The following is a 55,311-nucleotide window of genomic DNA, read 5'->3' on the forward strand; positions in this document are numbered from 1 at the left end:
GCCTGCCCGTGTTCGGCACGTGACGTTCGCAAGTCGGGCAAGCCCGACTTGCGTGGGTTGCGGGGCGAACGCCGGCCGCGGCGTCGAAAAGCTCACCGATATCGGCATCGCTTTTCTCCTGGCCTCCGGCAGTTCGCGCCGCAACGCAGCCCGCGTCCGAGTTTCCAAACGGGCTCTAACCACCCGGATCTCCCGACGAGCGGTGCTTTTCTTCTCTTCACCTCGCCCCGCTCGGAGCCTCTTTTCATCTCTCCCCGCTCGCGGGGAGAGGTCGACGCGCGAAGCGCGGCGGGTGACGGGCGGCTTCGAGCCGGGCACCTGCGCCATCGCCCTTCCGAGCGAAAAATCCTCGCGGAGACGCAGACATGACCGCCGACGAGGTGATCGCCCTGCTCGGCCTCGTGCCGCACCCCGAGGGCGGGCATTTCCGGGAAACGTTTCGTGACCCGACCGAGGTGGCGCCGGGCCGCGCCGCCTCGACCGCGATCTATTTTCTGCTGGCGAAGGGCGAGCGCTCGCACTGGCACCGGGTCGATGCCGCGGAGGTGTGGCACTGGCACGGCGGCGCGCCGCTGCGGCTGTCGGTCGCCGCCGACCGCGCGACGCCCGAGACCGTGACGCTCGGCCAGAATCTGGCGGCTGGCGAGCGGCCGCAGGCGGTGGTGCCGGCACATGCCTGGCAGGCGGCGGAATCGCTCGGCGACTGGACGCTCGTCGGCTGCACCGTCGCGCCGGGCTTCTCGTTCGAGACCTTCGAGCTCGCCCCGCCCGATTTTGCGCCGTAGCCGAGCGGCCCCAGAGCGGCCCGGCAGCACTTCTCATCCGTTTTGGGCGGCCCCGACCGCCCCACCCGAGCGCGCTCCCACGAGACGCCACCGCGTGCCGACATCCCCCCCCGAGAGGCGTCCGAACAACCTGGACGTCAGGGCAGTAGCGAGGATCGCCACGGCGATCCCGCCCAGGATATCGACGAGGTAGTGGCTGCCGTGCACGGGCGTCGCTACCAACATCAATCCTTCGACCGCCAAGAACAGCCATCTGAGCCAAGGCACGTGCCAGGCGGCGCGTGCGTACAGGACGGCAGATGCCGCATGATAGGAGGGGAACGAGATCAGGCCGACCATCTCCGGACGTGTTCCGTCCGGGGCTCCGGATCTGAGCCATTCGATCGGTGCGAGCATTTTCCCCCCGGTCATCAGCGACAGATGAGGGTGATCAGCTGCCGAGATGTGAAGATGATCGTAAGTGCCGATCGCCGGCAGGATCAGCGCAACGAGCATCGTCACCAGGAGCGCGAGAGCCATTGCAACGATCAACTCGTATAGAGGCGTCGCCTTCTTGCCGCCGGCCAGCACCACCGCCAGCACAAAAGGCTGAAGGAAGATGGAATTGTAGGCCATACGCGCAATGTGGTCGAAACCGGGGTGGCGGTCGAACCAGGCGAGATAGGCCCGCCAGTCGAATCCCAGCAGCGCATCTGCGGTCGCCAGCCAATCATCGACGAAAGGGAAACCGCGGCCGGTATAAAATACTTGGCACGAAGCAGGAAAGCCGCTCAGCATGCCGAGTATGATCAAAGCAATGGAATTACAGAAAGTAGCAATACGCACGTCGTGTCGAACGAATTGGTAGAACAAGCCCACCGGTGCGAACACCGCCGCCAAGCACAGGATCTGCCATGCCACCGACATCGGCCCGAGGGCGACATAAATGAGGAAAACCGACGCGATCGGAAGCGTGACGGCCGCGGCGACACAAAAGGAGCGCGCGCTTTCGGCTACGCACTTGCGCGGGTCGACAAAAGGCATGATCGAAAACCCAACCAAAATTGGCGGACAATATTTTTGCAATGTTTTTATCCAGAGATCATGGCCGCCAATTGCTCACGATCGGTTAACCGAGGAGGCCCCCAGCACCCGTTTTTACAAACTTATAATAGGTTTTACCACGATGCGAAAATTCGCTTGTCGACCCTCGGTCTCGGAACGCTACACGGGGTCCCACGTCGCCGGCAGGATCACCAACACGGCCGGACGATCGGAAAAACGACAAGATAAAATGCGGACACGGAGCACGGTCGATGCCGATGACGGATCGACGAGAGCGTCCCCACTCGTCGCCACCCAAGCAGGAACCCGGAAGCGCGATGACGTCACCGGCTCGCTTGGTCTCCGCGCGCGCCAGGTGATGAACACGAGAGCCGAATGCCGAGGGTTTCAGCTGGAGCCGGAGGGGCGCCGAGCACACCGATATCATCGCCGGGCCGGCCGCAGGCCCGCCACCCGGTGATCCATCGAATCGAAAAGAAAGACGTTCTTCGATCTCGACGGATGCGCGGGCCGAAGCCCGCGCATCCTCGATTCATGCATCCGACGCGATGTGTGCGATCCATGGTGCACACGGAGCCCGCCGATGCTTGCTCAGTCTACGCTCCCGCCACCTTTCGCGGCCCGGCAGCGCCGGCCCGCCCGCGGGCAGAGCGAAACTCAATCGCCCTCGAACTGCACCAGCGTGCGCACCGGCACGTCGAGCCGGCGCAACTTGTCGGCGCCGCCGAGGTCGGGCAGGTCGATGATAAAGCAGGCGGCCAAGACTTCCGCGCCGAGCTGGCGCAGGAGCTTCACCGCGCCTTCCGCGGTGCCGCCGGTGGCGATCAGATCGTCGACCAGCACCACCCGCTCGTGCGCCTGCACGGCGTCGGCGTGCATCTCCATCTCGTCGAGGCCGTATTCCAGCGAATAGGCGATGCTCACCCGCTTGTGCGGCAGCTTGCCCTTCTTGCGGATCGGCACGAAGCCGGCCGACACCTGATGCGCCACCGCCCCGCCGATGATGAAGCCGCGCGCCTCGATGCCGGCGACCTTGTCGATCTTCATGCCGGCCCAGGGCTGGACCAGCTCGTCGATCGCGCGGCGGAAGGCCCGCGGGTCGCCGAGCAGGGTGGTGATGTCGTGAAACAGGATGCCGGGCTTCGGATAATCCGGAATCGAGCGGATCGACGCCTTGAGGTCGTTCTCGAGAGCGGGACTGATCATCGTCTTGCAATCTGAAGGGGGTGGGACTCGGGGACCGGTGGAGACACGGGACCTATCGGACACGGGACTTGTCGGGACACGGGACTTGCAGGGCGGCTCACTGTGGCGAACCATGGCGCGGAGCACAACCGGAGAGCCGCCATGGACGAAACCTCGCAAAAGATCGTCGTCGTCGATCTTCGCATCCCCTTTTTTCGACTGGTGCTGTTCCTCGTCAAGCTCAGCCTGGCGGCGATTCCGGCCGCGATCATTCTGGGGCTGATCGGCTTCGCGGTGTCGGCGATCCTCGCCACTCTGTTCGGCGGGCACATGGACGTCATGATGCGGCGCTGGAACATGTGAGCGGATGCGCCGGCCGCCCGTGCGGCCGGTCCCTTGCGGCCTCACCAATACGCCCGCATCAGCTCGCGTGCAAAGGTCGGCTCGCGGATCGTGCCGCGCGGGGCGAAGCCGGTGATGTGAGGCTTGATGTCGAGCACCGGCGTGCCGGCGACCGCGTCGAGCCCGCGCACCCGCAGCCGCAGACCGTCGACCGCGACCAGCGCGCAGGTGGTGACGCCGATCCGGTTCGGCCGCGAGCGGGCCGGCTGGGCGAGGATGCCGACCCGCGGCCAGTCGGTGCGCTCGCGCGGGTGGCGGGCGCCGCGCTCCACCGCCTCCTCGGACACGAGGTGCATGTGGAACACCACCGTGACGTGGCTGAAGGAGGAGAGGCCGAGCGTCGCCTCCGGGCTCAGCTGCGCCGGATCGAGCACAATCTCCGCCTCGACGGCATCCCAGCCGTCGTCGGTCGGCTCGGCGCGCCCGCCCAAAACTTCGCCGATCGGCTCGAGAACGATCGCCATGCTTCCCCTACCCTCTTCATGCGCGTTCCTGCACCTCTCCCCGCAGTGCGGGGAGCGGGAGAACCGGCCCGATCCGCCTCACGCCCCGTTTCGCGGGGGCGAGGGAGAGCGGGCTCACCCGTTCAAGACCCGTCCGGCGACCGCATCGAGCTTCTTCAGCAGCGCCGGGTCGCGCGCCTCGGGGGCGGTGATCAGGGCATTGTCGAGCGCGCGGTCGGAGCCGTTCGGGCACGCCTCGTGCTCGCGGGGGAAATCGCGCGCCAGCCTCGCGACCAGCCGCTTCGCCTTCTCGGCGTTGCCGGTGAGGACCGTGACGATGTCCTGCACGGTGACGGCATCGTGGTCGGGGTGCCAGCAGTCGAAGTCGGTCACCATCGCCACCGTCGCGTAGCAAATCTCCGCCTCGCGGGCGAGCTTGGCCTCCGGCAGGTTGGTCATGCCGATCACCGAATAGCCCGCCTGCTTGTAGGTGATGCTCTCGGCGTAGCTCGAGAATTGAGGGCCCTCAATGCACACGTAGGTGCCGTCGCGCACCACCGTGATGTCTTCCGCCATCGCCGCCTCGGCGAGATGGATGCGCAGCCGCGGCGAGACGGGGTGCGCCATCGACACGTGCGCCACGCACCCGGTGCCGAAGAACGAGGTGGCGCGGGCAAAAGTGCGGTCGACGAACTGGTCGACCAGCACGAAGGTGCCGGGCGGCAGCTCCTCCTTGAACGAGCCGCAGGCCGACAGCGACACCAGGTCGGTGACGCCGACGCGCTTCATCGCGTCGATGTTCGCGCGATAATTGATGTCGGTCGGCGACAGGCGGTGGCCCTTGTCGTGGCGCGACAGGAAGACGATCGGCAGCCCGGCGATCTCGCCCATCAGGAGCGGCCCGGAGGTCTCGCCCCACGGGCTCTCGACCCGCTTCTCGACCACCTTCTCCAATCCCGGCAGATCGTAAATGCCCGACCCGCCGATGATGCCCAGAACCGATTTGGCCATAATCGCCTCGATGTCTCGCGTCAGTGAACCCGGAACAGTGAACCGATCGGAACAGTAACTTGCATCGCTGTGCGCAATCGCTCATCCCCTCGGCGAGCGTCGCCCCTCGGGCGCCGTCCGGCCGGCGGGAATGCGCCCGCGGTTTTGGACGATGGCGCGGCGGCGGGTCAACGTGATTCGGCGGCCGGGCAGCGCCGCGCGAGAAAAGGACGAAGGCGGATGGCCACGACGGACAAGAGCGGCAAGGACGCGAGCACGGCGGCGGCCGCAGCGGCAGCGAGCACGGCGGCGACGGCCGCGGCGAAGCGGACGCTGGCGGAGATTTCGGGCGACGTCGTGCTGGTGGGCGCGGGCAAGATGGGCGGCGCGCTGCTCGACGGCTGGCTGGCGCTCGGGGTCGATCCGGGGCGGATCGCGGTGATCGAGCCCAAACCCTCGCCCGAGATGGCGGCGCAGGCGATCTCCGGGCTCCGCCTCAACCCCGATCCGGCGCGGCTGAAGCCCGCCGCGGTGGTCTTGGCGGTGAAGCCGCAGGTGGCGCCCGACGCGCTGCCGCCGCTCGCCGGCCTCGCCCGCGAGGGGACGGTGGTGATCTCGATCATGGCCGGCCGCCCGCTCGCCTATCTCGCGAGCGTGTTCGGCGAAAAATCCTCCGCCGTGCGGGCGATGCCCAACACGCCGGCGGCGATCGGCCGCGGCATGATCGTGGCGGTGCCGAACCCGCACGTCTCGGCCGGCCAGCACGCGCTCGCCAACGCGCTCCTGTCGGCGACCGGCAAGGTCGAGTGGGTCGAGGACGAGGGCTTGATCGACGCGGTGACCGCCGTGTCGGGCTCGGGCCCGGCCTATGTCTTCCTGCTGGTGGAGAGCCTCGCGCGCGCCGGCATCGCCGCCGGCCTGCCGCCCGCCCTGTCGCAGAAGATCGCGCGCGAGACGGTCGCGGGCTCGGGCGCGCTCCTCGCGCAGTCGCCGCTCGACGCCGCGACCTTGCGCAAGAACGTCACCTCGCCCGGCGGCACCACCGCCGCGGCGCTCGACGTCTTGATGGCGCCGGACGCGCTCGACCCCTTGATGGAGAAGGCGATCGCCGCCGCCACGAAACGCTCGCGCGAGCTCGCCGGCTGACCGCCGGCTGCGCTTCGTATTCCCTCGGCGCCGCCCGGCAGTCCGCGAAAGAAGGCCGGGCGTGCGGACCTCCCCCGAACCGCAACCGAGGACGACCATGCGTCTTCTCTCGACGACCCTCGTCGCGCTGGTGATCGCCACCGGCACCGCCTTCGCGCAGATGCCGGCCCATGCGCCGGCGACCGATCCGAGCACCGGTCCGATCAGGGCCGAGGCGGTGACCGCCCGCCACGGCATGGTGGTGAGCCAGGAGGCGCAGGCGAGCAAAATCGGCGCCGACGTGCTCGCCCGTGGCGGCAATGCGGTCGATGCGGCGGTCGCCACCGCCTTCGCGCTCGCCGTGACGCTGCCGCGGGCCGGCAATCTCGGCGGCGGCGGTTTTTTGGTGCTGCACCGGGCGGACGGCAAGAACACCACCATCGATTTCCGCGAGAGCGCGCCGGCGGCGGCGACCGCCGACATGTTTCTCGATGCCGCCGGCAATGCCGATCCGGAAAAATCGCGGTCGGGCGCGCTCGGCATCGGCGTGCCGGGCAGCGTCGCCGGGCTCGCGCTCGCGCACGAGCGCTACGGCTCGGGGCGCTTCTCGCTCGCGGAGCTCATCGCGCCGGCGGAAAAGCTCGCCCGCGAAGGCGTGAGGGTCGAAGGCGATCTGCTCGATTCGCTGCTCCTGCTGGCGCCGCGCCTCGCCCGCTTTCCGGCGTCGAGAAGGATTTTTCTGAAGGCGGACGGCAGCGCGCCGGCCGAGGGCGAAAAGCTGGTGCAGACCGACCTCGCCGACACGCTGGCGGCGATCGCCAAGAACGGACCAACCGCCTTTTACGAGGGGCCGATCGCGGACAAGATCGCGAATGCCGTACAGGCGGCGGGCGGCCGCATCACCACCGCCGACCTGGAAGCGTATCGCGCGGTCGAGCGTGAACCGGTCGTCGGCACGTATCGCGGGCACGAGGTGATCTCGATGGCGCCGCCCTCCTCCGGCGGCGTCCATCTGATCGAGATGCTGAACATTTTGGAGGGCTTCGACCTCGCCGCGCTGGGCGCCGGGTCGCCGAAGGCGCTGCATCTCGAGATCGAGGCGATGAAGCGCGCTTATGCCGACCGCGCCGCCTTTCTCGGCGATCCCGCCCGCACCGACCTGCCGCTCGAAAAGCTGATCTCGAAGAGCTACGCCGCCTCCCTCCGCAAGGACATCGACCCGGACCACGCGACGCCGGCGGAAAAAATCAGGCCGGACAGCCCGGCGCTCGGCGGCGCCGCGCACGACACGACGCATCTCTCGGTGGTCGATCGCGGCGGCAACGCGGTGGCGCTGACGACCTCGCTCAACTTCAATTACGGGGTCGGGATGGTGGCGGAAGGCACCGGCGTGCTGCTCAACAACACGCTCGACGATTTCTCCGCAAAGCCCGGCGCGCCGAACGCATTCGGGCTGATCGGTGGCCCGGCCAACGCGCCGGGGCCGGACAAGCGGCCGCTCTCCTCGATGACGCCGGCCGTGGTGCTCGACGCCGGCAAGCCCGTGCTGGTGACCGGCGCGCCGGGCGGCAGCCGAATCATCTCCACCGTCCTGCAGGTGATCGTGAACCGGCTCGCCTTCGGCCTTTCACCGGCCGAGGCGGTCGCAGAACCGCGGGTGCATCACCAGTGGCGGCCGGACGTGGTGCTGGCCGAGCGCACGCTGCCGGCGGCGACCGTCGAGGCGCTGCGGGCGATGGGCCACCCGGTGCGGATGGCCTCGACCTTCGGTGCGGCCCACACGATCGCGGTCGGCCCGGACGGCAGCCTGGTCGGGGTCGCCGACCAGCGCTCGCGCGGCGCGTTCGCGGCGGGATTTTAGAACGATCCGAGAGCAGGACGCGGTGGGGCGGGTCGGGCGACCGAGCCGTCGCCACCGACGTCATCGCCCCGCGCCGATCGGCACCGGATGTAATTCGAACGGCGGTGCGCCGTCTCGGCGCATCCCGTCACGTCGCGAATCGAACAGTGCGGACGAATCGGGTCAGGAGACCTTGCGGCGGGCCTCGATCAGGCGACCGAGCTCGCGCCGGGCGCGGCCATGGCCGGGCGGGCGGGCGTTGACGCGGATCGACGAGGCGCTGCGATAGTCGGGAACGAACAGAGGTGCGGTCTTGGATCGGCCGGCAGGCGGCGTCTGCGGCGAGCTGAAAACAGGAAGGGAGCGCGATAAAAGCGGCAACATCACCTTCACCCGAAAATACGCCGGCCAGCCGTGATGACGACGTGCCGAAAAAAAAACTGGAGCGGGCGAAGGGATTCGAACCCTCGACCCCAACCTTGGCAAGGTTGTGCTCTACCCCTGAGCTACACCCGCATCCCGTGGCGGCACGTCCGCCGCGGCCGCATTCCTACTCAAAGCCGGGGCGATTGGCAACCTCCGTCCGACACCGAAAATCAACAAACCTGATGTGCGCACCGACACTGCCGGAAATGCTTGCTTTTCGGGCCTTGACGAGGGCAGGCGAGCCGGTTGCACTGCCTCGTGGCGGCCCCGAAAGCCGCCGCATCAGACTTTTTTCCAATGCCGTGATCAGCATGCCCGCCACGCCCGACGATCTGTTCGCCTTTCTCGACCGCCTCTCCGTCGTCCACCAGACAGTGCGGCATCCGCCGCTGTTCACGGTGGAGGACTCACGCGCGCTTCGAGGCGAGATTCCAGGCGGGCACACGAAAAACTTGTTTCTGAAGGACAAACGCGGCACCCTCTTCCTGGTGACGGCGCCGGAGGACGCGGCGATCGATCTGAAAGGGTTGCACCGTCTGCTCGACGCCGGGCGCTTCTCGTTCGGCTCGGCCGAGCTGATGCAGGAGGTGCTGGGCATCACGCCCGGCGCGGTGACGCCGTTCGCCGCCATCAACGACACCGCCGGACGCGTGACGGTGGTGATCGACGAGGCGTTGCTCGTGCACGAGACGATCAACTGCCATCCGCTGGTCAACACCATGACCACCTCGATCGGCCGCGACGATCTGCTGCGGTTCCTGCGCGCCACCGGCCACGAGCCGCGCATCGCCGCGGTCTCCGAACCGGCCGCCGACGCATCCTCCGATCCGCCCACGGATGCGCCCACCGGCCCGGCTGCCGGCGCGCCGGCATGACGCGGCGCACGACGACGCGATTGCATTGAGTTCCGCGCTCCCCCATGTAACGCACCAGGAAACGGGCCAGGAGGGGCGCTGCGGTGCCCCGGTGAAGGGATTTCCCATGCTACAGGACGGCGGAGCGGCGGTGGCCGCGGACGGGCTCATCAAGGACACCACCACGCAAACCTTCGTGCGCGACGTGATCGACGAATCGCGCCGCCAGCCGGTGCTGGTCGATTTCTGGGCGCCGTGGTGCCAGCCCTGCAAGCAGCTCGGCCCCATCCTCGAGAAGGCGGTCAGGGCGGCCAAGGGCAAGGTGAAGCTCGTCAAGATGAACATCGACGATCACCCCACCATCCCGACCCAGATGGGCATCCAGTCGATTCCGGCGGTGATCGCCTTCGCCGACGGCCAGCCGGCCGACGGCTTCATGGGCGCGCTGCCGGAGAGCCAGGTGAACGCCTTCCTCGAGCGGCTGACCAAGGGCAAGGTCGGCGGCGAGGAGCAGGACGCGCTGGAGGCGGCCGACGCCGCGCTGGTCGACGGCGACCCGGCGAGCGCCGCCCAGATCTATGCCGAGGTTCTGGCGCAGAACCCGGAGAGCGTCCACGCGCTCGCCGGCCTCGCCCGCTGCTATGTCGAGACCGGCGCGCTCGACCGGGCCAAGCAGACGCTGGCGATGGTGCCGGCCTCCAAGAGCAACGAGGCGCCGGTCGCCGCCGCCCGCGCCGCCCTCGAGGTCGCCGAGCAGGCCGCCTCGCTCGGGCCGATCGCCGAGCTCGAGGCCAAGGTCGCTGCCGACCCGCTCGACTTCCAGGCGCGCTACGACCTCGCCCTCGCGCTCGCCGCCAAGGACCGCAAAATCGAAGCGGTCGAGCACCTGCTCGAGATCGTCCGGCGCGACCGCGCCTGGAACGAGGACGGCGCCCGCAAGCAGCTCGTGCTGTTCTTCGAGGCGTGGGGGGCGACCGACGAGGCGACCATTCTCGGCCGCCGCCGGCTGTCCTCGATCCTGTTCGCCTGAGCGCTCCGTGGCGTGGCGTCGGGGAGGCATCGCATGCCGATGAACGTGACGTATCGGGGTCCTTCGGAGCTGCCCGCGACGGTACCGGTGTTTCCGCTGCCGGGGGCGCTGCTCCTGCCGCGCGGGCAGATGCCGCTCAACATCTTCGAGCCGCGCTACCTCGCGATGGTCGACGACGCGCTGCGCGGCAACCGGCTGATCGGCATGATCCAGCCCGACACCGCGCATCCCGGCCCGGAGGACAAGCCGAATCTCTACCGGGTCGGCTGCGTCGGCCGCATCACCCAGTTCGCCGAGACCGGCGACGGGCGCTATCTCCTGCAGCTCACCGGCGTCGCCCGCTTCCGCATCGAGCAGGAGCTCGCGGTCGACACCGCCTACCGCCAGTGCCTGGTCGACTACACGCCGTTCTCCGACGACTTCGTCGCCCGCAAGGGCGAGAAGGAGGTCGACCGCGACGAGCTTCTGTCGGCGCTGCGCGACTTTCTCCGTGCCAACGATTTGAAGGCCGACTGGGACGGCATCGAGGCGGCGCCCAACGAGGCGCTGGTCAATGCACTGGCGATGATGTCGCCCTACGGCCCGGCGGAGAAGCAGGCGCTGCTGGAAGCCCCGGACCTGAAAACCCGGGCGGAAATCCTGATCGCCGTCACCAAGATCGAGCTCGCCAAGAGCCGCACCCCCGGCGACCCGCCGCTGCAGTGACGGCACGGCCGGACGGCCGCCCGCGAAAGGCCCGGCAAAAGCCCGGCATTGCCGCGGCCGGCCCCCCCGGCTATGGTCGCCGCCGGCCGCGCCGCGGCCGATCCCGTCAACCGGACATGATTGTCGATGACCTCGCCCACCACCCGTGCGGCCGGACCGGTCGATCCGAAGCTCCTCGAGATTCTGGTCTGCCCGCTCACCAAGGGTCCGCTCGAATACGACGCCGAGCGCCAGGAGCTGATCTCGCGCGGCGCCAAGCTCGCCTACCCGATCCGCGACGGCATCCCGATCATGCTGGTCGACGAGGCGCGCCGGCTCGGCTGATCCGGCCGCCCGCGGCCCTGCCGCCACGATGCGCCTCGCCACGATGCGCCTCGCCACGATGCGCCTCGCCACGATACGCCTCGCCACGCCGTCGAGCCGAAAGCACGAAAAGAAACGGAGAGCCGCGATGAAGATCTGGGGCCGCAACACCTCGTCCAACGTCCAGAAGGTGATGTGGGCGGTCGGTGAGCTCGGGCTCGCGCACGAGCGGATCGATCTCGCCGGCCGGTTCGGCGGCAACCGCGAGCCGGCCTATCTGGCGAAGAACCCCAACGGGCTGGTGCCGACCATCGAGACCGACGACGGCTTCGTGATGTGGGAATCGAACGCGATCGTGCGGTTCCTCGCCGCCGCCCACGGCGAAGGCTCGATCCTGCCGGCCGACCTCCACGCCCGCGCCCGCGCCGACCAGTGGATGGACTGGCAGGTCACGAAGTTCGCGCCGGCGATCACCCCGGTCTTCTTCGGGCTGGTGCGCACGCCGCCGGAGAAGCGCGACGAGGCGGTGATCGCCGAGGGCAAGGCGAAGTGCATCGAGGCGATGACCATCCTCGACGCCGCCTTGTGCAACAGCACCTATGTCGCCGGCAGCGCCTTCTCGTTCGGCGACATCCCGCTCGGCGTCAATGTCCGCCGCTTCCTCGAGCTGGTGACCGACCGGCCGCCGCTGCCGAACCTCGAGCGGTGGTTCTCGGCGATCTCGGCCCGGCCGGCGTTCCGCGAGCACGTCGCGTCGATCCCGCTGTCGTGACGGCGGGCCGGCCTGCCGGGAGGGCCACGTGCAGCGCATCACCATCACGATCGACGACGACCTCCTGACCGCGCTCGACGACCTGTGCGCCCGGCGTGGCTATCAGACCCGTTCGGAGGCGATCCGCGACATCGTGCGCGACGCGCAGGCGAGCGAGCGCACCGAGAACGCCCCCGACGCGCCGTGCTGCGCGGCGCTCACTTACGTCTACGAGCACGAGACCCGCGACCTCGCGCGCCGGCTCACCACCAGCCAGCACGACCATCACGACCTGTCGATCGCGACGCTGCACGTGCATCTGACGCACGACGACTGCCTGGAGATCGCGGTGCTGCGCGGCACCGTGCGCTCGGTGCGCGATTTCGCCGACAGCGTGACGACCCAGCGCGGCGTCAAGCACGGCAATCTGTACATCGTGCCGGCGAGCGAGTCCGGCGAGGCCCATTCCCACGCACCGGGACATGCGCACGCGCACGGCCACTCGCACGCGCCGCACGCAGACGACCATCACGACGTCTCGGAGGGGCCGCAGCACGAGACGTCCGACGAGATCACGCCCCACGACGACGAGCACTGACGCGTCGCCGGCGCTCCGGGAAGACCAGCGCGCGGCGAGTGCATCAAATTCGCCCCTCGTGCCGAAGAGCGGCCGCAGGTGCCGCTCGCGCGCCTCTGCCCACCCGACCGGCCACGGCTCGCGTCCCTCACCGGCTGGCGCGCTCGAACTGCCGCAAAAACTCGTTGCCGCGGGCGACCGCGGCGTCGAGCGCGGCCTTGGCCGTCTTGCCGCCGGCGAGCGCGGCCTCCATCTCCTCCTCGATCACGTCGCGCACCAGGATGAACGAGCCGAGCCGCAGCGCGCGTGAATTGTCGGTCGGCGGATTGAGCGTCACCTCGCGGATGGCGAGCTCGGCGTCCGGATGCTCCTCGTAAAATCCTTGCGCGCGGCTCGCCTCGTAGGCGGCGCGGGTGATCGGCAGATAGCCCGTCTCGCGGTGCCAGGCCGACTGGATGTCCGGCCGGCCGAGCCAGGCGAAGAAGCGGGCGACGCCGCGATACTCCTCGTCCGGCCGGCCGCGCAGCACCCACAGGCTGGCGCCGCCGATCATGGTGTTCCGGGGCGCCGCCGGCACGTCCGGCCAGTAGGGCAGCATGCCGTAGCCGATCTCGAAGCGGGCATTGGCGCGGACGTCGGCGGCGAGCGCCGAGGAGCCGATGAAGATGCCGCACACGCCGTTCGGAAACATCGGCTCGGCCGTGGTGCCGCGTCCGCCATAGCGAAAAATGCCGCGCTGCTGCCAGCTCGCCAGCGCCGTAAGGTGGCGCTCGAGCAGCGGATTGCTCAGCGTCAGCTCGGCGTCGAGGCCGCGCAGCCCGTTGGCGCGGGTGGCGATCGGCAGGTCGTGATAGGCGGAGAAATTCTCCACGTTCACCCAGGACGGCCAGTGGGTGGAAAAGCCCGCCTGCATGCCGGACACCTGCAGCCGCGCCGCGGCTTTTTCCAGCTCCGGCCACGTTTTCGGCGGCGCCTTGGGGTCGAGCCCGGCGGCACGGAAGCGGGTCTTGTTGTAGTAGAGGATCGGCGTCGAGGCGTTGAACGGATAGGACAGGAGCTTGCCGTCCATGTCCGAGTAGAAGCCGGCCACCGCCGGCACGATCGCCGAGGCGTCGAACGGCTCGCCGGCGTCGTGCATCAGCTCGTCGACCGGGCAGATCGCCCCCTTGGCCGCCATCATGGTGGCGGTGCCGATCTCGTTGACCTGGACGATCGCCGGATGGGCGCCGCTGCGCACCGCAAAAATCGCCGCGGTGACGGTCTCGGTGTAGCTGCCCTTGTAGACCGGCACCACGCGGTACTCGCCCTGAGCGGCGTTGAAGCCGGCGACCACCCGCTCGAGCGCGCGGCCGAGCTCGCCCGACATTGCGTGCCAGAACCGGATCTCTCGCAGGGTTCCCGGCGATCCGCTCCCCTTGCCCCCCGCCGGCCCGACCATCGCCGGATGGGCCGGCCCCGGCGCCGGGCCGTCGGCCGCGACCGAGAGACCGGCAGCACCGAGCCCCCCCGCCCCCACCGCGGTGGCGGCGAGCCCCGCCAGCACCGCCCGCCGGCCGATCTTTCCCGCCTCGTCCGGCAGGGCGACGGACGCGGCGGAGGCGGCGGTGGGATCATCGGGACCGGTCGGCACGCTCATGCGCTGCTCCATCCACGGATTCAGGTACCTTGCTACCGATTCCGGCGTGCCGGATGGTAGCGCGACCATCCTTTCGCTAAATTCGCGGGATCACCTCGGCTTTCCCTCGTGCCTACAAGGCGGTGCAATTTTGTCGCCAGCATGGATCGCCCGCGCGCTCGTCCGGTCTCGCCGGCGGCCGGCCACCCCGACCTCCGTCCCGACGGCGGGCCGGCCCGGCGGGCGCGTGGCCGGTCGGGCGGTGCCGTGACGCCGGCCGACTCCGCCATGCTCGAGCCATCCGGGCGGCCGACGCCCGCGGCCGCCGCGACCGCGCCCCGAAAACCGCGCCGGCTCGACCCCGAGCGGCTGGTGCGGGTGCTGCCGATTCGCTGGCGCATCCTGTCGATCGCGGTGCTCAACACCGCCGTGGTGGTGATCCTCGCCGGGCTGATCTGGAACGGCGCCAACGCCCTCTCGCGCGCCTGGGACGAGGTGCGGCAGGTGCGCGAATCGGATGCCCTGCTGGTGCTGCTCGAGGGCGAGTCCGGGCGGCTGCAAAATCTCATTCATCGCTACATCAACGAGCCGAGCCCGCAAATCCTCGCGGAAATCCTTCTGGTGCGCGAGGCGGTGCTCGGCACGCTGCGCACCCGAAAGCCGGCCGACCCGATGTTCGCCGGCGCGATGGACGGGCTCGCCGGGGTGACCGAGCGCTTCATCGCCGGGTTCGGCGACCTGCGCACGGTGCAGGCCTCGATCAACCGCACCTACGAGGAGGAGGTGCTGCACCCGGCCAAGCAGATGGCGACGCTCTATGCGACGATGGAGGCGATCGCCGGGCCGCACGACGCGCCGATCTGGGCCCCGCTCGCCCGCTCGCGCGAAGCCTTCACCGCGAGCGTGGTGGCCGCCAACGCCTATTATCTCTCGCTCGCCACCGCCGCCGCCGCCGAGGCGAGCCGCGGCCTGGAGACGGTGGAGAACACCATCCCGCTGATGGCGGCGATCGCCGACACCGACCGCGAGCGCGAAACCCTGGACGCGCTCGGCCGGCGCGCCGCCGCGCTGCGCAAGGGGCTCGCGACGCTGTCCGAGCAGTTCTCCGCCCGCACCCAGCTGCTGCGCACCGCGATCGACGGCAACCAGGCCGAGATGATCTCCACCATCGACGGGCTGCAGAAGGAGATGCGCCGCCGCGAGAACCGCGCCCAGGCGAGCCTCGAGCGCACGCTCGCCGCCACCTACCGCACCGTCGCGCTGGTGGCGACCAGCTTCCTGTTCGCCATCCTGATCGGCGCCTGGGTGGTGACCCGCTCGATCCGCAATCCGCTGCGCGAGCTGATGGCGGCGATGCACGCGATCGTCGCCGGGCAGTACGGCCGGGTGATCCGCTCCACCGAGGAGCGCGACGAGATCGGCGAGATGGCGCGCGCGGTCGAGGTGTTTCGCGAGAACGCGATCGCCAAGCGGCAGGCCGAGAACGACCTCCGCGCCGCCAAGGACAACGCCGAGACCGCGCTCGCCGAGCTGCGCGAGGCGCAGGAGAGCCTGGTCGACGCCGAGAAGCTCGCCGCGCTCGGCAGCCTGGTCGCCGGCGTCGCGCACGAGGTCAACAATCCGGTCGGCATATCGCTCACCGTCGCCTCCAGCCTCGAGCGGCGCTGCGAGACGTTTTCCCAGGAGATCGGCGCCGGGCCGCTCAAGCGCTCGAAGCTCGACGAGTTCGTCGCCGCCACCCGCGACGCCGCCCGCCAGCTGGTCGGCAACCTGCACCGCGCCGGCGAGCTCATTCAGTCGTTCAAGCAGGTCGCGGTCGACCGCAGCCATGCCGAGCCGCGGGAGTTCGACCTCGCCGAGGCGACCGAGCAGATCGCCGCGAGCGTCCGCCCGGTGCTGCGCAAGGCGCAGGTCGTGCTGCATCTCGAGGTGCCGCCGGGCATCGTGATGGAGAGCGATCCGGGCTCCTACGGCCAGGTGCTGACGAATCTCTTCCTCAACGCGATGTCGCACGCCTTTCCGGACGGCCGCCCCGGCACCATCGACGTGATGGCGCGCCCGCTCGGCGCCGGCAACGTGGAGATCACCGTCGAGGACGACGGCGTCGGCATGGCCGAGGAGGTGCGCCGCCGCGCCTTCGAGCCGTTCTTCACCACCCGCCGCGGCCAGGGCGGCACCGGGCTCGGCCTGCACATCATCCACGGCCTGGTGACCCGCAGCCTCGGCGGCCGGCTGTCGCTCGAATCGGCGCCGTCGCACGGCACCGTCTTCCGCATGGTTCTCCCCCGCAAGCTGCCGCGCACGGCCGACGCCACCGTCGCGGAGAAAGCCACGGACGCCTCCTATGGTTGAGCTCGACGACATCGTCGACCTGATCGACGACACCGCCGATCCGGTCGCAGCCGACCTCGCGCCGCGCTGGACCATCCTGGTGGTCGACGACGATCCCGCCGTCCACGAGGGCACCCGCTTCGCGCTCGCCGACTACGAGCTGAACGGCCGCGGGCTCGACATCCTCTCGGCCTATTCGGCAGTCGAAGGACGCGCGGCGCTGATCGCGCATCCGGAGATCGCGGTGGTGCTGCTCGACGTGATCATGGAGACCGAGACCGCCGGTCTCGATCTGGTCGACGTGATCCGCACCGAGCTGAAGAACGAGACGGTGCGCATCGTGCTGCGCACCGGCCAGCCCGGCCAGGCGCCGGAGCGGCGCATCATCGTCGATTACGACATCAACGACTACAAGGCGAAGACCGAGCTGACGGCCGACAAGCTGTTCACCTCGCTCACCGCGGCGCTGCGCGCTCATCAGCAATTGCAACGCATGAACGAGACGCGGCGCGGCCTCGAGATCATCGTCGACGCGGCCTCCACGCTGTACGACTTCAAGTCGATCCAGAGGCTCGCGGAAGGCGTGCTGGTGCAGCTCGCCTCGCTGCTCGCGGTCGAGTGCGACGGCATCCTGTTCGCCCACGACGGTGGCGACGAGCGGCTGGTGTCGGTGGTGGCGGCGGCCGGCTGCTATCGCCACCATCTCGGCGCGACCGGCACCGACGGGCTCGATCCCGATCTCGCCCGGCTGATCGACCAGACGTTCGAGGAGCGGCACCACTGCTTCGGCCCGCGCTGGTCGGTGCTGTACGTTCGCACCGGCAGCGACCGCGAGATCGCCGTGGTCTTGCAGGTGACACGCCCGCTGTCCGACACCGACCGCACGTTGGTGGAGATCTTCACCGGAAAACTGTCGATCGCCTTCGACAACGTGATCCTCTACGAGAAGCTGCAGGAGGCGAACAGCCGGCTCGAGCAGCGCGTCGAGCAGCGCACCCGCGAGCTGACCTCGGCCAACCGCCGCCTCGCCGCGCAGTGGTCCAGGCTGCAACGGGCCAATTCCTTCAAGACGGAGGTTCTCTCCACCGTCGCGCACGACCTGAGAAACCCGCTGTCGGTGATCACCGGGCGCGCCGAAATCCTCGAGCGCATGCTCGCCGATCCCGCCATGAAGACCGACGCGGCGACCACCCAGATCGGCCACATCCACGCCGCGGTCGACCGCCTCTCGGAGATGGTGGAAAGCCTGATCGCCGACGCCATGGCCGACGCGCTCGACATCACCATCCGCCGCGAGCCGGCCGACCTCGCCGCCGTCGTGCGCGAGGTGGTGGAGGCGAACCAGCCGCTCGCCGCCAAGAAGCAGCAGGAGATCGTCGTCGACGCACCGAAGTCGCTGGCGATCGCCTGCGACCACGACCGCATCCGCGAGGCGATCGACAACCTTCTCAGCAACGCCATCAAGTACAGCGCGATCGGCGGCGAGGTGACGGTGACGCTGGCGGCGACGGCGGAGGGCGCGCGGATCGCCGTCACCGACGCCGGCCCCGGCATGTCGGAGCAGGATCTCTCACGCCTGTTCGGCCGCTTCCAGCGGCTGTCGGCGCGACCGACCGGCGGCGAGAGCTCGACCGGGCTCGGCCTGTCGATCGTCAAGCGGATCGTCGATCTGCACGGCGGCACCGTCTCTGCCGAAAGCCCCGGCCTCGGTCACGGCTCGACCTTCGTGCTGACGCTGCCGGCCCGCACCGCCGAGCCCGCCGCGACGGGCTGACGGCGCCATCGGCGACGACCGGCCGCAACGACCTGCCGGCCGCCGGACGAAGCCGCCGGTCACCCGGCGTTCTGCTCGAGATGCTGGCGGAGATCGTCGATCGAGGCGAAGCGCAGCACGCCCTGCTCGAACTCGGCGTCGATCGAGCCGTCGGTGTAGAGCGTGTAGCGCATCCCGTCGATCTCGCCGGACTTGAGCACCTGCACGGTCTCCTCGGCCGCCGGCGTCTCGCGCGACGGTTCTTGGCGCGACGACTCGCTGCGAGGCGGCTCGAACCGAGACGGCTCGCTGCGGGAAAACTCGTTGCGGGAATACTCGTTGCGGGGAAACCGCGGCGGCGGCGCAAAGCCGCGCTCGGGCGGCGGCGGCTCGTCGTCACGCGGCGCCTCGGCGTCCGGGCTCACCGTCTGGCGGCGCCGGGTCCAGGCGAAGAAGCGCTTGCGCTCGCTGCCGGACAAAGGCTCGCCGAGCGGGTCGCGCTCCCACGCGGCCGGCCCCCCGCCCGTGTCGCGGCCCTCGTCGCGTGCCCGCTCGTCGCGATCGCCGGCGTACGGGCGGCGCGTCTCCTCGGCGCCCGCCGGCGCCCCGAATGTCGGCGGCTCGACTCGCGGCGGGGACATCGACGGGGCAGGCATCGACGGAGCGGACATCGACGGAGCGGGCGACGACGGTGGTGGCGCCACCACCGGCGGACGATAGCCGGCCGGCGACTCGGAGGCGGCGGGATCGAAGCCCGGTGTGCGGCGCAGCGGCGGCGGGGTCGGTGGCGCCTTGAGCGGCGGCTGCGGCGGCAGCGGCGCCGAAGCCGACGCGGGCGAGGCGGAGTCCGGGCGGTCGAACATGCCGACCCGCGGCAGCGACGGCGACGCCCGCAGCCGCTCGGCGGCGACCGCGGCCGACGGCGGCTCCGGCTCGGCCGGCGGCAGCGACGGCTCGCGCACGCGGCTGCGCAGCGGCGGCGCCTCGTCCTCCTCGAAGTCCTCGGCGGTCACCGCGACCGCCGCCTCGAGCGCGTTGCGCAGCGAGCGCAGCTCGCGCAGCACGGCGGCGAGCCCGATCAGCAGAATGCCCGCCGAGGCCGCCGTGGTGCCGGCGGTGATCAGCAGGTTGCCGACGTCGAACTCCTTGTTCGGAATGCCGGACAGCACGGCGAGAAGACCGAGCACCGTCACCAGTGCGCCGACCGACATCAAACCCAGAACCATCGCTACGCCCTCTGCGCGACCTCGTTCGGGCGAGCGCGGCGTGCGGTCGCGTCGCCGGCGCCCTTGCCGCCGGGGCGCCCCCGCGACGTCTTCGAGGCAAGGAGCGACATCAATGGTCGCGTCCCGACATTGGCACGCATCTACTCGTCTCGTCCGGCCGGAAGATTATCCAGGCCTTTGGCATTCAACAACCATTTTCGCCCCGCCCACCATTCGTGGCAACCGCGGGATGCACGCCGGCGGGGTTTCGGACCGCCGTGCCGAAAAGGGACGCCGGCGGCCGGGCGATCGATCGTCGCGCCCGAGGTTGCGAATGACCGGACCGATCTCTACCTGAGAGGCGTCGATTACCATCCCCCGTCCCGGACGGCCACGGCGGCCGCTGCCGGGCTCTCAGAACCAGGAGCACCGTGATGTCCTTTACGCTGCCGGACCTGCCGTATGCCTACGACGCGCTCGCCCCCTACATGTCGCGCGAGACGCTCGAATATCATCACGACAAGCATCACAATGCGTACGTGACCACCGGCAACAATCTGCTCAAGGGCAGCGAGTGGGAAGGCAAGTCGATCGAGGAGGTGGTGAAAGGCGCCTACGGCAAGAACCAGGGCCTGTTCAACAATGCCGGCCAGCACTTCAACCACACCCACTTCTGGAAATGGATGAAGCCGAACGGCGGCGGCGACAAGCTGCCGGGCGAGCTGGAGAAGGCGATCGTCGCCGATCTCGGCTCGCTCGCCAAGGCGAAGGAGGACTTCGTGCAGGCCGGCACCACGCAATTCGGCTCCGGCTGGGCGTGGCTCGCGGTGAAGGACGGAAAGATCACCGTGATGAAGACGCCGAACGGCGAGAACCCGCTGGTGCACGGCGCCACCCCGATCCTCGGCGTCGACGTGTGGGAGCACTCCTACTACATCGACTACCGCAACCGCCGCCCCGACTACCTCAAGGCGTTCGTCGACCATCTGGTGAACTGGGAGTACGTGGCGGAGCTTTACGCGGCTGCCTCGAAGTGATCCGCGTGGTGTGATATGCGATCCGGCGCCGGCCTCGCCATCCGCGAGCGCCGGCGCCGTCGCATGTCGTCCAGCACCAACGGATACCATCGGGGCCCTCGATGTCCCACACCGGCCTGACGCTGCCTCGCTCCGATCCGGCCCCGCGGCCGGACCTCGCCACCGCTCCCGCCCGCACCGCGCTCGCCCGCGGCCTGCGCATCGCCGATCTGCTCGCCGTCATGGTGCTGATCGCGGTGGCGGTGGTGGTCGTCACAACGTTTCGTGATTTCGGCCTCGGCTGGGACGACTACACGCACGCCGAGTACGGCGGGCTCTTGATGCGGCTGTACGGCTCGGGCTTCACCGACCGCCGCGCGCTCTCCTTCGTCAATCTGTACGCCTATGGCGGCGGCTTCGACATGTTCGCAGCCCTGGTCGCCAAGGTGACGGCGCTGCCGATCTTCGAGGCGCGCCGGCTCGCCGGCGGCTTGGTCGGGCTCGCCGGGCTCGGCATCACCTGGCGGCTCGCCCGCGGGCTCGGCGGCCCACTCGCCGGCTTCATCGCGGTGACGCTGCTCGCCGCCTGCCCGCTCTATCTCGGGCACATGTTCATGAACCCGAAGGACGTGCCGTTCGCGGTGGCGATGCTCGCCGCGACGCTCGGCTTCGTGCACGCCTTCTCCGAATACCCCAAGCCCTCGGTGCCGACCATCGCGCTGCTCGGGCTCGGGCTCGGCCTCTCGTTCGGCACGCGGGTGATGGGCGCGCTCGCGGCGATGCCGGCGATCGCCGCCTTCGGGCTGATCGTCGTCGTCGAGGCCCGCCGCACGGAATTTCGCGCAGCGCTGCGGCGAGCGGGCGTGTTCGTGCTGCGGCTCCTTCCCGCGCTGGTGATCGGCTACGCGCTGATGGCGCTGATCTGGCCGTGGTCGGTGGTGTCGCCGCTCAATCCGCTGCGGGCGCTCGTCTACTTCTCGCACTTCTTCGAAAAGCCGTGGGACGAGCTGTTCGACGGCACCGCGCGCCTCGTGATCGACATGCCGCGCACTTACGTGCCGATGCTGCTCGGCCTGAAGCTGCCGGAGATTTTGTGGGTGCTCGGGGTCGCCGGGGTGGTCGCCGCGCTGGTCGTCGCGATGCGCCGCGACGGCCCGCTGAACCGCCGCGCGAGCTTGGTGTTTCTCGCCGTGTCGGTGCTGTTCCCGGTGCTGTTCACGGTGGTGACCCGGCCGGCGATGTACAACGGCGTGCGCCACATGCTGTTCGTGATCCCGCCGCTGGCGATCCTCGCAGGCCTGGTCGGCGCGCTCCTGATCGACCGGCTCGGCGGCGGCCCGGCGCGCCGCGCGCTCACCGCCGCGGTGCTGCTCGCGCTCGGGCTCGCCCACCCGGTCGCCGCGATGGTGCGGCTGCACCCCTACGAGTACACCTACTTCAATCCGATCGCCGGTGGCGTGCGCGGCGCCGACGGCCGCTTCATGCTGGATTATTGGGGCCTGTCGATGAAGCAGGCTTCGGAGCTCCTGCTCGACCGGGTGGCGAAGGAGCGCATCCAGCCGCCGCCGAAGCACAAATGGAAGGTCGCGGTGTGCGGGCCGGAGCGCACCGTGCAGGTCTCGCTCGGGCCGGGCTACAAGCTCGACTGGAAGCCGGCCGGCGCCGACTTCGCGATCTCGCTCGCCGAGTTCTATTGCGCGAAGCTCGATGCCCCGGTGATCGCCGAGGTGACCCGCGACGACGTGGTCTATGCCCGCGTCTACGACCTGCGCAGCCACCCGGTGGCGGACCTCTTGACCCGCCCGCCGCCGTGAGCGGCGGGAGATGGCGGCGAGGCGACGGACTCGGCCCATGGCATTCGTCGAAGCGCCGGTTTGCCGGCGTCGATCGTGAACGATACAGTTCGTGAACGGCTCTCTTTTCGATGTCGTTCAGGATGCGAAAATGTTCGTGTTCGACGCCTATGGCACGCTGTTCGACGTCGGTGCGGCGATCGCCCGGCATCGTGAAAAAGTCGGGCCGGAGGCCGACCGGCTGTCCGACATCTGGCGGACCAAGCAGCTCGAATATTCCTGGACGCTGACGCTCGCCGGCCGGTTCGTCGATTTCTGGACGCTGACCGAGCAGGCGCTCGACGTCGCGCTCGGGTCGTGCCCCTCGGTCGACCGCGGACTGCGCGGCGATCTCCTCGATGCCTACCGCACGCTGGACGCCTATCCGGACGCGCGTGTGGCACTACGCGCCCTGAAGGCGAAGGGTGCGCGCACCGCGATCCTGTCGAACGGCTCGGAAAAGATGCTGGCGGACGCGGTGGCGGCGGCCGGGATCGGCGGCGATCTCGACGCGGTTCTGTCGGTCGATCCGATAAAACTCTTCAAGCCGCGGCCGGAGGTCTATCGGCTGGTGCTGGAAAAATTTTCGGTGGCGCCCGGCGAGGTGATCTTCGTCTCGTCGAACGGCTGGGACGTGATGGGCGCGCGCGCGTTCGGTTTTCGCCCGGTGTGGGTGAACCGTGCCAAAAAGCCGGCGGAGTATCCCGACGTCACACCGATCCGCGTGATCGACGATCTTTCGGGCCTGCTCGACCTCGCGCCGTCTTGATCGGGTCGACGTGAGACCAACGGTGACGGAGTTCGACCTCGTCCAGAGGAGCACTCCGCAGGAGTGCGCCTCGAAGGGCGAGGGCAAGGTCGAAGGCAGGACCCGGGCCTCATCCTTCGAGACGGCCGCTTCGCGGCCCCTCAGGATGAGGTCGAGGTCTCCTGCGTGGGTATGATCGAGCCGTCGTGATCAGGTCGGCAGCCAGGGCAGCACCAGCGGCACCAGCACCGCGGTGAGCAAGCCGTTGAGGCCGAGCGCGATGCCGGCAAAAGTGCCGGCGAGCTGATCGACCTGAAACGCCCGCGCGGTGCCGATACCGTGCGAGGCGAGGCCCGCCGCAAAGCCGCGAGCGGCATAGTTCTTCACGCGGAGCAGGTTCATCAGCGGGGTGACGACCATCGCGCCGACGATGCCGGTGAGGATCACCAGCACGGCGGCGAGCGCCGGATCGGCGCCGATCACCTCGGCGACGCCCATCGCGATCGGCGTGGTGGCGCTCTTCGGCGCGAGCGCGAGCGTGGTTCCGGCATCGAGCCCGAACAGCCGCGCGAGCAGCACCGCCGAGACGATCGCGGTGAGCGAGCCGACCACCAGTGCCACCACCATCGGCACCACCAGCCGGCGGACATGGGCGAGGTGCTGCACCAGCGGCACCGCGAGCGCCACCGTCGCCGGGCCGAGCAGGAAATGGACGAACTGCGCACCCGCGAAATAGGCCGGAAACGGCGTGCCGCTGCCGAGCAGCACCAAGGAGACCAGCACCACCGCGATCAGCACCGGGTTCGCCAACGGATGCCGGCGCGCGCGGATGAACACGGCCTCTGCGAGCGCATAGGCGATCAGCGTGGTGGTGAGCCACAGCAGCGGCCCGCTGGAGAGATAGACCCACAGATCGACCAGGCTCACGGCGCGCCCTCCCCCGGCTTGCCGTGCTCGACGCCGATCCCCATCAGCCGGGCGACGCCGGCAAAGACCAGCGCCGTCACCGCCAGCGCGATCACGGTGGAGAGCACCAGCACCGCCAGCACCCGAAGCCCCTCGGAGCCGACCTTGTCGAGATGCTGCACCACCCCGACGCCGGCCGGCACGAACAGCAGCGACAGGTGCTTCAGAAGCGAGCCGCCGACCTCGCCGACGCCGCCCGGCAGCGGCACCCGCGCCGCCATCAGGAGGGTGAGCAGCACCATGCCCACCACCGGCCCGGGAATCGGCAGCGCCAGCGCGCGCACGAACGCCTCGCCCAGAAGCTGGCAGCCGAGCAGAATTGCGAACCCGTGAAGCATGGCACCTCGCCGTCCGGACACCGTGATGAAGCGCCGCACCTAAACCGCTGCGCGGCCCGAAACAAGCGTGTTCGCGGAAGGAGTGCCCTGCCGCCGACGCTTGTAACGCATAACGTTCTGCGTTATACCGGGACCATGATCGTGAGCTTTCGCGATCCGGAAACCGAGCGGATCTGGAGCGGCGTGCGCAGCCGAAAGCTGCCGGCCGACATCCAGGCGACGGCGCTACGCAAGCTGCGTCTGCTCGCCAATGCCCGCCGTCTCGACGACCTTCGGGTGCCGCCCGGCAACCGGCTGGAAGCGCTCGGCCACGACCGGCTCGGCCAATACTCGATCCGGATCAACGATCAGTGGCGGATCTGCTTCGTCTGGAGAGACGGCAATGCCCACGACGTCGAGATCGTCGACTACCACTGAGCTGCTGCCCAACCCGCACCCCGGCGAAATCCTCCTGAAGGAGTTCCTCGAGCCGATGGGGCTGTCGCAGACCGCGCTCGCCCGGGCGATCGGCGTGCCGCCGCGGCGGATCAACGAGATCGTGCTCGGCCGGCGCGCCGTCACCGCCGACACCGACTTGCGGCTCGCCCGCTATTTCGGCCTGTCGGACGGCGTGTTTCTCGGCATGCAGACGGATTACGAACTGATGCAGCGGCGGCGCGAGATCGGGCCCGCCCTGAAGGCGATCCGTCCCCGCGCCGCCTGAGCGAAAACCTCAACCCGCGAGTGCCGCGAGAATCCGCGCCCACGAGCGGATGCCCTTGTGGAACGAGAGGAGATCGTACTTCTCGTTCGGCGAGTGGATCCTGTCGTCGGCGAGCGCGAAGCCGATCAGGAGCGAGTCGAGGCCGAGCGTCTGCTTGAAGTCGGCGACGATCGGGATCGAGGCGCCGGAGCCGATCAGCAAGGCCTCGCGGCCCCACTCCGCGGTCAGCGCCTTCTGCGCCGCCGAAAGCTGCGGCAGGTCCCAGGCGAGCCCGACCGCCGGCGCGCCGGTGTGGTCGGTGAACAGCGCACGGCAGTCGGCCGGCAACAGCTCCCGCACGCGCGCCCGGAAGGCATCCCGCACCTTGTCGGGGTCTTGCCCCTTCACCAGCCGGAACGAGATCTTGGCCGACGCCTCCGCCGGGATCACCGTCTTCGAGCCGGCCCCGGTATAGCCGCCAAAAATGCCGTTGATGTCGCACGCCGGGCGGGAAAAAAGCTGCTCGACGATCGAGCGGCCGCGCTCGCCGGCCGGCTCGCCGAGCCCGACCGGCCCGAGATAGTTTTCCGCCGTCACGTCGAGCTTTCTCCACGCGGCGAGCACGTCGGCCGGCGGGTCCTCGATGCCGTCGTAAAAGCCCGGCAGGGTGATGCGGCCGTCGTCGTCCCACAGGCTGCCGAGAATTTTCGTCAGCACGCGGATCGGGTTGCGCGCCGGCCCGCCGAACAGGCCGGAATGGAGGTCGCGGCTCGGCCCCTGGATCGTCACCTCGTCGTAGACGAGGCCGCGCAGCGCGGTGGTGACGGCGGGCGTCGCCGCGTCCCACATGCTGGTGTCGCACACCAGCGCGACGTCGGCGGCGAGCGACGCCTTGTTGGCGGCGAGCCACTTCGGCAGGCTCTTGGAGCCGCACTCCTCCTCGCCCTCGATCATCAGCGTGACCGGAACCGGCAGCGAGCCGGTGACGGCGATCCAGGCGCGGCACGCCTCGACGAAGGTCATCACCTGGCCCTTGTCGTCGGAGGAGCCGCGGCCGAGGATCGCCTTGCGGCCGTCGGGGAGCGTGGCGATGCGCGGCTCGAACGGCGGCGCGTCCCACTGGGCGACCGGATCGACCGGCTGCACGTCGTAATGGCCGTAGAACAGCACGCGCTTGGCGCCCGCCTCCTCGGCGCTGCGGGCGAGCACCACCGGGTGGCCGCCGGTCTCCTGCAGCGACGCCGACAGGCCGAGCGAGGCGAGATCGGCGGAGAGATGCGCGGCGGCCGTGCGGCAGTCGCCGGCATGCGCGGGGTCGGTCGAGATCGACGGGATGCGCAGGAACGCAAAGAGCCGTTCGAGGCTCGCGTCGAGATCGGCGTCGATGCGGTCCAAGACCTTGTCGAGGGTCATCGAAAAAATCCTTTTCGGAGGTCAGCGTCGGCGGGGACGCTTGGCAGTGTCGAACAGGCCGCGTCCGCCGGCCGCCCCGGACAGATCGGCGAGCCCGGCGAGATCGGCGAGGCTGTCGCCGGCGGAGCGGCGGCGCGATGCATAACGCGCGGGGGCCCGCCGTGTCGTCCTCGACAAGCCCATGCCGCGCATCGCCTCGCGGGTCGCGGTGCGGGCGACCTGGGTCGCGACCCGCCCGACCAGGGGACTCGCCAGCACGGCGCCGACCCAGCCGAGAAGACGCGATCCGAGCCCCGGCCGCTCGGCCGGCGGCTCCTCGTCTCGCGGGACGCGGTCGCGGCGCGCGGTCGCCGTGCCGCTCTCGTCCCCCGTCTCGTCCTCCGCCTCGCCTTGCTCCATGGCGCCGGAGAGGATCGTGTCGAGCGGGCGGTGCGGGCGCGGCGTCTCGTATTTCCCGGCGAGCGGGCTCGCGGCGACGATCGCGCGGCGCTCGTTCTCCGTCAGCGGGCCGACGCGGGCGTGCGGCGGCGCGATCAGCGCGCGCTCGACCATCGAGGGCGTGCCGTTGCCTTCCAGGAACGACACCAGCGCCTCGCCCTTGCCGAGCGCGGTGATCACCTGCGCGGTGTCGAGCTTGGGGTTCGGCCGAAACGTCTCGGCCGCCGCCTTCACCGCCTTCTGGTCGCGCGGGGTGAAGGCGCGCAGCGCGTGCTGCACGCGGTTTCCGAGCTGCGCCAGCACGCCGTCAGGCACGTCGAGCGGGCTCTGTGTGACGAAATAGATGCCGACGCCCTTCGAGCGGATCAACCGCACCACCTGCTCGATGCGGTCGACGAGTGCCTTGGGCGCCTCGTCGAACAGGAGGTGCGCCTCGTCGAAGAAGAACACGAGCTTCGGCTTGTCGAGATCGCCGACCTCCGGCAGCCGCTCGAACAGCTCGGCGACCAGCCACAACAGGAAGGTCGCGTAGAGCCGCGGGCTCTGCATGAGGCGATCGGCGGCGAGAATGTTGATGCGGCCCTTTCCCTCGGCATCGATCGCCATGAAGTCGTCGAGGTCGAGATCGGGCGCGCCGAAGAATTTCGCTCCGCCCTGGTTCTCCAGCACGAGGAGCTGGCGCTGCACCGCACCGATGCTGGCGGCCGACACGTTGCCGTAGCGCGCGCCGATCGCCTTGGCGTTCTGCCCGACATGGGCGAGCAGCTCACGCAAGTTCTCGAGGTCGACCAGATCGGCGGCGGTGCCGTCGGAGACGCCGTCCGCCTCGTCCATCACCTTGAAGGCGATCTCCAGCACGCCCGCCTGCACGTCGTTGAGATCGAGCATGCGCGACAGGAGCAGCGGCCCGAGCTCGTGCACGCTGGCGCGGATCGGATGGCCCTGGGCGCCGAACAGATCCCAGAACACCACGGGAAATTTTTCCGGCACGTAGTCGAGCCCGATCTCACGGGCGCGGGCGACGAAGGCGGGCTTACTCTCGCCCATCGCGGCTATGCCGGAGAGATCGCCCTTCACGTCGGCCGCGAACACCGGCACGCCGGCGCGCGAAAACCCTTCGGCGAGCGTTTGCAGCGTGACGGTCTTGCCGGTGCCGGTCGCTCCGGTGATCAGGCCGTGGCGATTGGCGAGCGCGAGCGACAGCGCCTCCGGCTTCTCGCTGGCGCCGACCAGAATCGCCCCGCCGTCCGTCCGCTCGCTCATGGTGCCTCCGTTCGCCGCCGTGGGCCGTGCGCGGTCGTCGTTCCCGTGTCCGCGTCGCCCGCTTATAGTGGGGGTGCCGATGGCTCGCGAGCGGACGTTTCGCCGCCGTGGCGGCGGAGCACGCGCATTCGCCGCGCCACCGCGAACCAGCGTTGCGAGAGGGCAACATCGGGCGGCAACATCTCGACCCGCAATCGTGGCTCGATTGTGTTTCGTGATCGCGATGTCAGAATGATGACCGCTCTACACACGGCGAGGGGGGACCATGGATCGGATCGAGCGCTCGATCGATCGCGATTCCGGTTCGGCACGAGGCGATTCGGCCCGTGCACCGGTGGATCCCGCAGCCCTCTCGCCGATCTCGCACGCCTCGCCGCCGGCCGTCCGGCCCGACGATCGCGCTTGGGTTCGCCTCGCGCCGGGCGGTCGCGCGCCCGGTCCGCGCCGCTGAAAGACATCACGATGAGGTATTCGATCGCCGAGCTCGACGGCATCTCTCCGGGACTGGCACGAACCCTGAAATCGCACGGAATCCACACCACCGGCCGGCTGCTCGAGGCGGCCAAGGATCCCAAGGGACGCAAGCTGCTCGCCGAGCGCACCGGCCTGACGCCGCAATGCCTGCTGCGGATCGCCAATTTCGCCGACAAGATGCGCATCAAGGGGGTCGGCGAGGACTATGCCGAGCTTTTGGAGGCGGCCGGCGTCGACACCGTGCGCGAGCTGAAGTACCGCAACCCCGGCAACCTCGCCAAGCGGATGGCCGAGGTGAACCAGAACCGCAAGCTGGTGCGCAACCTGCCGTCGGAAAAGGTGGTCGAGCGCTGGATCGAGACCGCCAAGGCGCTGCCGATCAAGATCAGGTATTGAGCACCGGTCCTCGCGGGCGCGTCGGGCGCGTCGGTGCCCCGCCTTGCCCGCCCCCCCGACACGGCGCTTGACAGTTTTTTGCGGGCGCGCAAAGCGAACCGCATGCTCGACCAGGCCACTCGACCGACCGACGACGACAAGAGCCCGCCCCGACCGCTCGCCGCGCTGCTGCGCGAAGGGCGGCCGCTGGTGATGGGCGTCCTCAACGTCACCCCCGACTCGTTCTCCGACGGCGGACGATATCTCGACCCCGACCATGCGATCGCCCAGGCGAAGCGGCTGGTGGCGGAGGGCGCCGACATCATCGATGTGGGTGCGGAATCGACCCGGCCCTATGGCGGCGCGGCGCCGGTGTCGGCCGAGGAGGAGATCGCGCGGCTGACCCCGGTGCTGCCGGCGGTCGCGGCGCTCGGCGTGCCGGTGTCGATCGACACCATGAAGGCGGAGGTCGCAGGCGTCGCGCTCGACATGGGCGCCACCATCCTCAACGACGTGTGGGGCCTGCAGCGCGATCCGGCGATGGCGAAGCTCGCCGCTCTGCGCCGGGTGCCGATCGTCGTCATGCACAATCGTGATGGCGCCGACCCGGCGATCGACATTTTGGCCGACATCGACGCCTTCTTCGCCCGCACGCTGGAGATCGCCGCGCAGGCCGGCATCTCGCGCGAGAACATCGTGCTCGATCCCGGCATCGGCTTCGGCAAGACGCCCGAGCAGAGCATCGCGACGCTCGCCGCCCTGCCCCGCTTTTCGCGGTTCGGCCTGCCGCTGCTGGTCGGCGCCTCGCGCAAGCGCTTCATCGCCTCGGTCTCGCCCGCCCCGCCCGACAAACGGCTCGGCGGCTCGCTCGCCGCGCATCTCCTCGCCACGCTCGACGGCGCGGCGATCGTCCGGGTGCACGACGTCGCCGAGACGGTGCAGGCACTGAAGATCGCCCAGGCGATCCGGAACAAAGCGATCCGGAACCCGTCGATCCGGAGTTTTCGATGAGCCCGACCGACACGGTGTTCGTCACCGGCCTCGCCGTCCATGCCTATCACGGCGTGATGGAGCACGAGCAGGCGGTCGGCCAGACCTTTCAGCTCGACATCTCGCTGGAGATCGATCTGCACGAGGCCTCGGTGTCGGACCGCATCACCAGCACGGTGCCGTACGACGAGGTGGTGGCGCTCGCCGAGAAGGCGTTTGCCGCAAAGCGCCACCGGCTGATCGAGACGGCGGCGGGAACCGTCGCCGACGCGCTGCTGAGCAAGTTTCCGAAAGTGACCGCGGTGCGCATCACGGTGCACAAGCCGCATGCGCCGATCGCCGCCACCTTCGTCGATGTCGGCGTCTCGATCCTGCGCACACGGCATGGCTGAGACGCCCCCGGACCGGGCGGCGACGCCGGCCGAGGCGGAGGCCGAGGCGGTGATCTCGCTCGGCGGCAATGTCGGAGACGTGCGGAAAACGCTGGCGCGGGCGATCGCGCTCCTGTGCGAGGACGGCACGGTGCGGCTGCTCGCCCGCTCGTCCGACTACCGCACGCCGCCCTGGGGCGACGAGAACCAGCCGGACTTCGTCAACGCCTGCATCCTGGTGGCGACCACGCTGGCGCCGCGCGCCCTGCTCGCCCGCATGCAGGCGGTGGAGCGCACGCTCGGCCGCGACCGCACCCGCGAACGGCGCTGGGGGCCGCGCACCGCCGACCTCGACCTGATCGACTACGACGGCCGCACGATCGCCGAGCCCGACCTCGTGCTGCCGCACCTGGCGGCGCTCGCTCGCGCGTTCGTGATCGTGCCGCTCGGCGAGATCGCGCCCGACCGCATCCTTGCCGGAGTACCGCTTCGCGAGGCGCTGGGCCGGCTCGACGTCCGCGGAATTTTACGCCTGGAGGATGCCGTCCGATAGGGTTTCGGAACATGGCTCGCGGCCGCGCCGGCGCATGGCTCGGGCGGGCGAAACAGCCCGTGGCGCTTGTTCTTTATTCCATGGTCGAGGTTCCGGGTTCCACAAACGTTCCTTGGCGAAATGCCCGTCTCGTGGCATGTTCGGGCGCCATGACCGACACAGACACTCTTTCCCTTGCGGCCGCGTTTCCGCCGGCCACCCGTGAGCAATGGCTCGCGCTCGTCGATGGTGCGCTGAAGGGCGCACCGTTCGAGAAGAAGCTCGTCTCCAAGACCTATGACGGGCTGCGCATCGAGCCGCTCTATCCCGCCGACCGCGCCGCCGTGCCGGTGGCCGCCCGCGCCAGCGGTGCGCCCTGGCAGGTGATGCAGCGGGTCGACCATCCCGACCCGGCCGCCGCCAATGCCGAGATCCTGAGCGATCTCGCGAACGGCGCGACCGGCCTCTCGCTGGTGTTCGCCGGCAGCCTGGGCGCCCGCGGCTGGGGCATCGGCGCCGACGCCGACACGCTGGCAAAAGTGCTGAAGGACGTCCGGCTCGACGCGATCGCACTCGAGCTGCAGCTTTCGCCGCAGGCCAAGGACGCGCCGCGGGCGCTCGCCGAGCTGATCGCCGCGCAGAAGCTGACGCCGTCGGCGCTCGACATCCGCTGGGCGATCGATCCGCTCGGCGCGATGGCCGCCTTCGGCACTGCGCGGATCGCCTGGCCGGACATGGCGAAGGAGTTTTCCATCCGCGTGCGCGACCTCGCCGCGCGCGGCTTCAAGGGACCGTTCGCGGTCGCCGACGGGCGGGTGGTGCACGATGCCGGCGGCTCGGAGGCGCAGGAGCTCGCCTGGCTGGTCTCGGTCGCGCTCGCTTATGTCCGCGCGCTGGAAGCCGACGGCGTTCCGCTCGACGCCGCGCGAAAAACGATCTTCTTCCGGGTCGCGGCGGACGCCGACCAGTTCCTGACGATCGCGAAGATCCGGGCGCTGCGGAAGCTGTGGGCGAGCGTCGAGGCGGCCTGCGGGCTCGCCCCCGAGCACGTGTTCGTCTCGGCCGAGACGGCGTGGCGGATGATGACCCGGCGCGACCCGGCGGTGAACATGCTGCGTGGCACCGTCGCGGTCTTTGCGGCCGGCGTCGGCGGGGCCGACGCGATCACCGTGCTGCCGTGGACGGCGGCGCTCGGCCTGCCGGAAGGCGGCGCGCGGCGCACCGCCCGCAACACCCAGCTGATCCTGCTGGAGGAGTCCTACCTCTCCAAGGTCGCCGATCCGGCGGCCGGCGCCGGCGGCCCGGAGGATCTGACGAAAAAGCTCGGCACCGCCGCCTGGGAGCTGTTCCAGGAAATCGAGGCGGCCGGCGGCATCTGGCCGGCGCTGACGCAGGGCCTGTTGCAGAAGAAGGTCGCGGCCGTCCGTGCGTCGCGCGAAAAGGCGGTGGCGAACCGGCGTGATCCGCTGACCGGCACCAGCGAGTTCCCGAACATCGCCGAAGGGCCGGCCGAGGTGTTGGACGTCGCGCAGCCGGCGGTGGCGCCGCTGCCGTCCGGCGTGGCGCTCGAGCCGATGCCGGCGATGCGGCTCTCCGCACCGTTCGAGGCGCTGCGCGACGCCTCCGACGCGGTGAAGGAGAAGACCGGCGCACGGCCGAAGATCTTCCTCGCCAATCTGGGAAAGCTCGCCGCCTTCACCGCGCGCGCGACCTTCACGAAGAACTTCTTCGAGGCCGGCGGCATCCAGGCGGTCGGCAACGACGGTTTTCCGGCCAATGGCGGCACCGATCTCACCGCGCTGGTGGAAGCCTACAAGGCGTCGGGCGCGACGCTCGCCTGCCTGTGCTCCTCCGACGACGGCTATGCCGCCGAGGCGGTCGCGGCCGCCAAGGCGCTGACCGATGCGGGCTGTGCCCACATCTATCTCGCCGGGCGGCCGGGCGAGCAGGAGGCGGCCTTCAAGGCGGCCGGCGTCACCCGCTTCGTCTTCATGGGCGGCGACGTGCTCGGCATGCTGCAGGAAGCGCAAAAGCTCGCCGGGCAGGGTGCACGGCCGTGAGCATCGTGCAAGCCACCGGCACGGAGGAGACCGGCCCGGCCTCCCCCGGCACGGTCGCCATGGCGGCGGCCCGGGCCGCGACGGCCCTCATCGACACGGCGACCGGCGGGTCGCATCTGGTTCACGAGGCACGCAGATGACCAAGATCCCTGATTTCTCGAAGGTCGCGTTCGCCGACACCGCACCGCCGGCCCCCACCGGAGCCGACGCCGCCCCCTGGGTGACGCCCGAAGGCATCGCGGTGAAGCCGGCCTACACGGCGCCCGACCTCGACGGCCTCGACTTCCTCGATACCTATCCCGGCATTCCGCCCTATCTGCGCGGCCCGTACCCGACGATGTACGTGACGCAGCCGTGGACGGTGCGCCAATATGCGGGCTTCTCGACCGCCGAGGACTCCAACGCCTTCTATCGCCGCAATCTCGCGGCCGGCCAGAAGGGCCTGTCGGTCGCCTTCGACCTCGCGACCCACCGCGGCTACGACTCGGATCATCCACGGGTCGGCGGCGACGTCGGCATGGCGGGCGTCGCGATCGACTCGATCTACGACATGCGCACGCTGTTCTCCGGCATCCCGCTCGACAAGATGAGCGTGTCGATGACCATGAACGGCGCGGTGCTGCCGGTGATGGCGCTCTATATCGTCGCCGCCGAAGAGCAGGGCGTGCCGCCGGAAAAGCTCGCCGGCACCATCCAGAACGACATCCTCAAAGAGTTCATGGTGCGGAACACCTACATCTATCCGCCCCTGCCCTCGATGCGGATCATCTCCGACATCTTCTCCTACACGTCGGCCAACATGCCGAAGTTCAACTCGATCTCGATCTCCGGCTATCACATGCAGGAGGCGGGGGCGACGCAGGACCTCGAGCTCGCCTACACGCTGGCCGACGGCGTGGAATATGTGCGGGCCGGCCTCGCCGCCCAGCTCGGCATCGACAAGTTCGCGCCGCGCCTGTCGTTCTTCTGGGCGATCGGCATGAACTTCTTCATGGAGGTCGCAAAACTCCGTGCCGCGCGGCTGCTGTGGGCCAAGCTGATCGAGCCGTTCCACCCGGAGAACACCCGCTCGTTGTCGCTGCGCACCCACTCGCAGACGTCCGGCTGGTCGCTCACCGCGCAGGACGTCTACAACAACGTCGTGCGCACCGCGATCGAGGCGATGGCGGCGACGCAAGGCCACACCCAGTCGCTGCACACCAACGCGCTCGACGAAGCGCTCGCCCTACCGACCGATTTTTCCGCGCGGATCGCCCGCAACACGCAGCTCTTCCTCCAGCAGGAGAGCGGCACCACCCGGATCGCCGATCCGTGGGGCGGCTCGTTCTATGTCGAGCGCCTCACCTACGAGCTCGCAAAAACCGCCTGGGGCCACATCCAGGAGATCGAGGAGCTCGGCGGCATGGCCAAGGCCATCGAGGCGGGCATCCCGAAGCTGCGCATCGAGGAGGCCGCGGCAAAAACGCAGGCGCGCATCGATTCCGGCGTGCAGTCGGTGATCGGCGTCAACAAGTACAAGCCGGATCACGAGGCGACCCTCGACGTTCGCAAGGTCGACAACTCGGCGGTCCGCCAGATGCAGATCGAGAAGCTCGAGCGGCTGCGGGCCGAGCGTGACCCGAAGGCGGTGGAGGCCGCACTCGACGCGCTCACCCACGCGGCGGCCGAGCCCGGCAAGGGCAACCTGCTCGCCCTCGCCGTCGATGCCGCGCGGGCAAAGGCGACCGTCGGCGAGATCTCGATGGCGTTGGAGAAGGTGTTCGGGCGCCACCGCGCAGAGATCCGGGCGATCTCGGGCGTCTACAAGCGGGAGGCCGGCACGATGAGCGTGGAGCGGGTGCAGAAGCTGGTCGCGCAGTTTGAGCGCGACGAGGGCCGCCGGCCGCGCATCCTGGTCGCCAAGGTGGGCCAGGACGGCCACGACCGCGGGCAGAAGGTGATCGCCTCGGCGTTTGCCGATCTCGGCTTCGACGTCGATATCGGCCCCCTGTTCGCGACGCCCGGCGAGGCCGCGCGCCAGGCGGTGGAGAACGACGTGCACATCGTCGGCGTCTCCTCGCTGGCCGCCGGCCATCTCACGCTGGTGCCGGAGCTGAAGGCGGCGCTCGCCGCCGAGGGCCGGCCGGACATCATGATCGTGGTCGGCGGCGTGATCCCGCCGCAGGACTGGGACGCGCTGAAGACCTCCGGCGCCGAGGCGATCTTCCCGCCCGGCACGGTGATCTCCGACGCCGCCGAGGAGCTGGTGAAGAAGCTGAACCGCCGCCTCGGCCACGAACGCGCCGCGGCGGAGTGAGGCGGGTCGTGCGCCTCGCCGGCCTTCTCCTCGGCACCGCGCTGGCGGTGCTTGCCGGGTCGCTCTGCGGCCCGGCCCCCGCCGTCGCCGAGACGGTGGTGTCGTCCACCTCCCGCGCGGTCGAGCTGAAGCTTTCGATCGACGACGCCGTCAAGACCATGCCGGCGTTGTTCGAGAGTTTGGCGAGCGAGGGCGAGCGCTGGCTCGACAAGAACCGGCGCGACGCCGACAAGGCGTTCCACGACAATCGCGAGGATTTTTCCGACGGCCGGCAGTGGTCTTTCGACCGCGATTACGCGCTGCTGTCGACCGTCGGGCCTTACATCAGCATTCTGCGACGTGATTATTTCTACACCGGCGGCGCCCACCCCAACACGGTGGTCGACACCATCCTGTGGGACACGACCGCGGGCAAGCCGATCAGCGTACGGCCGTTCTTCCAGGAGACCGCCGACGGCGGACAGACCATGCGCCTGCTCGCCAAGGCGATCCGCAGGGCGGTCGCCGTCGAGAAGAAGAAGCGTGGCGCCGAGGTCGGCAATCCCGACACCGACGACTGGCTGAAGGGGATCGAGCCGTCGCTCCTGAAGCTCGGGCCGCTGGCGCTCGCCCGCTCGACCGAGCCCGGCAAGAGCGGTGGCTTCACGGTGCATTTTTCGCCCTATGCCGTCGGGTCCTATGCCGAGGGCATTTACACCGTGGTGATTCCCTGGCGGGTCTTTGCCGACCGCCTGTCGCCGACCGGCCGCGCCGTGTTCGGTGGCGATCCGATCGCCCCGAAGGCGGACGACTGAGCCTGTTTCCGAAAGATCGGTTCGGGGTTTTACCCTCTCCCGTGGGTAGCTCGGGGTTTTGGCCTCTCCCGTGGGGAGATGGTCGGCGAGCGGGCGTCTGCACCGACGATCTGCTCGAGTTCGCCTTTTCCCGGAGCCCCCGCTTTCGCTCGGACTCCGACCTCTCCGCGCGAGCGCGCTCGAGCATGCACACATCGCCTCGAGCGCATACTTTCGTCATACGCGGACTCCGACCCGCGCATCCGTCGAAATCAAAGAACGTTTTTGTTTTCGGTTCGAGGGATCGCCGGGTCGCGGCCTAGGCCGGCCCGGCGATGACGGCGGAGCACTCGGCGACCCCACGGCTCCAACTCGGGTCATTGGTTCTCGGTCGTTCCGGGGCGCCGCGCAGCGGCGAGCCCGGCAATGACGGGGTGACAACGGGGTGACGCCGGACGGCGATGAAGGCGGGCCGGTCCTCCTCACCCGCCGCGGCGGGCGACCAGCGCGATGAACCACGGCTCGCCGCGCACCGCGGCGAGGTCGTCGTCGGCGACGAGATGCGCCGCCGGCGGCAGCGCGCCGCCCTCCTCGGCGAGCGCCAGCGCGTCGCGGCAGGCGTCGAGCCGGCCGCGCAGGGCCTCGATGCAGGCGAGATTGTAGGCCGGCTGCGCGCCGGAGCGCAGCGCCGCCCGGCATTTCTGCTCGGCGTGCGCGAGCAGCATGGCGCGACGCTCGGGGTCGCGCTCGCGGCGCGCCCGCTGCATCAGCGTGGTCGCCCAGTCGTAGAGCGCGGCGTCGAGATCGGGGTCGGTGCAGACCGCTTCCGCGTACTTGTCCTCGGCCTCCTTGAACAGCCGCTCGGCTTCCGCCGCGGTGCCGGCGCGGGCGGCGCGCTCGGCGAGCGCGGTGCCCCAATTGACCAGCGCCTCCGGCCGGTCGGGACGCAGCGCCTGCGCCTGCGAGAATTTCTCCTCCGCCGCCATCAGCAAGCGCTCGGCCGCCACCGGATCGCCGACCCGGCGGGCCCGCGCCATCAGCGCCGCGCCCCAGGAAAACAGCGCCTGGTGCTGGTCCGGCCGCAGCCGCAAGGCCTCGGCATAGGCCCGCTCGGCGGCGGCGAGCAGCGCCTCGCCGTCGTCGCCCGCGGTGCGGCGGGCGCGCTCGATCAGCGCAGCGCCGAGATTGACGAAAATCTCCGGCCGGTCGGGGGCGAGCGCCAGCGCCGCCTGGTACTTCTCGGTCGCGGCCATGAGCAGTGCCAGCGCCGCCGCCGCGTCCGCCGCGCGACTCGCCCGCTCGGCCAGCGCATTGCCCCAGTCGTAGAGGATTTCCGGCCGGCCGGGCGCGAGCTCCAGCGCCTGCGAGAACTTCTGGTCGGCCGCGGAGAACAGCCGCTCGGCCGCCGCCGGATCGTCGCAGCGGTCGGCCTGCTGGGCGAGCGCATTGCCCCAATTGACCAAGGCCTCGAATTTCTGCGGCGCGACCCGCAGCGCCGCCACGTACTTGTCGGCCGCCGCCCGCCACAGCCGGTCGGCCTCGGCCGGCTCGGCCGCGTGGCGCGCGCGCGCGGCGAGCGCGTTGCCCCAATTGTTGAGCGCCTCGTGCTCGTCCGGCCGCAGCTTCAGCGCCCGCTCGAACCTCTCCTCCGCCTCGGCGAGCAGCCGCGTCGTCTCGGCCGGATCGTCGGCGAGCGCCGCCCGCTCGGCGAGCGCGGTGCCGAGATTGTTGAGCGCCTCGTGCAGATCGGGCTTTGCCCGCAACGCAGCCGAAAACTGCTCCGCCGCCAGCCGCCACAGCCGGTCGGCGCTCGCTGCGTCGCGCGCCCGCTCGGCCTCGCCCGACAGCGCGATGCCGGCGGCGTTGAACGCCGCGGGATCGTCGGGCTCGGGCCGACGCGCCGCGTCGTGATGCACCTGCGCATGACCGTCGTCGCCGACGGCACGGACGCCGTCCTCGCTCATGGCCGTCTCCCCTGACGTTTTTACGGTCGTTTCTTTTCACGGTTCCCGGCGCACGAGCCCGGCGCGCCGGCAGTCCGGATCTCGTCTCCACCCCGGCCACCGCCGGCGCCGGGTCTCAGCCGATCGCGTCGAGCCGAACCGCAAAGCCCGGCAGCGCGTCGCAGGTCAGCGTCTCGTCGGGCCCGCGCGCGACGATCGAGCCGAAACCGTCGCCGGCCGGGCCGGTGTGCACGAAGGTGGTCAGCGTCTCGCCGTCGATCACCCAGAATTCGCGGATGCCGTGCCGGGCATAGAGGCGCGCCTTGACCTTGCGGTCGTAGGCGAGGCGCGAGACGGCGACCTCGATCAGCAGCACCACGTCGTCGGCGCCGGGGCGGGCAAAGCTCTGCGGGTCGGCGTCGTAGACCGTGCGGGCGAGGACCGCGAGATCGGGCTCGACCAGCGTCGTCTCGCCGAGCTGGACGGTGGTCGCGCCCGCCACCCAGAGCTCCGGCCCGGCCGCCCGGGCGAGCGCCATCACCAAAGCGTGCTTGATCCGCTCGTGGGCGATGCTCTTCGCCTGCATCGGGACGATCTCCCCCTCGACCAGCTCGAACTTTTCGTCCTCGCCGATCAGGCCGACCTCGATCATCCGGCGCACCTCGTCGACCGTGAACGCCCGGCGGGGGAAACCTTCGGCACCACGGGTGACGGCGACGGTCATGGGGCGATCTCTCCTTTTTCGAGTATACGCGCCCGACGCGACCCTGGCGAGCCGAAGCGACCGGTGCCACCGCGGGAACCCCGACGAAAACGCCCCTCCCCGGACCCGTTCCCCTGCGCGCCGTCCTGCTCTACACAAGGGGCATGAATCCGCGCCCTGCCCCGGCCGTTTCGGCCCCACCCGCCATCGATCTCGACCGCCTCGTCAAGGGCGTGCGCGCCGGCGAGCGCGCCCATATCGCCCGCGCCATCACGCTCGCCGAATCGAAGCGCGCCGACCACCAGCTGGCCGCCCGCCGGCTGGTGCAGGAGCTGCTGCCGGCGACCGGCAAGGCCGTGCGGGTCGGCATCACCGGCGCGCCGGGGGTGGGAAAATCGACCTCGATCGACACGCTCGGCGCGTGGCTCACCGAACGCGGCCACAAGGTGGCGGTGCTGGCGGTCGATCCCTCCTCGGCCCGCACCGGCGGCTCGATCCTCGGCGACAAGACGCGGATGGCGCGGCTCTCGGCCGACGAGAACGCGTTCATCCGCCCCTCGCCGTCGGCCGGCACGCTCGGCGGCGTCGCGGCAAAGACCCGCGAGACGATGCTCATTTGCGAGGCGGCAGGCTACGACGTGATCCTGGTCGAGACGGTCGGCATCGGCCAGTCGGAGACCGCGGTCGCCGACATGACCGACTTCTTCCTCGCGCTGATGCTGCCGGGTGCCGGCGACGAGCTGCAGGGCATCAAGAAGGGCCTCGTCGAGCTCGCCGACATGATCGCGGTCAACAAGGCGGACGGCGACAACGTGACGCGTGCGCGTGCGGCGGCGGCGGAATACCGCGCGGCGCTGCACATCCTCACCCCGCGCTCACCGAGCTGGCAGGTGCCGGTGATCACGTATTCGGGCTACACCGGCGACGGCATCGCCGCCCTGTGGAACCACGTGATGGAGCACCGCAAGACGCTGGAGCAGACCGGCGAGCTCGCCGAGCGGCGGCGCGACCAGCAGGTGAAATGGATGTGGTCGATGGTCGAGGACCGGGTGCACGGCCGCATCGCCTCCGATCCGGCGCTGCGCGCAAAACTGCCGCAGATCGAGGCGGGCGTCGCCGATGGCCGCCTGTCGCCGGCGATCGCGGTCGACCAGATCTTCTCCGCGCTCGGATGGTGACGAAGACGATCCTGGTCACCGGGTTCGGTGCGTTTCCCGGCGCGCCGAGGAATCCGACGACGAGGATGGTCGCCACCCTCTTGCACGGGCGCCACGCCAGGCGTTCGGATCTCCGTCTGGTCGGCCACGTGTTTCCTACCTGCTGGGAGGCGGTCGACCGCGAGCTTCCGGCGCTCCTGAAGCGTGAACAGCCGGACGCCGTGCTGCTGCTCGGCGTGGCGACGCGAGCGAACACCGTGCGGATCGAGCGGGTGGCGCGCAACCGCGCCTCGGTGCTTCGCCCGGACGCAGCCAAACGCTCGCCGAGCAAACGTTCGATCGCGCCGGGCGCGCCGTTGTTCCGGCCCGGCCGGTTTCCCGCAGCCTCGCTGTGCGCGGCGCTGCGAGCGGCCGGCGCACGGCCGGTCTTCTCGCGCGATGCCGGCGGCTATCTGTGCAACTACGCCTATTGGCGCGCGCTCGAGGCGGCGGAACAGCCCGACGGACCGCGGCTGGTGGTGTTCGTCCACGTGCCGCCGTTGCCGCTCGCGCCGAGGCCCGAGCGACATCCCGTGCGACACCAGGTGCGACGGCCCGTGCCCATGCGGAAGCGGCACACGCTCGCCGGTCACGTCGCCGCGGCGAACGCCGCCGTCGCCGCGCTGGCGAGCGCGCTGCGGCAGCGGCGCGTGTCGCAACGCACCGACGTCACGCCACGCTGACACGTCACCGTTTCGCCTCCTGTCGTCGCGTCGAAGCGAGCGCCGCGCCGCCTTCCGCGTCCGCCGGCGATGGAACTCGGTCCAGCGCCAGACGTTGTTCGGGCACAGGTGAAACGACAACGACAGCGGAGGTCATTCATGAATTGGGATCGTGTCGAAGGCGGTTGGAAGCAGGTCAAGGGCTCGGTGAAGGAGCAATGGGGCAAGCTCACCGACGACGACCTGTCGGAGATCGACGGCCGTCGTGATCAGCTCGAAGGCAAGCTCCAGGAGCGCTACGGCTACACCAAGGACCAGGTGAGCAAGGACATCGACGAGTGGCTCGCTCGCCACTAGCGGCTCCACACGTGGCGCCACGCGTCCCGGCGCCACCGACGACGAGCAGTGCTCGCCGCTCGTGAGGACGCCATCAGATCACGAACGGCCGAAACTCGCGCCCGAGATCGTCTCGGGCGCCTTTTTGTTTCTCGGCTTTGCTTCTCGGCTTCGTGTCTCGCTGCGCCGCCTCGTTTCTCGACGCGTCGCGGACGGCCGCGCTGGACAATCGCCCGCCGCTCACCATCTCCGACGGCATCATGCCGTCATCCCCCTCGCCCACGCCGAAGAAGAAGCGCCGCCTCACCGTGACCGTGCTCGCCGTGCTCGCGCTGTTTCTGTTGCCGATCGCGGTGCGCGCAGCGCTGTTCGCCGCCGGCGATGGGCCGCGCTCCTGGCGCGACGCCGACTGGTCGAGCATCGGTAGCCTGCCGGCGGCGAGCGCTCATCCGCCGGCGCGGCTCCTGGTGCTGTCCGGCCGCACCGGCGGCTGGAAGGGCGTCGTCGCGGTGCATTCCTGGATCGTGCTGAAGACGGACGGCGCGCCGAGCTGGACGCGCTACGACGTGGTCGGCTGGGGCCGCCCGGTGCGCATCAACGGCTGGGCGCCGGACGGGCGCTGGTTCGGCCATCCGCCGATGGTGGTGGCCGACCTGTCGGGCGAGGCGGCGGCCCGGCTGATCCCGCGCGTCGAGGCGGCGGTGAAGCGCTACACCTGGGCCAATGCCGGAGATTACCGCGCATGGCCCGGCCCCAACAGCAACACCTTCGTCGCCCACGTGCTGCGCGCGGTGCCGGAGCTTGCGACGACGCTGCCGGCGAACGCGGTCGGCCGCGATTTTCGGCCCGGCGCCTATGTCGGCGCGAGCGACAGCGGCACCGGCGTCGAGGCCAGCGTTTATGGCGTGCTCGGCGTCAAGGCCGGCTGGGTGGAAGGCGTCGAGGTCAATCTGCTCGGCCTGGTGGTCGGGCTCGATCTGCGCCGCCCGGCGCTGAAGCTGCCCGGCATCGGCCGCGTCGGGCTGCCGCCGGTGCCTCCCGCGTCTCCCGCGTCTCCCGCGTCTCCTGCCGATCCGTGAGATGCGTGAAATCGCATGTCCGGCGGGGTCGACCACGATCGCGGTGAGACAATCGCGGTGAGACGATCGCGGTGAGACGATCGCGCGCGACCGCCGGCGTCGGCACATTTGCCGAACGGACTAAGTAAACATCCAGAAGACGGGCCGCCGCGTTCTCCTACCATGGCCCGCGCACGCTCAACCGCCGAGCCGACCAGTCGCAGACCCCCGGATCCGTTGCCGAACGATTGCCAGCAAGACGATACGACGCCGCGAGGGTTCAGGTGAAGGTCGTCATGATCCGGTGCCCCTATCGGGGGCGATCCGTGTCCACCGGGATCGAGATCGACGAGGCGACATTCGCCGCGCTTCCCGACACGCTGATCCTGTCGCGCTGCCCGCTGTGCGGGCTCGAGCACGTGTGGTGGAAGAACGAGGCGTGGCTGGAGCCGACCCGCTACGACCGGGCGCCGCCGCGCGAGGGATCACACGACGAGCCGGAGTGACGCGCGCGAGCGACGCACCGAAAGACGCGGAAGCGACGGACTCACGCCCGGCCGCCCGCCGCGGCGAGCTCCATCAGGCGCGAAGCGATCGCCTCGAACGCCGCGGCGTCCGGATCGGGCGCGTCCGCCTCGCCGTCCGGCGCGGAAGGATCCGCGGCGGGATCGGTCGACGTCACGATCGTGATCGGTGCGCCGGCGGGGTGCGCCGTGCGGTCCGCGTCCGGTCGCACCGGCCTCCGTGCGGCGGAGGCGCGCTCGTCGGGCTTCCACACCGCGACCGCCTTGGTCCAGGCCTCGACCTCGTGCATCGCGCGGCGCATGCGGTCGAGAAAATCCCGCTCCGGAAAATAGCGCTGCCAGCGGCCGCTCTTGTAGAGCTCGACCAGATGGGCCAGCCGGCGTTGCGCCAGCGCGAGCCCCTTGGCGGCGGTCTCGGCCGGAACCCCACGCGGAATCGTGTCGATCATGGACACGCTCTCTCGTTTCGAATCGTCGGAAAATACGCGGGGACAGACCCGCACCGAATCGATGCGGGCTTTCGCATGTTACGAATCGCAATGGAACCGGTAGACCGTAATTCGACGTAGCGACCGAAGCGGAGCTGATCCGCGCGCGCAGTGTGGCTCGCCGATCACGGATTGCACGCGGCGACGGCACCGCGCATCGCGCGGGGCGGATCCGCGAGCGGCGGCTAATCGGCGCGGGCGGCGAAGCCGATCACGTCGCGCTCGGCCTGCAACGCGTCGAGCAGCCGTGCGGTCTCCTCGCCGGGACGCGATCCGCCGGCGAGGCGCAGCCGATAGAGGCCGCCGGCCTTCGGGCCTTCGACGATCGCCGCGCGGTGGCCACGCAGCACGCGGGCGATGTCGGTGGCCCGCGCCTCCGGCGCGAAGCGCACCAGCACGAACACGGTGGCGTCCTCGCGCGCCGCCGACAAACTCCGGGTCGGCACCGAGGACAGCGCGAGCGACCCCGGCCGGCCCGCCGTCGCGCCATCGCCGTCGAGCCCACCCTCGCCGCCGAGCAGAAGCGCGGTGATCACTCCCGCCTGCGCGACGATCACCACCGCGGCCGCGGCTCCCGCCCAGGCGGTCGCGCGGGGCGAGAGACGTCCGAGAAGGCCGAGCATGCGGGCGCCGAGCGAGCGGAAACCGAGCGAGCGAGAATCGAGCGAGCGTCCCGGCGGACCGCGCGCCCCCGCCTCCTCGGCGGCGATCGCGGCGATCAGCGTGTTCATCGCCCGCGACGACGGCGCGCCGAGGCTCTCGTTGACGCGGATCGTCTCGGCCAACTCCTCGCGCACCAGCGCGAAGCGGCGGGCGAGCTCGGGGTTTTCGGCGAGCGCACGCTCCACCGCCTCCGCCTCCCCGCGGTCGAGCGTGCCGGCGGCGTGCCACGGCAGCAGGGCCTCGATGTCGGCGGCCCCGAGATTGCGCGCGTCGGTCGTCGTCATGGCCAGCCTCGCTCGACCCCGGCGGCCTTCAACAGCTCGCCCAGCTTCTTTCGCGCGTAGAACATGCGCGTCTTCACGGTGTTCTCCGGGATGCCGACGATCGCCGCCGCATCCTCCACCGACCGCTCGTGATAGTAAACGAGATCGATGATCTCTCGGTGCTCCGGGGAGAGGGATTGCAGGCACATGCGCAAGACGTCGCCCTTGTCCTTCTTCTGCACCGCGATCTCGGGATCGTCGGCGGGATCCTCGAGCGCGGCGGCGGCGTGGTCGTCGAGCGCCTCCTCGGAGCGCCGGCGCATCGCCGACAGCGCCTTGAAGCGGGCGATCGCCAGGATCCAGGTGGACACCGCGCTGCGCCCCTCGAAGCGGTCCGCCTGCCGCCACACGTCGAGAAATACCTCGCTGATCAAATCCTCGGCGACCGTTTCGTTGCCGATCAGCCGCACCACGAAGCGGTAGACCCGCACGTGATGCCGCGAGAACAGCACCTGCATCGCGAGCCGGTCGCCCGACGCGATCCGGCCGATCAGGTCGGCATCCGAGGTCACGGAGTTCGCGTTCAACGGTCGGCTCGTCGGGTAGTCGCAGCGGTCGCGGCTCGGGTTCAACGGAAGGCGGCGGTCGCCGGGCGGCCGCGCCTCGCGCCGCCCGGGTGCGTTTTTCTTGCAACACGCGCGGAACCGACGCCAGCCGAAAGAATCACCGCCGCCGGGTGCCTGCCATGCGGCGCGGCGGCGTGCCGGTGTCGCGCGAGGCGCCGGCCGCGGGGGCGGCGTCGGTCGCGGGCCGCGGCCGCGGCCGCCGCAATCCCGGGAACGATCCCGCGATCGCTTCCGCCCCCCGCGGCGATGCCCGTTGGTGCGCCGCACCCACCGTCCGGCTCGCGCCGCCGACGCCCGCCGGACGGCGCGTCGATTCGGCGGCGATCTCCGGTTCGTTTGCATAACTGGCGCGATTATAAGACGATTCGACGGGCGACCCCGCTTGTGGTGTATTCGCGTCGCCGCGGTCGGACGAATGCGGGGCGGATCTCGCATCCGCCGCATCGGCTCGGAACGACGCGCACGGCGTCGCCGCACGGCACGTGGACACCGGCTCGGGACCGGGCATCGTCTCACGGACGTCGGTTGAAGGAGGGGGCGAGCATGCCGCTCGATGAAGAACTTCGGTCGAATCTCTCGGCCCGCCGCGACAAGATCGTGGCCGCGGGCGGGCCACGCAAGACCAAGGAGCGGCACGACAAGGGCCTGATGACCGCCCGCGAGCGGATCGAGGGGCTCTGCCAGGAGGGCACCTTCCAGGAATACGGCGCCCATGTGCGCCACGGCTGCACCTCGTTCGGGATGTCGGAGGTCGAGATCCCGGCGGACGGCGTGGTGGTCGGCACCGGCTTCGTCGAGAACCGGCAGATCGCCGTGTTCAGCCAGGACTTCACGGTGGTCGGCGGCACGCTCGGCAAGATGCACGGCCGCAAGATCGTGTGGGCGCAGGACTACGCCACCAAGAACGGCTGCCCGCTGGTCGGCTTCAAGGATTCCGGCGGCGCCCGTATCCAGGAGGGCATCGACGCCCTGTCCGGCTACGGCGAGGTGTTCTACCGCAACGTCAACCTGTCCGGCGTGGTGCCGCAGATCGCCATCATCGCCGGCCCGTGCGCCGGCGGCGCCTCCTACTCTCCCGCGCTGATGGACTTCATCATCATGACGCGGACCAACGCCCAGATGTTCATCACCGGGCCGCAGGTCATCAAGACCGTGTCGGGCCGCGACGTCAGCATGGACGAGGTCGGCGGCGCCGAGATGCACGCCGCGGTGAGCGGCAACGTCCACCTGCTCGCCGACGACGACGCGCACGCCATCGCGCTGACCCGCAAGCTGCTCTCCTACCTGCCGAGCAACAACACCGAGGACCCGCCGCACGCGCCCTATCCGGACCTCGACCTGAGCCCCGATCCGGAGATCGACCGGCTGGTCCGCTCGGACGCCTCCGACCCGATGGACATGCACGGCATCGTCAAGCGCGTGCTGGACGACGGCGAGCTGTTCGAGATCCACACCAACTTCGCCAAGAACTTGATCGTCGGCTTCGGCCGCCTGCAGGGTCTGGTGGTCGGCGTGCTCGCCAACAACTCGATGGAGAAGGCCGGCTGCCTCGACATCGACTCCTCCGACAAGGGCGCGCGCTTCATCCGCTTCTGCAACGCCTTCAACATCCCGATCGTCACCTTCGTCGACGTCCCGGGCTTCCTGCCGGGGGTCGACCAGGAGCGCGGCGGCATCATCCGGCACGGCGCGAAGATGCTGTTCGCCTATTCCTCCGCGACGGTGCCGAAGCTGACGGTGGTGACCCGCAAGGCCTATGGCGGCTCCTATCTGGCGATGTGCAGCCAGGAGATGGGCGCCGACGTGGTGTTCGCCTGGCCGACCGCGCAGATCGCCGTGATGGGCGCCGAGGGCGCCGTCAACATCCTCTACAACAAGGAGCTGAAGGCGATCGACGACGGCGCCGCCAAGCAGGCCAAGCGCAAGGAGTTCGTCGAGCACTACAAGGCCGAGTTCGCCTCGCCCTATCTCGCCGCCGCCCGCGGCTACATCACCGACGTGATCGAGCCGGAGACCACCCGCGCGGTGCTCTCGCTCGCGCTGCGCAAGCTGCTCGGCAAGCGCGAGCTGCGTCCCGCCAAGAAGCACGGGCTGATCCCGCTCTGAGCGGGCGAGCGCGGCGCACGGAGGCCCGTCCCGATGTCCCACCACCCCTTCCCCGGCCTGCCGCCGTGGTCGGGGGTGGTGCGTCGGCACGCCGGTGCGGCCCGCCTCGAGCCGTGCGACATGCGCGGTCGCGACGCCGGGCCTGGTCCGGCGTCCGGGCCGTCCGGTCGTGACGGACCCTGCAAGACCCAGTTTCACTCCGTCGCCACGGGGACGACACCACCATGATGAGACATCTGCGGATCACCATCGACGGGCGGCCTTACGACGTCGTCGTCGAGGACGTCACCGACGCCGCCGGCGGCAGCTCCACCGTGCCGGTGCAGACGCCGAACGCCCCGGCGCCGGTCGGCCGGCCGCCGGCCTCCACGCCGATCGCCGGCACCGGCGCGGCGGGCGCCGTCTCCCATCCGACGCCGGCCGCCGGCGGACCGGACGACCGCACCGCGCCGCTCGCCGGCGTCGTGCTGGAGATCAACGTCGCGATCGGCGACGAGGTGGCGATCGACGATCCGCTGGTGATCCTCGAGGCGATGAAGATGAAGACCGTGATCGGCGCCCACAAGGCGGGCACCGTCTCGGCCATCCACGTCAAGGCGGGCGACTCGGTCGATTCCGAGCAGCCGCTGGTGACGATCTCTTGAGGCGGAGCACGCGCGTGACCGGCGCAGACGACGCACGCCGGCCGGGCGGCCGGCGGAAACGGATCTCGCTTCCGTCCGGCCCGGCACGGACGACGCGGAGATCGGGAGCAGATCGATGAACGAGACCTTGAGCTACGGCCTGTCCGTCGGCTTTTTCGCTTACGGCATGATGATCGTGATCGCCGGCCTGTGCGCCGTGCTGATCAGAGTGATCGTGACGGTGCTGGCCAAGACTTCCAAGGCCCCCGCCAAGGCTTCCTCCAAGGCGCCCGCTCCGGCGGCACCGAAGCCCGCCGCGGCCGCTCGTGCCGCACCGGCGGTACCGGTGCCGGGCTCCGCGGTCGACGACGGCGTGATCGTCGCGGTGATCACCGCCGCGGTGCATGCCGCCCTCGGCGCCGGGCACCGCATCGTCCATCTCGAGGAGGCCTCGCACTCCGCCTGGACGCGCGACATCCGCGCGCGCCACCACACCTCGCACTCCCCCCATCGTTGAGCCCGTCGCGACCGACCAGCCCATCCAGAAAGAAGCTTTCGCCATGAGCGAATTCCACATTCTCGACCTCTTCCAGGGCCTGGCGACGCTCGCGGCCGCCGAGCCGCACATCATCATCGGTCGCATCTTCCTGATGGGGCTCGGGCTGCTGCTGATCTATCTCGGCCACAAGGGCGTGCTCGAAGCGCTCCTGATGGTGCCGATGGGTCTCGGCATGGCGACCGTGAATGCCGGCGTGCTGTTCTTCCCCGGCGGCAAGACCGGCACCCTGTTCCTCGATCCGCTCGCGAGCGGCACCGACCAGGTGATGACGCAGCTCCAGATCAACTGGCTGCAACCGATCTACACCTTCGCCTTCTCGAACGGCCTGATCGCCTGCCTGGTGTTTCTCGGCATCGGCACGCTGCTCGACGTCGGCTACGTGATGCAGCGGCCGTTCCGCTCGATGTTCCTGGCGATCTGCGGCGAGCTCGGCACGCTGGTGGCGTTCCCGATCGGCATGCTGATGGGCCTGCCGGCGCACGAGGCGGCGGCGACCGCGACGATCGGCGGCGCCGACGGCCCGATGGTGCTGTTCGCCTCGCTGATCCTGGCGCCGGAGATCTTCGTCCCGATCACCGTGGTCGGTTATCTCTATCTCGGCCTCACCTATGGCGGGTATCCGTACCTCATCAAGGCGGTGGTGCCGAAGAAGATGCGCGCGGTGCAGATGCCGAACGAGCCCACCCGGCCGATCTCGGCCGGCGAGAAGATGGTGTTCGCGGTGGTGGCGTGCCTGCTGCTCTCGCTGCTCTTTCCGGTCGCGGCGCCGCTGTTCCTGGCGCTGTTCCTCGGCGTGATCGTGCGCGAGAGCGGGCTCAACTACTTCTACGACCTGTTCTCCAACCAGATCCTGTACGGCGCGACCTTCTTCCTCGGGCTGGTGCTCGGCGTCTTGTGCGAGGCGAGCACCATTCTCGACCCGAAGGTGCTGATCCTGCTGGTGCTCGGCATCCTGGCGCTGACCATCTCGGCGCTCGGCGGCCTGTTCGGCGGCATGGTGCTGTACTGGCTGTCGGGCGGAAAATACAACCCGGTGATCGGCATCGCCGCCGTGTCGTGCGTCCCGACCACCGCCAAGGTGGCGCAGAAGGTGGTCACCGCGGCGAACAAGAACGCGATCATCCTGCCGCACGCGCTCGGCGCGAACGTGAGCGGCGTCATCACCTCCGCGATCTTCGCGGCGGTGCTCATCACGCTGCTGCGGCAAGGCTGAGCGTCGCCCGGAAAAGCAACAAACGACGTTCGGGAAAAGAACCATGATGAAACACCTGCGGATCACGGTCGAAGGGCGCGTCTACGACGTCGTCGTCGAGGACGTCGGCGAGAGCGGCAGCCCCGCCGTCGGCCACTCTCCTGCACCTGCCCCGGTGGCAGCCCCCGCCCCGGTCGCGGCGCGGCCCGCCGCTCCGGCTCCGGCCGCCCCTGCGGCGTCGGCTCCCGCCGCCAGCGGCAACGGCCCGAGCGGCGGCCCGGGCGACCGCGGCGCGCCGCTCGCCGGCGTGGTGCTCGAGGTGAGCGTGAAGGTCGGCGACACCGTCGCGGTCGACGATCCGGTGGTCGTGCTCGAGGCAATGAAGATGAAGACGGTGATCGGCGCCCACATGGCCGGCACCGTGACCGGCGTGCACGTCAAGGCGGGCGACGCGGTCGACGCCGAGCAGCCGCTGATCACCATCGGATGACGCACGCCGAGCCTTTGGACGAACCGACGCCCCGGCCGCACGGCCGGGGCGTTTTTTCTTCGGTTTCGATGCCTCGCCGGCTTCGACGCCTCGTCGGGCGTCAGCGCGTCGCGCTCGCGCGCTCGACCAGCGCGATCAGGCCGGACAGGAGGTCGAGCGGCCGCGGCGGGCAGCCTTTTATGCAAAGGTCGACCGGCAGCACCGCCGAGACCGCGCCGACCACCGCATCGCTCTCGCGAAACACGCCGCAGCCGCAGCCGCAATCGCCGACCGCCACCACGAATTTCGGATCCGGCATCGCCGCAAAGGTGCGCTCGAGCGCGACCTTCATGTTGTGCGTCACCGGACCGGTGACCATCAGCACGTCGGCGTGGCGCGGCGAGGCGACGAATTTGAGGCCGAACCGCTCGCAGTCGTAGACCGCGTTGTTCAGCGCATGGATCTCGAGCTCGCAGCCGTTGCACGAGCCGGCATCGACCTCGCGGATCGTCAGCGAGCGCCCGTAGATCTTCCGCACCCGCGCCTCGAGCGCGAGCCCGACCTCGGCGAGCGCCGCTTCGCCCGGCGCCGGCGCCTGCGTGGTGACGGGTTTTGCGAACAGCGATTTCAGCAGAAGCGTGCGCATGGCGGCCTCGATGCGGCACCGTTCACAGATCCGCTCCGGCGTACGAGCAATTGAACGACTTGTTGCACAGTGGGAAGTCGGCGACGATATTGTTCTCGATCGCGGCTTCCAGCAGCGGCCATTGGAACCACGAGGCGTCGCGCACGTGACAGCGGCCGATCGCGCCGCCCGGCAGCACGCGCAGCCACACCAGCAGGTCGCCGCGGAACGCTTCCGCCACCGCCATGCCCTCGCACGGCGCCGAGATGTCCGGAAGCTCGGCGACGAGCGGCCCGTCCGGCAGCTCGACCAGCCAGCCGCGGATCAGCGCCAGCGAGGTCGCGATCTCGCGGATGCGAATTCGGATGCGCGCATCGACGTCGCCCGCGGTCAGCACCGGCACGTCGAGCGTCTCCGGCTCGTAGGGCGCATGAGCGAGATCGCGTCGGGCATCGAAGTCGCGCGCGGAGGCGCGTCCGACCGGCCCGCCGGCGGCGAAGCGCACGGCGAGATCGGCGGCGAGAATGCCGGTGCCGCAGGTGCGGTCCTGGATCGACGGGGTGTCCTCGTAGAGCCGGACGATCTCGGCAAAGGCCGGCTCGATCGCGTCGAGCGTGGTCGTGATCAGATGCGCGGCCTCGCGCGAGACATCGTGGGAGACACCGCCGGGAACGATGCGGTCCATCATCAGCCGATGCCCGAACGCCGCGCCGCAGGCGGCCAACACCTTCTCGCGAAAAATGCCGCAATGGGCGAGCGCGATGGCGAACGCCGCATCGTTGCAGATCGCGCCGACGTCGCCGAGGTGATTGGCAACCCGCTCGAACTCGGCCATCACCCCGCGGATGATCTGCGCACGCGGCGGCGCCGCGATGCCGAGCGCGGCCTCGACAGCGCGGGCGAAGGCAAAGCTCGCGGCGACGGTGGAATCGCCCGACACCCGCGCCACCACCTTTGCGGCCCGCGCGATCGAGACGTTCGTGGTGAGAGCGTCGACGCCGCGATGGACGTAGCCGAGCCGCTCCTCGAGCCGGGCGACGATCTCGCCGTTGGCGGTGAAGCGGAAATGGCCGGGCTCGATGATGCCGGCATGCACCGGGCCGACCGGGATCTCGTGCAAGCCCTCGCCGATCACCGGCAGCGTCGCATAATCCGCCGGATCGCGCAGCGGCGCTGTTTTGCGCGCGCCGAGCGGAGCAGCAAATCCCCAGGCGCCGTGATCGAGCCAGGGACGCAGGTCGGGCGCCCCCTCCGGGACGTATCCGAACAGATCGTGCACCGCGCGTTCGAGCCTGATCGCCGGCGCATGCCACCGCCCGACCGAGGGGAAGCGCTCGTTCACCACCGGCGTGGAGACGATGCGCGGCGCCTCGCCGAGCGGACGCAGCGCGAGATGAACGATGCCCTCTTCCGCCCACAGCGAGAGGAGATCGATGCCGCCCTCGCCCATCGCCTGCGCGACGCGGGCGAACACGTCCGCACGCACGGTGTAGCGCGGCCACGGGCGGGAATTCGGCTCGGCCGCGGTTCCAGCAATCAGACCTTGTATACGATCCGCCATCGCCGTCACCCCAGCAGAGCCGCGACGCTGCGGAACCAGCGCACCAGCGGATCGGGCAGCCACAGGCCGGCGGCGAAGGCGAGCGCGAGATGCACGAACAGCGGGATCGCCGAGGCTTTCACGGCATCCGATTTTCCGGTCGGCGCGCCGAAGATCAGGCCCTGCATCCGCATCACCAGCGCGCCGAGCGCGAGGATCACGCCGGCGACCAGAATTACGGTGAGCACCGGGTGGCGCGAGACCGACGCCGACACCAGCAGAAACTCGCTGGTGAAGACGCCGAACGGCGGCAGCCCGACGATGCCGATCACGCCCAGCGCGAGCCCGACCGCGAGCATCGGATGCGTCACCGACAGGCCGGAGATGTCGGCGATGCGCTGCGTGCCTTTTGCCTGCACGACGTGGCCGACCGCAAAGAAGATCGCCGACTTGATCAGCGAGTGCATCGTCATGTGCAAGAGGCCGGCGAAATTCGCGAGCGGCCCGCCGAGGCCGAAGGCGAAGGCGGCAATGCCCATGTGCTCGATCGAGGAATAGGCGAACAGCCGCTTGATGTCGCGCCGGCGATAGAGCATCAGCGCGGCGAAGACGAGGCTGGCGAGGCCGAGCGTCATCAGGATGGCGCCGACGTCGATCGCGTGCAGATTGCCGGCGACCACCATCTTGAAGCGCAGCAGCGCATAGAGCGCGACGTTGAGGAGGAGGCCCGACAGCACCGCGGAGATCGGCGTCGGGCCTTCGGCGTGCGCATCGGGCAGCCAGGCGTGGAACGGCGCGAGGCCGGCTTTGGTGCCGTAGCCGACCAGCAGAAACACGAAGGCGAGCGACAGGAGCTTGGAGTCGAGCGCGCCGGCGTTTTTCGCGATCTCGTCCCACGCCATCGCCGGAACGCCGGTGCCGACCACGCTCGACGCCACCATGTAGACGAGGATGGTGCCGAAGAAGGCGAGGCCGATGCCGACGCTGCCGAGGATGAAGTATTTCCACGCCGCCTCGATCGCGGCCTCGGTGCGATAGATGCCGACCATCATCACGGTGGCGAGCGTGGCGCCTTCGACGCCGACCCACATCAAACCGATATTGTTGGCGACCAGCGCGAGGTTCATCGCCGCCATCATCGCCTGATACATCGCGTGATAGAAGCGCACGAAAGCGGGCGTGAGATGGCCGGTCTCGATCTCGTGGCCGATATAAGTGGCGCTGTAGACCGAGGTGGTGAAGCCGATGAAGGTCGTCAGCACCACGAAGAAGATGTTGAAGTCGTCGACGATGAGAAAGTCGCCGCGCTCGCGAGCGGCGGCGAGCAGCGCGAGGCCGGCGGCGAGCGTGAGGCCGGAGGCGATCACGTTGACGATCGCGCTCGCGCGATAGTTGGGGATCACGACGAGCAGCGGCACCGCGAGCGCCGGGATCACCAGCACCAGCTCGACCGGTGCGAGCGGCAGCGCAGCGAGGAGGGAGGTCATGCCGGCCTCTCCACACGCTCATCTCTCCCCGCCCGCGGGGAGAGATCGGACGGCGCGCAGAAGCGCGGCGTCCGGGTGAGGGGGCGTGCGAGTGACCGAAAGAGCCCCTCGGCCCTACCCTCTCCCCGCGAGCAGGGAGAGGGAGCGCAGGCGCCTCGCCGGATCCGAACGGCGCTCCTCATCACAAATGCTCCCGCTGCTCGCCGCGGAAGCGTTCGAGCACGTTGACGTCGACGGTGTCGAACCGCTCGCGGATGCGGAAGACGAACACGCCGAACACGATGAAGGCGATCAGCACCGAGAAGGCGACCGACACCTCGACCACCAGCGGCATGCCCTTGGCGCCGGTGGCGGCGAGGATCAGCCCGTTCTCGAGCGACATGAAGCCGACCACCTGGCTGACCGCATTGCGCCGCGTGATCATCATCAGAAGCCCGAGCAGCACCACCGCGAGCGCAAAAGCGAAATCCTCGCGCGCGACCGGATCGGCGGTCTCGACCACCGGATGCACGACCAGGATCGACAGCGCGACGAGGCCGAGGCCGGCGAGCATGGTCGGGCCGCCGCCGATCACCCGCTCGATCTCGCGATGGACGTCGAGCTTGCGCACGATCCGGTGCAGCGCGGTCGGGATGATCAGAGCTTTTGCCAGCAACGTGATCAGCGCGGTGACCAGGAGGTGCGGCGCGCCCTGCACCAGCGATTGCCAGCCGACCGAGAGCGCCAGCACCACCGCCTGCAGGGCGAAGACGTTGATCACCGCGGTGAGGCGGTCCTGCACCAGCAGCATCAGGCTCAGCACCAGCACGCCGCCGGCGAGCAGATGGGCGATGTCGAACAGAAACGTGCTCGTGCCCGCGGCCATCAGAACCCCCTCGACACGAAGCGCAGGAAGACCGCGAGCGCAGCCGCCGCAAAAGCGCTGCCGAGAAAGGCCGGGTAGCGAAACACGCGCATCTTCGCGACCGAGGTCTCGGCGATCGGCAACAACACGGCGAACAGCGTGAGCTTCGCCAGCCACGCGAGAATGCCGAGGGCGAGGTGAAGCGGCCCGGCGTCGCTGCCGGCGATGCCGAACGGCACGAACAGGCAGGCGATCAGCGAGAAATAGAGGACGAGCTTCACCTGCGCGGCGAGCTCGATCATCGCGAGATGGCGGCCGGAATATTCGAGGATCATCGCCTCGTGCACCATCGTCAGCTCGAGATGCGTCGAGGGGTTGTCGATCGGGATGCGTGCGTTCTCGGCGATGCCGACCATGATCAGCGCCAGCAGCGCGAGGCCGAGCGAAACCCGCACGCCGACCTCGCCGGTAGAAAAGAGCGCAGCGATCGCCGACAGCTGGGTGGTGCCGGCGATCAGCGCCACCGCGAACGAGATCATCAGCATCGCCGGCTCGGCGAGCGAGGCGATCATCATCTCGCGCGAGGAACCGATGCCACCGAACGCGGTGCCGATGTCCATGCCGGCGAGCGCCAGCACGAAACGGCCGGTGCCGAGCAGCGCCACCACCGCGATCAGATCGGCCGACCAGGAGAACAGGAGGCCGGTCGCATAGGTCGGCACCAGACCGGCCGCCACCCAGGTGATCGCGAACAGCGCATAGGGCGCGCGGCGATACACCCAGCTCGCATTGTCGGCGACCACCGCCTCCTTGTGCATCAGCTTCCACAGGTCGTGATAAGGCTGAAGAAGCGGCGGCCCGACGCGACGCAAGAGCCGCGCCCGCACCTTTCGGGTGACGCCCATCATCAAGGGCGCGATCGCCACCACCAGCACGATCTGGAGAAGCTGGAGCGGGAGGTCGAGGATCAGCGCCATGCCGCCACCACCAGCATGAGGACGACGAGGGCCGCGAACACCAGCGCGAGATAGCGGCGGATGGTGAGGAACTGCAGCCGGTTGAGGTGCTGCGCGCCGCGCACGACGAAGCGCGCGAGCGGCCCGTAGGCGAACCGCCAGGCGGGATCGCGCAGTCGGTAGCGGAAATGGCCGGCGCGGGTGTCGCCCGGCCGCGGCATGTCGACCCGCTCGGTGAGGCCGAACACGACGCTGCCGAAGACGCGGCGGATCGGCATGGCGAAGCTCGCGCTCGAATACTGCGTGCGCGGGCTCGGCAGCGGATAGCCGCAATCCCATGGCGGGCTCTTGCGGGTTGTCTTGCTGGCGAGGCGGTGCACTGCGAGCGCCGCCATCAGCGCGGCGCAGAACAGGAAGGCGAACACGACGAGCCCGTTGTAGGAGCTGCGGCTCTGGGCGATCGGCACCACCGAGAGCCACGGCACCTCGACCTGCGCCGGCAGCGCGCTGCCGGCGA

General features: G+C 69.8%; 57 protein-coding genes and 1 tRNA gene (1 of these 58 only partly in view). 34 read left to right on the top strand and 24 right to left on the bottom strand.

Annotation, left to right across the window (positions count from 1 at the left end; all coding sequences use genetic code 11):
* Window positions 1-365: 365 nt before the first annotated feature.
* Complete coding sequence (locus A33M_RS00005; RefSeq protein WP_008382278.1) at window positions 366-785, top strand: cupin domain-containing protein; 420 nt, start codon at window positions 366-368, stop codon at window positions 783-785.
* Window positions 786-818: 33 nt separating this feature from the next.
* Here the strand turns inward: A33M_RS00005 and A33M_RS21960 are convergent, their stop codons facing one another.
* Together A33M_RS21960 and A33M_RS00015 are read right to left on the bottom strand one after the other, a co-directional pair.
* A complete protein-coding gene (locus A33M_RS21960; protein ID WP_157223261.1) occupies window positions 819-1,850 on the bottom strand; it encodes a phosphatase PAP2 family protein in 1,032 nt (343 codons plus the stop codon).
* Window positions 1,851-2,486: 636 nt separating this feature from the next.
* Window positions 2,487-3,035, bottom strand: coding sequence for an adenine phosphoribosyltransferase (locus tag A33M_RS00015; protein WP_008382280.1), 549 nt, complete (start codon window positions 3,033-3,035; stop codon window positions 2,487-2,489).
* A 141-nt stretch (window positions 3,036-3,176) separates the two neighbouring features.
* Here A33M_RS00015 and A33M_RS00020 point away from each other — a divergent pair, with 141 nt between their 5' ends.
* Complete coding sequence (locus tag A33M_RS00020; protein WP_008382281.1) at window positions 3,177-3,377, top strand: hypothetical protein; 201 nt, start codon at window positions 3,177-3,179, stop codon at window positions 3,375-3,377.
* A 41-nt stretch (window positions 3,378-3,418) separates the two neighbouring features.
* Here A33M_RS00020 and A33M_RS00025 read toward each other — a convergent pair whose 3' ends face one another.
* Together A33M_RS00025 and A33M_RS00030 are read right to left on the bottom strand one after the other, a co-directional pair.
* A complete protein-coding gene (locus tag A33M_RS00025) occupies window positions 3,419-3,880 on the bottom strand; it encodes an SAM-dependent methyltransferase (protein ID WP_008382282.1) in 462 nt (153 codons plus the stop codon).
* Between the two features lie 114 nt (window positions 3,881-3,994).
* Window positions 3,995-4,870, bottom strand: a complete 876-nt coding sequence (locus tag A33M_RS00030; protein WP_008382283.1) for an S-methyl-5'-thioadenosine phosphorylase — start codon at window positions 4,868-4,870, stop codon at window positions 3,995-3,997.
* Window positions 4,871-5,014: 144 nt separating this feature from the next.
* Between A33M_RS00030 and proC the strand changes: the two genes are divergently transcribed.
* Together proC and ggt are read left to right on the top strand one after the other, a co-directional pair.
* The gene (proC, locus tag A33M_RS00035; RefSeq protein WP_008382284.1) at window positions 5,015-5,995 is read left to right on the top strand and encodes a pyrroline-5-carboxylate reductase; all 981 of its coding nucleotides are present in this window, start codon (window positions 5,015-5,017) and stop codon (window positions 5,993-5,995) included.
* Window positions 5,996-6,092: 97 nt separating this feature from the next.
* Window positions 6,093-7,835, top strand: a complete 1,743-nt coding sequence (gene ggt, locus A33M_RS00040) for a gamma-glutamyltransferase (RefSeq protein ID WP_008382286.1) — start codon at window positions 6,093-6,095, stop codon at window positions 7,833-7,835.
* A 162-nt stretch (window positions 7,836-7,997) separates the two neighbouring features.
* On the opposite strand, the gene A33M_RS23590 is transcribed toward ggt, so the two are convergent.
* Both A33M_RS23590 and A33M_RS00050 read right to left on the bottom strand, forming a co-directional pair.
* Window positions 7,998-8,207 carry a hypothetical protein gene (locus tag A33M_RS23590; RefSeq protein ID WP_157223263.1) on the bottom strand — a complete coding sequence of 70 codons (210 nt, stop codon included), beginning with the start codon at window positions 8,205-8,207 and terminating at the stop codon, window positions 7,998-8,000.
* A gap of 48 nt (window positions 8,208-8,255) precedes the next feature.
* Window positions 8,256-8,330, bottom strand: a tRNA-Gly gene (locus A33M_RS00050).
* Between the two features lie 221 nt (window positions 8,331-8,551).
* Between A33M_RS00050 and A33M_RS00055 the strand changes: the two genes are divergently transcribed.
* The 6 genes from A33M_RS00055 to nikR all read left to right on the top strand — a co-directional run bounded on the left by A33M_RS00055 (window position 8,552) and on the right by nikR (window position 12,481).
* On the top strand, window positions 8,552-9,115 hold the full coding sequence (locus tag A33M_RS00055) for a prolyl-tRNA synthetase associated domain-containing protein (protein ID WP_052026782.1): 564 nt from the start codon (window positions 8,552-8,554) through the stop codon (window positions 9,113-9,115).
* A gap of 106 nt (window positions 9,116-9,221) precedes the next feature.
* Window positions 9,222-10,124: a thioredoxin gene (gene trxA / locus A33M_RS00060; RefSeq protein WP_040618668.1), complete on the top strand. Its 903-nt coding sequence runs from the start codon at window positions 9,222-9,224 to the stop codon at window positions 10,122-10,124.
* Window positions 10,125-10,157: 33 nt separating this feature from the next.
* A complete protein-coding gene (locus A33M_RS00065; protein WP_008382290.1) occupies window positions 10,158-10,829 on the top strand; it encodes an LON peptidase substrate-binding domain-containing protein in 672 nt (223 codons plus the stop codon).
* Between the two features lie 126 nt (window positions 10,830-10,955).
* Window positions 10,956-11,153 (top strand): Trm112 family protein, encoded by a 198-nt coding sequence (locus tag A33M_RS00070; protein WP_008382292.1) that lies wholly within the window; start codon window positions 10,956-10,958, stop codon window positions 11,151-11,153.
* 127 nt (window positions 11,154-11,280) lie between these two features.
* Window positions 11,281-11,904, top strand: a complete 624-nt coding sequence (locus A33M_RS00075; protein WP_040618676.1) for a glutathione S-transferase family protein — start codon at window positions 11,281-11,283, stop codon at window positions 11,902-11,904.
* Between the two features lie 28 nt (window positions 11,905-11,932).
* A complete protein-coding gene (gene nikR, locus A33M_RS00080) occupies window positions 11,933-12,481 on the top strand; it encodes a nickel-responsive transcriptional regulator NikR (RefSeq protein ID WP_008382299.1) in 549 nt (182 codons plus the stop codon).
* 127 nt (window positions 12,482-12,608) lie between these two features.
* Here nikR and ugpB read toward each other — a convergent pair whose 3' ends face one another.
* Window positions 12,609-14,096 (bottom strand): sn-glycerol-3-phosphate ABC transporter substrate-binding protein UgpB, encoded by a 1,488-nt coding sequence (ugpB, locus tag A33M_RS00085; RefSeq protein ID WP_008382300.1) that lies wholly within the window; start codon window positions 14,094-14,096, stop codon window positions 12,609-12,611.
* Window positions 14,097-14,363: 267 nt separating this feature from the next.
* Between ugpB and A33M_RS00090 the strand changes: the two genes are divergently transcribed.
* Both A33M_RS00090 and A33M_RS00095 read left to right on the top strand, forming a co-directional pair.
* Window positions 14,364-16,427, top strand: a complete 2,064-nt coding sequence (locus A33M_RS00090; RefSeq protein ID WP_157223264.1) for a sensor histidine kinase — start codon at window positions 14,364-14,366, stop codon at window positions 16,425-16,427.
* On the top strand, window positions 16,420-18,180 hold the full coding sequence (locus A33M_RS00095; RefSeq protein WP_008382304.1) for a sensor histidine kinase: 1,761 nt from the start codon (window positions 16,420-16,422) through the stop codon (window positions 18,178-18,180). Before A33M_RS00090 ends, A33M_RS00095 begins: the two co-directional genes overlap by 8 nt.
* Before the next feature lie 59 nt (window positions 18,181-18,239).
* Here A33M_RS00095 and A33M_RS00100 read toward each other — a convergent pair whose 3' ends face one another.
* On the bottom strand, window positions 18,240-19,385 hold the full coding sequence (locus A33M_RS00100; RefSeq protein WP_157223265.1) for a hypothetical protein: 1,146 nt from the start codon (window positions 19,383-19,385) through the stop codon (window positions 18,240-18,242).
* Between the two features lie 413 nt (window positions 19,386-19,798).
* Between A33M_RS00100 and A33M_RS00105 the strand changes: the two genes are divergently transcribed.
* The 3 genes from A33M_RS00105 to A33M_RS00115 all read left to right on the top strand — a co-directional run bounded on the left by A33M_RS00105 (window position 19,799) and on the right by A33M_RS00115 (window position 22,981).
* Window positions 19,799-20,401 (top strand): superoxide dismutase, encoded by a 603-nt coding sequence (locus tag A33M_RS00105; RefSeq protein WP_008382309.1) that lies wholly within the window; start codon window positions 19,799-19,801, stop codon window positions 20,399-20,401.
* 101 nt (window positions 20,402-20,502) lie between these two features.
* Window positions 20,503-22,194: a glycosyltransferase family 39 protein gene (locus A33M_RS00110; RefSeq protein ID WP_008382311.1), complete on the top strand. Its 1,692-nt coding sequence runs from the start codon at window positions 20,503-20,505 to the stop codon at window positions 22,192-22,194.
* A gap of 91 nt (window positions 22,195-22,285) precedes the next feature.
* Complete coding sequence (locus A33M_RS00115) at window positions 22,286-22,981, top strand: haloacid dehalogenase type II (RefSeq protein WP_008382312.1); 696 nt, start codon at window positions 22,286-22,288, stop codon at window positions 22,979-22,981.
* A gap of 189 nt (window positions 22,982-23,170) precedes the next feature.
* On the opposite strand, the gene A33M_RS00120 is transcribed toward A33M_RS00115, so the two are convergent.
* Entirely contained in the window at window positions 23,171-23,887 is a 717-nt protein-coding gene (locus A33M_RS00120; RefSeq protein ID WP_008382313.1) for an LrgB family protein, read from the bottom strand.
* Window positions 23,884-24,264, bottom strand: a complete 381-nt coding sequence (locus A33M_RS00125) for a CidA/LrgA family protein (RefSeq protein ID WP_008382315.1) — start codon at window positions 24,262-24,264, stop codon at window positions 23,884-23,886. Before A33M_RS00125 ends, A33M_RS00120 begins: the two co-directional genes overlap by 4 nt.
* Window positions 24,265-24,399: 135 nt before the next feature.
* Between A33M_RS00125 and A33M_RS00130 the strand changes: the two genes are divergently transcribed.
* Window positions 24,400-24,681: a type II toxin-antitoxin system RelE/ParE family toxin gene (locus A33M_RS00130; RefSeq protein WP_008382318.1), complete on the top strand. Its 282-nt coding sequence runs from the start codon at window positions 24,400-24,402 to the stop codon at window positions 24,679-24,681.
* Entirely contained in the window at window positions 24,647-24,967 is a 321-nt protein-coding gene (locus A33M_RS00135) for a HigA family addiction module antitoxin (RefSeq protein WP_040618669.1), read from the top strand. Before A33M_RS00130 ends, A33M_RS00135 begins: the two co-directional genes overlap by 35 nt.
* 9 nt (window positions 24,968-24,976) lie before the next feature.
* Here A33M_RS00135 and A33M_RS00140 read toward each other — a convergent pair whose 3' ends face one another.
* Both A33M_RS00140 and A33M_RS00145 read right to left on the bottom strand, forming a co-directional pair.
* Complete coding sequence (locus A33M_RS00140) at window positions 24,977-26,359, bottom strand: M20/M25/M40 family metallo-hydrolase (RefSeq protein ID WP_008382321.1); 1,383 nt, start codon at window positions 26,357-26,359, stop codon at window positions 24,977-24,979.
* Between the two features lie 21 nt (window positions 26,360-26,380).
* A complete protein-coding gene (locus tag A33M_RS00145) occupies window positions 26,381-28,060 on the bottom strand; it encodes a helicase HerA-like domain-containing protein (protein WP_008382322.1) in 1,680 nt (559 codons plus the stop codon).
* 462 nt (window positions 28,061-28,522) lie between these two features.
* Between A33M_RS00145 and A33M_RS00155 the strand changes: the two genes are divergently transcribed.
* The 7 genes from A33M_RS00155 (at window position 28,523) to A33M_RS00185 (ending at window position 35,952) form a co-directional block, all read left to right on the top strand.
* Window positions 28,523-28,930 (top strand): DUF4332 domain-containing protein, encoded by a 408-nt coding sequence (locus A33M_RS00155; RefSeq protein ID WP_008382324.1) that lies wholly within the window; start codon window positions 28,523-28,525, stop codon window positions 28,928-28,930.
* A gap of 102 nt (window positions 28,931-29,032) precedes the next feature.
* Window positions 29,033-29,920, top strand: a complete 888-nt coding sequence (gene folP, locus A33M_RS00160) for a dihydropteroate synthase (protein WP_008382325.1) — start codon at window positions 29,033-29,035, stop codon at window positions 29,918-29,920.
* Entirely contained in the window at window positions 29,917-30,291 is a 375-nt protein-coding gene (gene folB, locus A33M_RS00165; protein ID WP_008382326.1) for a dihydroneopterin aldolase, read from the top strand. Before folP ends, folB begins: the two co-directional genes overlap by 4 nt.
* Window positions 30,284-30,823, top strand: a complete 540-nt coding sequence (folK, locus tag A33M_RS00170) for a 2-amino-4-hydroxy-6-hydroxymethyldihydropteridine diphosphokinase (protein WP_008382327.1) — start codon at window positions 30,284-30,286, stop codon at window positions 30,821-30,823. The genes folB and folK overlap by 8 nt, the downstream gene beginning before the upstream one ends.
* Window positions 30,824-30,972: 149 nt before the next feature.
* The gene (locus A33M_RS00175) at window positions 30,973-32,862 is read left to right on the top strand and encodes a methylmalonyl-CoA mutase subunit beta (protein ID WP_040618670.1); all 1,890 of its coding nucleotides are present in this window, start codon (window positions 30,973-30,975) and stop codon (window positions 32,860-32,862) included.
* 136 nt (window positions 32,863-32,998) lie between these two features.
* Window positions 32,999-35,158, top strand: coding sequence for a methylmalonyl-CoA mutase (gene scpA / locus A33M_RS00180; RefSeq protein WP_008382329.1), 2,160 nt, complete (start codon window positions 32,999-33,001; stop codon window positions 35,156-35,158).
* A gap of 8 nt (window positions 35,159-35,166) precedes the next feature.
* On the top strand, window positions 35,167-35,952 hold the full coding sequence (locus tag A33M_RS00185) for a DUF3298 and DUF4163 domain-containing protein (RefSeq protein ID WP_008382330.1): 786 nt from the start codon (window positions 35,167-35,169) through the stop codon (window positions 35,950-35,952).
* A gap of 461 nt (window positions 35,953-36,413) precedes the next feature.
* Here A33M_RS00185 and A33M_RS00190 read toward each other — a convergent pair whose 3' ends face one another.
* Window positions 36,414-37,895 carry a TonB system protein gene (locus A33M_RS00190; RefSeq protein WP_008382332.1) on the bottom strand — a complete coding sequence of 494 codons (1,482 nt, stop codon included), beginning with the start codon at window positions 37,893-37,895 and terminating at the stop codon, window positions 36,414-36,416.
* A gap of 115 nt (window positions 37,896-38,010) precedes the next feature.
* Window positions 38,011-38,598 carry a Uma2 family endonuclease gene (locus A33M_RS00195; RefSeq protein WP_008382333.1) on the bottom strand — a complete coding sequence of 196 codons (588 nt, stop codon included), beginning with the start codon at window positions 38,596-38,598 and terminating at the stop codon, window positions 38,011-38,013.
* A gap of 143 nt (window positions 38,599-38,741) precedes the next feature.
* Between A33M_RS00195 and meaB the strand changes: the two genes are divergently transcribed.
* The 3 genes from meaB (at window position 38,742) to A33M_RS00210 (ending at window position 40,792) form a co-directional block, all read left to right on the top strand.
* Window positions 38,742-39,755: a methylmalonyl Co-A mutase-associated GTPase MeaB gene (meaB, locus tag A33M_RS00200; protein ID WP_008382334.1), complete on the top strand. Its 1,014-nt coding sequence runs from the start codon at window positions 38,742-38,744 to the stop codon at window positions 39,753-39,755.
* Window positions 39,749-40,456: a pyroglutamyl-peptidase I gene (locus A33M_RS00205; RefSeq protein WP_008382336.1), complete on the top strand. Its 708-nt coding sequence runs from the start codon at window positions 39,749-39,751 to the stop codon at window positions 40,454-40,456. The genes meaB and A33M_RS00205 overlap by 7 nt, the downstream gene beginning before the upstream one ends.
* 138 nt (window positions 40,457-40,594) lie before the next feature.
* Complete coding sequence (locus A33M_RS00210; protein ID WP_008382338.1) at window positions 40,595-40,792, top strand: CsbD family protein; 198 nt, start codon at window positions 40,595-40,597, stop codon at window positions 40,790-40,792.
* A 73-nt stretch (window positions 40,793-40,865) separates the two neighbouring features.
* Here A33M_RS00210 and A33M_RS23595 read toward each other — a convergent pair whose 3' ends face one another.
* Window positions 40,866-41,033, bottom strand: coding sequence for a hypothetical protein (locus A33M_RS23595; protein ID WP_157223267.1), 168 nt, complete (start codon window positions 41,031-41,033; stop codon window positions 40,866-40,868).
* Here A33M_RS23595 and A33M_RS00215 point away from each other — a divergent pair.
* On the top strand, window positions 41,032-41,850 hold the full coding sequence (locus tag A33M_RS00215; RefSeq protein ID WP_052026783.1) for a DUF3750 domain-containing protein: 819 nt from the start codon (window positions 41,032-41,034) through the stop codon (window positions 41,848-41,850). The two genes, A33M_RS23595 and A33M_RS00215, sit on opposite strands and share 2 nt — an antisense overlap.
* A gap of 305 nt (window positions 41,851-42,155) precedes the next feature.
* Window positions 42,156-42,335: a hypothetical protein gene (locus A33M_RS00220; RefSeq protein ID WP_008382340.1), complete on the top strand. Its 180-nt coding sequence runs from the start codon at window positions 42,156-42,158 to the stop codon at window positions 42,333-42,335.
* A 41-nt stretch (window positions 42,336-42,376) separates the two neighbouring features.
* Here A33M_RS00220 and A33M_RS00225 read toward each other — a convergent pair whose 3' ends face one another.
* The 3 genes from A33M_RS00225 to A33M_RS24735 form a co-directional block, all read right to left on the bottom strand.
* Entirely contained in the window at window positions 42,377-42,802 is a 426-nt protein-coding gene (locus A33M_RS00225) for a TIGR03809 family protein (protein WP_008382341.1), read from the bottom strand.
* Between the two features lie 224 nt (window positions 42,803-43,026).
* The gene (locus tag A33M_RS00230; RefSeq protein ID WP_008382342.1) at window positions 43,027-43,788 is read right to left on the bottom strand and encodes a hypothetical protein; all 762 of its coding nucleotides are present in this window, start codon (window positions 43,786-43,788) and stop codon (window positions 43,027-43,029) included.
* On the bottom strand, window positions 43,785-44,354 hold the full coding sequence (locus tag A33M_RS24735; RefSeq protein ID WP_008382343.1) for a sigma-70 family RNA polymerase sigma factor: 570 nt from the start codon (window positions 44,352-44,354) through the stop codon (window positions 43,785-43,787). Before A33M_RS24735 ends, A33M_RS00230 begins: the two co-directional genes overlap by 4 nt.
* A 582-nt stretch (window positions 44,355-44,936) precedes the next feature.
* Between A33M_RS24735 and A33M_RS00245 the strand changes: the two genes are divergently transcribed.
* The 5 genes from A33M_RS00245 to A33M_RS00265 all read left to right on the top strand — a co-directional run bounded on the left by A33M_RS00245 (window position 44,937) and on the right by A33M_RS00265 (window position 49,363).
* Window positions 44,937-46,499, top strand: coding sequence for an acyl-CoA carboxylase subunit beta (locus tag A33M_RS00245; protein WP_008382344.1), 1,563 nt, complete (start codon window positions 44,937-44,939; stop codon window positions 46,497-46,499).
* Between the two features lie 224 nt (window positions 46,500-46,723).
* Window positions 46,724-47,143 carry a biotin/lipoyl-containing protein gene (locus tag A33M_RS00250; RefSeq protein WP_008382345.1) on the top strand — a complete coding sequence of 140 codons (420 nt, stop codon included), beginning with the start codon at window positions 46,724-46,726 and terminating at the stop codon, window positions 47,141-47,143.
* Between the two features lie 115 nt (window positions 47,144-47,258).
* The gene (locus A33M_RS00255) at window positions 47,259-47,639 is read left to right on the top strand and encodes an OadG family transporter subunit (protein ID WP_008382347.1); all 381 of its coding nucleotides are present in this window, start codon (window positions 47,259-47,261) and stop codon (window positions 47,637-47,639) included.
* Between the two features lie 43 nt (window positions 47,640-47,682).
* On the top strand, window positions 47,683-48,894 hold the full coding sequence (locus tag A33M_RS00260) for a sodium ion-translocating decarboxylase subunit beta (protein WP_008382349.1): 1,212 nt from the start codon (window positions 47,683-47,685) through the stop codon (window positions 48,892-48,894).
* A gap of 43 nt (window positions 48,895-48,937) precedes the next feature.
* A complete protein-coding gene (locus A33M_RS00265; protein WP_008382350.1) occupies window positions 48,938-49,363 on the top strand; it encodes a biotin/lipoyl-containing protein in 426 nt (141 codons plus the stop codon).
* 100 nt (window positions 49,364-49,463) lie between these two features.
* Here the strand turns inward: A33M_RS00265 and A33M_RS00270 are convergent, their stop codons facing one another.
* The 6 genes from A33M_RS00270 to hyfB form a co-directional block, all read right to left on the bottom strand.
* Window positions 49,464-49,988 (bottom strand): NADH-quinone oxidoreductase subunit B family protein, encoded by a 525-nt coding sequence (locus A33M_RS00270; RefSeq protein WP_008382351.1) that lies wholly within the window; start codon window positions 49,986-49,988, stop codon window positions 49,464-49,466.
* Window positions 49,989-50,010: 22 nt separating this feature from the next.
* Entirely contained in the window at window positions 50,011-51,528 is a 1,518-nt protein-coding gene (locus A33M_RS00275) for a hydrogenase large subunit (protein ID WP_008382352.1), read from the bottom strand.
* 5 nt (window positions 51,529-51,533) lie between these two features.
* Window positions 51,534-52,994 (bottom strand): hydrogenase 4 subunit F, encoded by a 1,461-nt coding sequence (locus A33M_RS00280; protein ID WP_008382353.1) that lies wholly within the window; start codon window positions 52,992-52,994, stop codon window positions 51,534-51,536.
* A gap of 181 nt (window positions 52,995-53,175) precedes the next feature.
* The gene (locus A33M_RS00285; RefSeq protein WP_008382354.1) at window positions 53,176-53,859 is read right to left on the bottom strand and encodes a hydrogenase-4 component E; all 684 of its coding nucleotides are present in this window, start codon (window positions 53,857-53,859) and stop codon (window positions 53,176-53,178) included.
* Entirely contained in the window at window positions 53,859-54,815 is a 957-nt protein-coding gene (locus tag A33M_RS00290; protein ID WP_008382355.1) for a respiratory chain complex I subunit 1 family protein, read from the bottom strand. Before A33M_RS00290 ends, A33M_RS00285 begins: the two co-directional genes overlap by 1 nt.
* On the bottom strand, window positions 54,806-55,311 hold the 3' end of the coding sequence (gene hyfB, locus A33M_RS00295; protein WP_008382356.1) for a hydrogenase 4 subunit B. It continues 1,534 nt past the right edge of the window; 506 of the gene's 2,040 nt are visible here — the last part of the coding sequence; its start codon lies beyond the right edge, outside the window; the stop codon is at window positions 54,806-54,808. Before hyfB ends, A33M_RS00290 begins: the two co-directional genes overlap by 10 nt.

Source organism: Rhodovulum sp. PH10, from assembly GCF_000293785.1.
GTDB lineage: Bacteria > Pseudomonadota > Alphaproteobacteria > Rhizobiales > Xanthobacteraceae > Rhodoplanes.

Bases quoted from the DNA above. Each gene is read 5' to 3' on its own strand.
- folB (WP_008382326.1), top strand. From the start codon at position 29,917: ATGAGCCCGACCGACACGGTGTTCGTCACCGGCCTCGCCGTCCATGCC.
- A33M_RS00020 (WP_008382281.1), top strand. From the start codon at position 3,177: ATGGACGAAACCTCGCAAAAGATCGTCGTCGTCGATCTTCGCATCCCC.
- A33M_RS00075 (WP_040618676.1), top strand. From the start codon at position 11,281: ATGAAGATCTGGGGCCGCAACACCTCGTCCAACGTCCAGAAGGTGATG.
- A33M_RS00025 (WP_008382282.1), bottom strand. From the start codon at position 3,880: ATGGCGATCGTTCTCGAGCCGATCGGCGAAGTTTTGGGCGGGCGCGCC.
- A33M_RS00030 (WP_008382283.1), bottom strand. From the start codon at position 4,870: ATGGCCAAATCGGTTCTGGGCATCATCGGCGGGTCGGGCATTTACGAT.
- A33M_RS00265 (WP_008382350.1), top strand. From the start codon at position 48,938: ATGATGAAACACCTGCGGATCACGGTCGAAGGGCGCGTCTACGACGTC.
- A33M_RS00145 (WP_008382322.1), bottom strand. From the start codon at position 28,060: ATGAGCGAGCGGACGGACGGCGGGGCGATTCTGGTCGGCGCCAGCGAG.
- A33M_RS00065 (WP_008382290.1), top strand. From the start codon at position 10,158: ATGCCGATGAACGTGACGTATCGGGGTCCTTCGGAGCTGCCCGCGACG.
- A33M_RS00275 (WP_008382352.1), bottom strand. From the start codon at position 51,528: ATGGCGGATCGTATACAAGGTCTGATTGCTGGAACCGCGGCCGAGCCG.
- A33M_RS00205 (WP_008382336.1), top strand. From the start codon at position 39,749: ATGGTGACGAAGACGATCCTGGTCACCGGGTTCGGTGCGTTTCCCGGC.
- A33M_RS00215 (WP_052026783.1), top strand. From the start codon at position 41,032: ATGCCGTCATCCCCCTCGCCCACGCCGAAGAAGAAGCGCCGCCTCACC.
- A33M_RS00190 (WP_008382332.1), bottom strand. From the start codon at position 37,895: ATGAGCGAGGACGGCGTCCGTGCCGTCGGCGACGACGGTCATGCGCAG.
- A33M_RS00285 (WP_008382354.1), bottom strand. From the start codon at position 53,859: ATGGCCGCGGGCACGAGCACGTTTCTGTTCGACATCGCCCATCTGCTC.
- A33M_RS00250 (WP_008382345.1), top strand. From the start codon at position 46,724: ATGATGAGACATCTGCGGATCACCATCGACGGGCGGCCTTACGACGTC.
- A33M_RS00105 (WP_008382309.1), top strand. From the start codon at position 19,799: ATGTCCTTTACGCTGCCGGACCTGCCGTATGCCTACGACGCGCTCGCC.
- A33M_RS00210 (WP_008382338.1), top strand. From the start codon at position 40,595: ATGAATTGGGATCGTGTCGAAGGCGGTTGGAAGCAGGTCAAGGGCTCG.
- A33M_RS00270 (WP_008382351.1), bottom strand. From the start codon at position 49,988: ATGCGCACGCTTCTGCTGAAATCGCTGTTCGCAAAACCCGTCACCACG.
- A33M_RS00280 (WP_008382353.1), bottom strand. From the start codon at position 52,994: ATGACCTCCCTCCTCGCTGCGCTGCCGCTCGCACCGGTCGAGCTGGTG.
- ggt (WP_008382286.1), top strand. From the start codon at position 6,093: ATGCGTCTTCTCTCGACGACCCTCGTCGCGCTGGTGATCGCCACCGGC.
- A33M_RS00135 (WP_040618669.1), top strand. From the start codon at position 24,647: ATGCCCACGACGTCGAGATCGTCGACTACCACTGAGCTGCTGCCCAAC.
- A33M_RS00225 (WP_008382341.1), bottom strand. From the start codon at position 42,802: ATGATCGACACGATTCCGCGTGGGGTTCCGGCCGAGACCGCCGCCAAG.
- A33M_RS00090 (WP_157223264.1), top strand. From the start codon at position 14,364: ATGCTCGAGCCATCCGGGCGGCCGACGCCCGCGGCCGCCGCGACCGCG.
- A33M_RS00125 (WP_008382315.1), bottom strand. From the start codon at position 24,264: ATGCTTCACGGGTTCGCAATTCTGCTCGGCTGCCAGCTTCTGGGCGAG.
- A33M_RS00100 (WP_157223265.1), bottom strand. From the start codon at position 19,385: ATGGTTCTGGGTTTGATGTCGGTCGGCGCACTGGTGACGGTGCTCGGT.
- A33M_RS00260 (WP_008382349.1), top strand. From the start codon at position 47,683: ATGAGCGAATTCCACATTCTCGACCTCTTCCAGGGCCTGGCGACGCTC.
- scpA (WP_008382329.1), top strand. From the start codon at position 32,999: ATGACCAAGATCCCTGATTTCTCGAAGGTCGCGTTCGCCGACACCGCA.
- A33M_RS00005 (WP_008382278.1), top strand. From the start codon at position 366: ATGACCGCCGACGAGGTGATCGCCCTGCTCGGCCTCGTGCCGCACCCC.
- A33M_RS00245 (WP_008382344.1), top strand. From the start codon at position 44,937: ATGCCGCTCGATGAAGAACTTCGGTCGAATCTCTCGGCCCGCCGCGAC.
- meaB (WP_008382334.1), top strand. From the start codon at position 38,742: ATGAATCCGCGCCCTGCCCCGGCCGTTTCGGCCCCACCCGCCATCGAT.
- A33M_RS00195 (WP_008382333.1), bottom strand. From the start codon at position 38,598: ATGACCGTCGCCGTCACCCGTGGTGCCGAAGGTTTCCCCCGCCGGGCG.
- A33M_RS00070 (WP_008382292.1), top strand. From the start codon at position 10,956: ATGACCTCGCCCACCACCCGTGCGGCCGGACCGGTCGATCCGAAGCTC.
- folP (WP_008382325.1), top strand. From the start codon at position 29,033: ATGCTCGACCAGGCCACTCGACCGACCGACGACGACAAGAGCCCGCCC.
- trxA (WP_040618668.1), top strand. From the start codon at position 9,222: ATGCTACAGGACGGCGGAGCGGCGGTGGCCGCGGACGGGCTCATCAAG.
- A33M_RS23595 (WP_157223267.1), bottom strand. From the start codon at position 41,033: ATGATGCCGTCGGAGATGGTGAGCGGCGGGCGATTGTCCAGCGCGGCC.
- folK (WP_008382327.1), top strand. From the start codon at position 30,284: ATGGCTGAGACGCCCCCGGACCGGGCGGCGACGCCGGCCGAGGCGGAG.
- A33M_RS00290 (WP_008382355.1), bottom strand. From the start codon at position 54,815: ATGGCGCTGATCCTCGACCTCCCGCTCCAGCTTCTCCAGATCGTGCTG.
- A33M_RS00015 (WP_008382280.1), bottom strand. From the start codon at position 3,035: ATGATCAGTCCCGCTCTCGAGAACGACCTCAAGGCGTCGATCCGCTCG.
- A33M_RS00155 (WP_008382324.1), top strand. From the start codon at position 28,523: ATGAGGTATTCGATCGCCGAGCTCGACGGCATCTCTCCGGGACTGGCA.
- A33M_RS00055 (WP_052026782.1), top strand. From the start codon at position 8,552: ATGCCCGCCACGCCCGACGATCTGTTCGCCTTTCTCGACCGCCTCTCC.
- A33M_RS00175 (WP_040618670.1), top strand. From the start codon at position 30,973: ATGACCGACACAGACACTCTTTCCCTTGCGGCCGCGTTTCCGCCGGCC.
- A33M_RS00130 (WP_008382318.1), top strand. From the start codon at position 24,400: ATGATCGTGAGCTTTCGCGATCCGGAAACCGAGCGGATCTGGAGCGGC.
- A33M_RS00140 (WP_008382321.1), bottom strand. From the start codon at position 26,359: ATGACCCTCGACAAGGTCTTGGACCGCATCGACGCCGATCTCGACGCG.
- A33M_RS00230 (WP_008382342.1), bottom strand. From the start codon at position 43,788: ATGACGACGACCGACGCGCGCAATCTCGGGGCCGCCGACATCGAGGCC.
- A33M_RS00110 (WP_008382311.1), top strand. From the start codon at position 20,503: ATGTCCCACACCGGCCTGACGCTGCCTCGCTCCGATCCGGCCCCGCGG.
- A33M_RS00095 (WP_008382304.1), top strand. From the start codon at position 16,420: ATGGTTGAGCTCGACGACATCGTCGACCTGATCGACGACACCGCCGAT.
- A33M_RS00255 (WP_008382347.1), top strand. From the start codon at position 47,259: ATGAACGAGACCTTGAGCTACGGCCTGTCCGTCGGCTTTTTCGCTTAC.
- ugpB (WP_008382300.1), bottom strand. From the start codon at position 14,096: ATGAGCGTGCCGACCGGTCCCGATGATCCCACCGCCGCCTCCGCCGCG.